The organism is Streptomyces sp. NPDC096040, from assembly GCF_040303265.1.
Lineage (GTDB): Bacteria > Actinomycetota > Actinomycetes > Streptomycetales > Streptomycetaceae > Streptomyces.
The window spans coordinates 1-56,965 of the sequence record NZ_JBEOTA010000011.1 but is presented as its reverse complement, the minus strand read 5'-3'; the positions used below and the strand labels follow the sequence as shown (position 1 = coordinate 56,965).

General features: G+C 71.0%; 49 protein-coding genes and 2 pseudogenes (1 of these 51 cut by a window edge). 23 read left to right on the top strand and 28 right to left on the bottom strand.

Annotated elements, in window-relative coordinates; translation table 11 throughout:
- The 3 genes from ABTY98_RS16705 to ABTY98_RS16695 all read left to right on the top strand — a co-directional run.
- On the top strand, positions 1-240 hold the 3' portion of the coding sequence (locus tag ABTY98_RS16705; protein ID WP_352221844.1) for a hypothetical protein. Its footprint begins 171 nt before the window's first position; only the last 240 of its 411 coding nucleotides appear in the window; the start codon falls outside the window, past its left edge; its stop codon occupies positions 238-240.
- Between the two features lie 69 nt (positions 241-309).
- Entirely contained in the window at positions 310-2,649 is a 2,340-nt protein-coding gene (locus ABTY98_RS16700) for an FHA domain-containing protein (RefSeq protein WP_352221642.1), read from the top strand.
- Between the two features lie 8 nt (positions 2,650-2,657).
- Positions 2,658-3,269 (top strand): SH3 domain-containing protein, encoded by a 612-nt coding sequence (locus ABTY98_RS16695; RefSeq protein ID WP_352221641.1) that lies wholly within the window; start codon positions 2,658-2,660, stop codon positions 3,267-3,269.
- Between the two features lie 3 nt (positions 3,270-3,272).
- On the opposite strand, the gene ABTY98_RS16690 is transcribed toward ABTY98_RS16695, so the two are convergent.
- Positions 3,273-4,571: a streptophobe family protein gene (locus ABTY98_RS16690; RefSeq protein ID WP_352221640.1), complete on the bottom strand. Its 1,299-nt coding sequence runs from the start codon at positions 4,569-4,571 to the stop codon at positions 3,273-3,275.
- 168 nt (positions 4,572-4,739) lie between these two features.
- Here ABTY98_RS16690 and ABTY98_RS16685 point away from each other — a divergent pair, with 168 nt between their 5' ends.
- On the top strand, positions 4,740-6,140 hold the full coding sequence (locus ABTY98_RS16685) for a DUF6777 domain-containing protein (RefSeq protein ID WP_502994242.1): 1,401 nt from the start codon (positions 4,740-4,742) through the stop codon (positions 6,138-6,140).
- Positions 6,141-6,259: 119 nt separating this feature from the next.
- On the top strand, positions 6,260-6,712 hold the full coding sequence (locus ABTY98_RS16680; protein WP_352221638.1) for an ATP-binding protein: 453 nt from the start codon (positions 6,260-6,262) through the stop codon (positions 6,710-6,712).
- 154 nt (positions 6,713-6,866) lie between these two features.
- Here ABTY98_RS16680 and ABTY98_RS16675 read toward each other — a convergent pair whose 3' ends face one another.
- Positions 6,867-7,754, bottom strand: a complete 888-nt coding sequence (locus ABTY98_RS16675; RefSeq protein WP_352221637.1) for an RNA polymerase sigma factor SigF — start codon at positions 7,752-7,754, stop codon at positions 6,867-6,869.
- Positions 7,755-7,957: 203 nt separating this feature from the next.
- A complete protein-coding gene (locus tag ABTY98_RS16670) occupies positions 7,958-8,782 on the bottom strand; it encodes a class I SAM-dependent methyltransferase (protein ID WP_352221636.1) in 825 nt (274 codons plus the stop codon).
- Positions 8,783-8,826: 44 nt separating this feature from the next.
- Between ABTY98_RS16670 and ABTY98_RS16665 the strand changes: the two genes are divergently transcribed.
- Positions 8,827-9,186: a helix-turn-helix domain-containing protein gene (locus ABTY98_RS16665; protein ID WP_352221635.1), complete on the top strand. Its 360-nt coding sequence runs from the start codon at positions 8,827-8,829 to the stop codon at positions 9,184-9,186.
- Between the two features lie 7 nt (positions 9,187-9,193).
- Here ABTY98_RS16665 and ABTY98_RS16660 read toward each other — a convergent pair whose 3' ends face one another.
- Entirely contained in the window at positions 9,194-10,396 is a 1,203-nt protein-coding gene (locus ABTY98_RS16660) for an epoxide hydrolase family protein (protein WP_352221634.1), read from the bottom strand.
- A gap of 99 nt (positions 10,397-10,495) precedes the next feature.
- On the opposite strand from ABTY98_RS16660, the gene ABTY98_RS16655 reads away from it, so the two are divergent.
- Positions 10,496-10,978, top strand: a complete 483-nt coding sequence (locus ABTY98_RS16655) for a VOC family protein (protein WP_352221633.1) — start codon at positions 10,496-10,498, stop codon at positions 10,976-10,978.
- A gap of 60 nt (positions 10,979-11,038) precedes the next feature.
- On the opposite strand, the gene ABTY98_RS16650 is transcribed toward ABTY98_RS16655, so the two are convergent.
- The 4 genes from ABTY98_RS16650 to ABTY98_RS16635 form a co-directional block, all read right to left on the bottom strand.
- The gene (locus tag ABTY98_RS16650; RefSeq protein WP_352221632.1) at positions 11,039-11,923 is read right to left on the bottom strand and encodes a geranyl diphosphate 2-C-methyltransferase; all 885 of its coding nucleotides are present in this window, start codon (positions 11,921-11,923) and stop codon (positions 11,039-11,041) included.
- Between the two features lie 48 nt (positions 11,924-11,971).
- Positions 11,972-13,024: a family 2 encapsulin nanocompartment cargo protein terpene cyclase gene (locus tag ABTY98_RS16645; RefSeq protein ID WP_352221631.1), complete on the bottom strand. Its 1,053-nt coding sequence runs from the start codon at positions 13,022-13,024 to the stop codon at positions 11,972-11,974.
- A 20-nt stretch (positions 13,025-13,044) separates the two neighbouring features.
- On the bottom strand, positions 13,045-14,487 hold the full coding sequence (locus ABTY98_RS16640; RefSeq protein WP_352221630.1) for a family 2B encapsulin nanocompartment shell protein: 1,443 nt from the start codon (positions 14,485-14,487) through the stop codon (positions 13,045-13,047).
- A 228-nt stretch (positions 14,488-14,715) separates the two neighbouring features.
- Positions 14,716-15,723, bottom strand: a complete 1,008-nt coding sequence (locus ABTY98_RS16635) for a zinc-binding alcohol dehydrogenase family protein (RefSeq protein WP_352221843.1) — start codon at positions 15,721-15,723, stop codon at positions 14,716-14,718.
- A gap of 150 nt (positions 15,724-15,873) precedes the next feature.
- Between ABTY98_RS16635 and ABTY98_RS16630 the strand changes: the two genes are divergently transcribed.
- Both ABTY98_RS16630 and ABTY98_RS16625 read left to right on the top strand, forming a co-directional pair.
- Positions 15,874-16,668 carry a VOC family protein gene (locus tag ABTY98_RS16630; protein WP_352221629.1) on the top strand — a complete coding sequence of 265 codons (795 nt, stop codon included), beginning with the start codon at positions 15,874-15,876 and terminating at the stop codon, positions 16,666-16,668.
- A 47-nt stretch (positions 16,669-16,715) separates the two neighbouring features.
- On the top strand, positions 16,716-17,414 hold the full coding sequence (locus ABTY98_RS16625) for a ribonuclease H family protein (RefSeq protein WP_352221628.1): 699 nt from the start codon (positions 16,716-16,718) through the stop codon (positions 17,412-17,414).
- Positions 17,415-17,424: 10 nt separating this feature from the next.
- On the opposite strand, the gene melC2 is transcribed toward ABTY98_RS16625, so the two are convergent.
- Together melC2 and melC1 are read right to left on the bottom strand one after the other, a co-directional pair.
- On the bottom strand, positions 17,425-18,246 hold the full coding sequence (gene melC2, locus ABTY98_RS16620; protein WP_352221627.1) for a tyrosinase MelC2: 822 nt from the start codon (positions 18,244-18,246) through the stop codon (positions 17,425-17,427).
- A 35-nt stretch (positions 18,247-18,281) separates the two neighbouring features.
- Positions 18,282-18,677: an apotyrosinase chaperone MelC1 gene (gene melC1 / locus ABTY98_RS16615; RefSeq protein WP_352221626.1), complete on the bottom strand. Its 396-nt coding sequence runs from the start codon at positions 18,675-18,677 to the stop codon at positions 18,282-18,284.
- A gap of 341 nt (positions 18,678-19,018) precedes the next feature.
- Here melC1 and ABTY98_RS16610 point away from each other — a divergent pair, with 341 nt between their 5' ends.
- The 3 genes from ABTY98_RS16610 to ABTY98_RS16600 all read left to right on the top strand — a co-directional run bounded on the left by ABTY98_RS16610 (position 19,019) and on the right by ABTY98_RS16600 (position 22,392).
- Positions 19,019-20,212, top strand: coding sequence for an FAD-dependent monooxygenase (locus tag ABTY98_RS16610; RefSeq protein ID WP_352221625.1), 1,194 nt, complete (start codon positions 19,019-19,021; stop codon positions 20,210-20,212).
- Positions 20,213-20,308: 96 nt separating this feature from the next.
- Entirely contained in the window at positions 20,309-21,802 is a 1,494-nt protein-coding gene (locus ABTY98_RS16605; protein WP_352221624.1) for an MFS transporter, read from the top strand.
- Positions 21,799-22,392: a TetR/AcrR family transcriptional regulator gene (locus ABTY98_RS16600; protein ID WP_352221623.1), complete on the top strand. Its 594-nt coding sequence runs from the start codon at positions 21,799-21,801 to the stop codon at positions 22,390-22,392. Before ABTY98_RS16605 ends, ABTY98_RS16600 begins: the two co-directional genes overlap by 4 nt.
- Here the strand turns inward: ABTY98_RS16600 and ABTY98_RS16595 are convergent.
- Entirely contained in the window at positions 22,356-23,285 is a 930-nt protein-coding gene (locus ABTY98_RS16595) for a LysR family transcriptional regulator (protein WP_352221622.1), read from the bottom strand. The two genes, ABTY98_RS16600 and ABTY98_RS16595, sit on opposite strands and share 37 nt — an antisense overlap.
- A gap of 152 nt (positions 23,286-23,437) precedes the next feature.
- On the opposite strand from ABTY98_RS16595, the gene ABTY98_RS16590 reads away from it, so the two are divergent.
- Complete coding sequence (locus ABTY98_RS16590; RefSeq protein WP_352221621.1) at positions 23,438-24,328, top strand: SDR family oxidoreductase; 891 nt, start codon at positions 23,438-23,440, stop codon at positions 24,326-24,328.
- Between the two features lie 91 nt (positions 24,329-24,419).
- Here the strand turns inward: ABTY98_RS16590 and ABTY98_RS16585 are convergent, their stop codons facing one another.
- Positions 24,420-26,126, bottom strand: a complete 1,707-nt coding sequence (locus ABTY98_RS16585; RefSeq protein WP_352221620.1) for a cholesterol oxidase substrate-binding domain-containing protein — start codon at positions 26,124-26,126, stop codon at positions 24,420-24,422.
- 137 nt (positions 26,127-26,263) lie between these two features.
- On the opposite strand from ABTY98_RS16585, the gene ABTY98_RS16580 reads away from it, so the two are divergent.
- Both ABTY98_RS16580 and ABTY98_RS16575 read left to right on the top strand, forming a co-directional pair.
- Positions 26,264-27,247, top strand: a complete 984-nt coding sequence (locus tag ABTY98_RS16580; RefSeq protein ID WP_352221619.1) for an aldo/keto reductase — start codon at positions 26,264-26,266, stop codon at positions 27,245-27,247.
- 84 nt (positions 27,248-27,331) lie between these two features.
- Positions 27,332-27,817, top strand: a complete 486-nt coding sequence (locus ABTY98_RS16575) for a DUF6328 family protein (RefSeq protein WP_352221618.1) — start codon at positions 27,332-27,334, stop codon at positions 27,815-27,817.
- On the opposite strand, the gene ABTY98_RS16570 is transcribed toward ABTY98_RS16575, so the two are convergent.
- The 9 genes and pseudogenes from ABTY98_RS16570 to ABTY98_RS16530 form a co-directional block, all read right to left on the bottom strand.
- Positions 27,802-28,470: a DUF2238 domain-containing protein gene (locus ABTY98_RS16570; RefSeq protein ID WP_352221617.1), complete on the bottom strand. Its 669-nt coding sequence runs from the start codon at positions 28,468-28,470 to the stop codon at positions 27,802-27,804. The two genes, ABTY98_RS16575 and ABTY98_RS16570, sit on opposite strands and share 16 nt — an antisense overlap.
- Before the next feature lie 87 nt (positions 28,471-28,557).
- Entirely contained in the window at positions 28,558-28,983 is a 426-nt protein-coding gene (locus ABTY98_RS16565) for an SsgA family sporulation/cell division regulator (protein ID WP_352221616.1), read from the bottom strand.
- A 63-nt stretch (positions 28,984-29,046) separates the two neighbouring features.
- Positions 29,047-30,099: a hypothetical protein gene (locus ABTY98_RS16560; protein ID WP_352221615.1), complete on the bottom strand. Its 1,053-nt coding sequence runs from the start codon at positions 30,097-30,099 to the stop codon at positions 29,047-29,049.
- Positions 30,100-30,190: 91 nt separating this feature from the next.
- The gene (locus tag ABTY98_RS16555; protein ID WP_352221614.1) at positions 30,191-31,162 is read right to left on the bottom strand and encodes an LLM class F420-dependent oxidoreductase; all 972 of its coding nucleotides are present in this window, start codon (positions 31,160-31,162) and stop codon (positions 30,191-30,193) included.
- 37 nt (positions 31,163-31,199) lie between these two features.
- A complete protein-coding gene (locus ABTY98_RS16550) occupies positions 31,200-32,822 on the bottom strand; it encodes a serine/threonine protein kinase (RefSeq protein ID WP_352221613.1) in 1,623 nt (540 codons plus the stop codon).
- 197 nt (positions 32,823-33,019) lie between these two features.
- Positions 33,020-33,979 (bottom strand): threonine/serine dehydratase family protein, encoded by a 960-nt coding sequence (locus ABTY98_RS16545; RefSeq protein ID WP_352221612.1) that lies wholly within the window; start codon positions 33,977-33,979, stop codon positions 33,020-33,022.
- Between the two features lie 151 nt (positions 33,980-34,130).
- A complete protein-coding gene (locus tag ABTY98_RS16540; RefSeq protein ID WP_352221611.1) occupies positions 34,131-34,808 on the bottom strand; it encodes an AIM24 family protein in 678 nt (225 codons plus the stop codon).
- A gap of 54 nt (positions 34,809-34,862) precedes the next feature.
- A pseudogene (locus ABTY98_RS16535) lies at positions 34,863-36,207 on the bottom strand (CAP domain-containing protein).
- A gap of 109 nt (positions 36,208-36,316) precedes the next feature.
- Positions 36,317-37,543 (bottom strand): serine hydrolase domain-containing protein, encoded by a 1,227-nt coding sequence (locus ABTY98_RS16530; RefSeq protein ID WP_352221610.1) that lies wholly within the window; start codon positions 37,541-37,543, stop codon positions 36,317-36,319.
- A 311-nt stretch (positions 37,544-37,854) separates the two neighbouring features.
- Here ABTY98_RS16530 and ABTY98_RS16525 point away from each other — a divergent pair, with 311 nt between their 5' ends.
- From ABTY98_RS16525 to ABTY98_RS16505, 5 genes are all read left to right on the top strand, one after another.
- Positions 37,855-39,636, top strand: coding sequence for a M4 family metallopeptidase (locus ABTY98_RS16525; protein WP_352221609.1), 1,782 nt, complete (start codon positions 37,855-37,857; stop codon positions 39,634-39,636).
- Between the two features lie 193 nt (positions 39,637-39,829).
- Entirely contained in the window at positions 39,830-41,020 is a 1,191-nt protein-coding gene (locus ABTY98_RS16520; protein ID WP_352221608.1) for an ROK family transcriptional regulator, read from the top strand.
- 31 nt (positions 41,021-41,051) lie between these two features.
- Entirely contained in the window at positions 41,052-42,848 is a 1,797-nt protein-coding gene (locus tag ABTY98_RS16515; RefSeq protein ID WP_352221607.1) for an alpha-galactosidase D, read from the top strand.
- Between the two features lie 124 nt (positions 42,849-42,972).
- Complete coding sequence (locus ABTY98_RS16510) at positions 42,973-45,318, top strand: glycosyl hydrolase family 95 catalytic domain-containing protein (RefSeq protein WP_352221606.1); 2,346 nt, start codon at positions 42,973-42,975, stop codon at positions 45,316-45,318.
- Positions 45,315-46,544 (top strand): SGNH/GDSL hydrolase family protein, encoded by a 1,230-nt coding sequence (locus ABTY98_RS16505; protein WP_352221605.1) that lies wholly within the window; start codon positions 45,315-45,317, stop codon positions 46,542-46,544. Before ABTY98_RS16510 ends, ABTY98_RS16505 begins: the two co-directional genes overlap by 4 nt.
- Positions 46,545-46,562: 18 nt before the next feature.
- Here the strand turns inward: ABTY98_RS16505 and ABTY98_RS16500 are convergent.
- The 4 genes and pseudogenes from ABTY98_RS16500 to ABTY98_RS16485 form a co-directional block, all read right to left on the bottom strand.
- Positions 46,563-46,775: pseudogene (locus ABTY98_RS16500) on the bottom strand (helix-turn-helix domain-containing protein); the annotation flags it as partial.
- Positions 46,776-47,152: 377 nt separating this feature from the next.
- Positions 47,153-47,506 (bottom strand): UBP-type zinc finger domain-containing protein, encoded by a 354-nt coding sequence (locus ABTY98_RS16495; RefSeq protein ID WP_352221604.1) that lies wholly within the window; start codon positions 47,504-47,506, stop codon positions 47,153-47,155.
- The gene (locus tag ABTY98_RS16490; RefSeq protein WP_352221603.1) at positions 47,503-48,981 is read right to left on the bottom strand and encodes an ATP-binding protein; all 1,479 of its coding nucleotides are present in this window, start codon (positions 48,979-48,981) and stop codon (positions 47,503-47,505) included. Before ABTY98_RS16490 ends, ABTY98_RS16495 begins: the two co-directional genes overlap by 4 nt.
- Positions 48,978-50,654, bottom strand: coding sequence for an NAD(P)/FAD-dependent oxidoreductase (locus tag ABTY98_RS16485; protein WP_352221602.1), 1,677 nt, complete (start codon positions 50,652-50,654; stop codon positions 48,978-48,980). The genes ABTY98_RS16490 and ABTY98_RS16485 overlap by 4 nt, the downstream gene beginning before the upstream one ends.
- Positions 50,655-50,849: 195 nt before the next feature.
- On the opposite strand from ABTY98_RS16485, the gene ABTY98_RS16480 reads away from it, so the two are divergent.
- Complete coding sequence (locus ABTY98_RS16480) at positions 50,850-51,719, top strand: universal stress protein (protein WP_352221601.1); 870 nt, start codon at positions 50,850-50,852, stop codon at positions 51,717-51,719.
- 10 nt (positions 51,720-51,729) lie between these two features.
- Here ABTY98_RS16480 and ABTY98_RS16475 read toward each other — a convergent pair whose 3' ends face one another.
- The 3 genes from ABTY98_RS16475 to ABTY98_RS16465 form a co-directional block, all read right to left on the bottom strand.
- Complete coding sequence (locus ABTY98_RS16475; RefSeq protein ID WP_352221600.1) at positions 51,730-52,965, bottom strand: DUF4032 domain-containing protein; 1,236 nt, start codon at positions 52,963-52,965, stop codon at positions 51,730-51,732.
- 9 nt (positions 52,966-52,974) lie between these two features.
- The gene (locus ABTY98_RS16470) at positions 52,975-53,724 is read right to left on the bottom strand and encodes an MBL fold metallo-hydrolase (protein ID WP_352221599.1); all 750 of its coding nucleotides are present in this window, start codon (positions 53,722-53,724) and stop codon (positions 52,975-52,977) included.
- An 87-nt stretch (positions 53,725-53,811) separates the two neighbouring features.
- The gene (locus ABTY98_RS16465; protein ID WP_352221598.1) at positions 53,812-54,438 is read right to left on the bottom strand and encodes an alpha-ketoglutarate-dependent dioxygenase AlkB; all 627 of its coding nucleotides are present in this window, start codon (positions 54,436-54,438) and stop codon (positions 53,812-53,814) included.
- Positions 54,439-54,556: 118 nt separating this feature from the next.
- On the opposite strand from ABTY98_RS16465, the gene ABTY98_RS16460 reads away from it, so the two are divergent.
- Positions 54,557-55,183 (top strand): TetR/AcrR family transcriptional regulator, encoded by a 627-nt coding sequence (locus ABTY98_RS16460; protein WP_352221597.1) that lies wholly within the window; start codon positions 54,557-54,559, stop codon positions 55,181-55,183.
- A 17-nt stretch (positions 55,184-55,200) separates the two neighbouring features.
- Positions 55,201-56,874, top strand: coding sequence for an FAD-binding dehydrogenase (locus ABTY98_RS16455; protein ID WP_352221596.1), 1,674 nt, complete (start codon positions 55,201-55,203; stop codon positions 56,872-56,874).
- The last annotated feature ends 91 nt before the right edge of the window (positions 56,875-56,965 follow it).

Sequence of the window (56,965 nt, the reverse complement as noted above, 5' to 3'; positions counted from 1 at the left end):
AGATATCCGCAGGGGGCACTCGTCCCGGTGGGGGCGACCGTCTCGGACGTACCCGGTCTGCTCCGCGCCTGGTGTGCCGACGTGGTCCGGCAGGAACTCGTCGCCGACGAACTGGCCGGCGGGCGGCTGGTGCGGATCGCCGTCCAGGACGACACCACCGAGTACGAACTGCTCGCCGAGTCCGTCGACGCCCTCCGTATGCAGCGCACCATCCCCGCCCTTGTCGTTCCCGTGGCCTGACACGTGACAGCCGCCGACCGGGCAGCCAAGATCAGGCGTATAAGCTGACAAATCTGTAGAATTTTGACCATGGCGGAGCGGCCGGTCACCTCGGCGGCCCCCGAACTCGTCCTGGAGACCGACACGGGATCCACGGTGATGAGCCCGGGCCGCGACTACCACGTCGGGCGCGACCCGTACAGCGACATCGTCATCGACGACTCCCGGGTCTCCTGGCACCACGCGGTGCTGCGGCCCGCGGACGACCACTGGACACTCGAGGACGAGCAGAGCACCAACGGCACCTACGCCGACGGCCGCCGCATCCGGGAATGGGAAGTGGGCCCCGGTACGGTCATCCGCTTCGGCAGCCCCGCCGACGGGCCGACCGCCGTCCTCGTCGGCCGCCCGCCGCCCGCCACGGACCGCCCCTCCTCCGTCTCGATGCCCAGCCAGACCGGCACCTTCCGGCAGCCGTCCTCGGTACGACGACTCCAGGCCCGCACCATCCGCATCGGCCGCGCCACCGACAACGACGTCGTGGTCGACGACCTGGTCGTCTCCCGCCACCACGCCGAACTGCGCGCCCACCCCGACGGCAGCTACGAGATCGTCGACCTCGACAGCCACAACGGCACGTACCTCAACGGCCGCACCGTCATCCGCGCCCCGGTCGGCCCCCGGGACGTCGTCGGCATCGGCCACTCGGCGTTCTGCCTGGTCGACGGCGAGTTGCAGGAGTACGTCGACACCGGCGAGGTCTCCCTCGACGTCCAGGAACTCACCGTCGCCGTCGACCGCGGCCGCAAGATCCTGCTCGACCACGTCTCCTTCCCGGTCGGCGAGAAGTGCCTGCTCGCCGTGGTCGGACCGAGCGGTGCGGGCAAGTCCACCCTGCTGGGCGCCCTCACCGGCCAGCGCCCCGCCGAGCACGGCACGGTGCTCTACGACGGCCGCGACCTCTACCGCGACTACGCCGAGCTGCGCCAGCGCATCGGCCTGGTCCCGCAGGACGACATCCTGCACGTCCAGCTGACCGTGCGCAGCGCCCTCACATACGCCGCCGAACTGCGCTTCCCCGAGGACACCGCGAAGGCCGAGCGGCGTCGGCGGGTCGAGGAGGTCATCCGCGAACTCGGCCTCGAACAGCGCGCCGAGCAGCCCGTGCACAGCCTCTCCGGCGGGCAGCGTAAGCGGGTCAGCGTCGCCCTGGAGCTGCTGACGAAGCCGTCCCTGCTCTTCCTCGACGAGCCGACCTCCGGACTCGACCCGGGCATGGACCGCTCGGTGATGAACATGCTGCGCGGCCTCGCCGACGACGGCCGTACCGTCATCGTCGTCACCCACAGCGTGCTCAGCCTCGATGCCTGCGACCGCCTCCTGGTCCTTGCACCGGGCGGCCGGACCGCCTACTTCGGCCCGCCAGGCGACGCCCTCGGCTTCTTCGGGTTCGACGAGTGGCCCGAGGCCTTCGAGGCCTTCGAGCGGGACACCGGCCGGGACTGGGCGGGGGAGTTCCGCGGCTCGTCGTACCACCGGAAGTACATCGTGAACTCCAGCGCACAGCCCGTCGTGCCGCGCACCGGCCCGGTCGCCCCGGCGCCGCCGCCGCGGCCACGCAGCTGGGGAGCCCAGTTCTCGACCCTGGTGCGCCGCTACACCGCCGCCCTCCTCGCCGACCGCACCTTCCTCGCCATCATGATCGGGCTGCCGTTCGTCATGGGCGCGATGGCCCGGGCCGTCGCCGGCAACAAGCTCACCTTCGACACCGCGACCAACGCGCTGCTCATCCTGTGCGTGGGAGGGGTGCTGACCGGCGCGGCCAACGCGGTGCGCGAGCTGGTCAAGGAACGTGTCATCTACCAGCGGGAGAGAGCCGTCGGTCTGCCCAGATCGGCGTACGTGATGTCGAAGGTCGTCGTCCTCGGCACCATCACCGTGCTCCAGGCGATCGTGCTCACCCAGGTGGGCCTGGCCGGCGTCGACCTCAACGCACCCGGCGGCGACGGGGTGTTGATGCCACCCCTGCTGGAGATCACGGTGGCCGTGGCCGTGCTCTCCTTCACCGCGATGATGCTTGGCCTGCTGATCTCCGCGCTGGTCCGCAAGGAGGAGGTGACGATGCCGCTGCTGGTGCTGCTCGCCGTCGTTCAGGTCGTCTTCTGCGGGATCCTGCTGAAGCTGGACGGCGTGCCCGGGCTCGAACAGCTCGCTTGGCTGGCGCCCTCGCGATGGGCGCTCGGTGCCATGGCCGGCACCGTCGAACTGCACCGGATCGTGCCGGGCCAGCTCACCGCCGACCCGTTCTTCCGGCACTCTGCGGGCGTCTGGCTGCGCAACATGGTCATGCTGGTGGTGCTGTCCGTCGCCTTCGGCTGTCTCCTGTCCCGGCTGCTGCGTCGGCACGAACCCGCCGTGATGCGGAAGTAGGCGACGCGATGACCACCAGCCCAGGGTTCCGGCCCACCCACGTCGTGCCGGGCGACGGCATGCCCGCCTGGGAGGCCCCCGACCCCGCCCGGCCGACCGTGCCCCTCGACCCGTTGCTGCCGGTGCAGCTCATGGAGCGGCGCGGCGACTGGGCCCGCATCAGCTGCGCCAACGGCTGGGCCGCCTGGGTCGACGGCCGCTACCTCGTGGCCGTACCCCGGGACCCGCCCCTGACCGGCGGCCCGTCCGCCGAGGCCACCGACCCACGCCCGCTGCTGACCCGCGCCGCACAGGCCCTCGCCGACTACCGGGACGCCGTCGAGGACCTGGCCGGCGGCCTCGACGGGGAGTCCTTCCGGGGCCGTACGCACGGGCTGCGCATCGGGGTGGTGGTCGACGGGGAGTCCATGTGGCTGTACGACCCGGCCGAGGGACGCTGGCTGTACGGCGACGGGCGGCGGCTGTCGACCTACCTCACCGACCGGGACCCGGCCGACCGGGACCCCACTGACCGTGACCGCACCGACAGGCACCTCACCGACCGCGCGGAGCCGGGCGGCGACGGCCTCGGTCACCACCCGACCCGGGTGGTCACCCGCGACGGTGACCGCGAGCGGTAGGTCTCAGGGTCTCCGGGCCGGCACCTCGCCCCGCCGGCGCACCGGGCCGGCCAGCAGCGCGCCCAGGAACCCGACGACCAGACCCCAGAGCGCGCCCAGGCCCAGCGCTGACCACAGCTGCGGCTTCAGCAGCAACTCGCCGGAGAGATTGCCCCCCAGGTCGCCGATGCCGAGCAGGGAGAGCCCGTAGTGGGCGGAGATCCGGCCGGTCAGGCAGAGCGTCAGCATCGTCAGCGCGAGCGCGATCGCCAGATGCAGGGCGTGCTGCCAGGCGCGGACCCGGGCCGGGGAGCGCACCGCCATCAGGAACGCGGACGCCGGCAGCAGCACCGCGGCCACCCCCACCAGCCACCACCAGCGGCCGTCATGGGCGGTGATCGTTCGGAGATTCAGGGTCGAGATGTCCGGGGTGCGCAGCACCTCGGCGAGGACGTGCGGCACCGGCAGCCCGAACGGGCCGTCGACCCGCCCCTTCCAGGTGACGCCGAGACCGAGCGTGAGCGCCAGCCACGCCAGATTGGGCAGCCCGAGCAGAATCACCCCGAGGGTCTCCTTGGCGTGCCCGCGCGTCACCATCGCGACCAGCGCGACCACCAGGGCCAGACCGACGTACGCCAGCACGAACACGACCATCGCGAACGCCGCCGGTCGCACCGACGTCTGGAAGCGCAGCAGCCGCCCCGGCAGCGGCGCCCCGCGCGACACCAGCAGCGCCAGCAGCAGGATCCCGGCCAGCCACAGCAGCCCGGACACGACCGTGAGCGGCACGTCCGTCGTGAAGCCCACCTTCGGCGCGGCGTCCAGCACTTCGGTGAGGTCACTGAGCGTGCCGCTGCCCACGTTCACGGCGAAGGTGTGCCGGGCACCGAGCGCGAGACCGATCAGCGCGAGCAGCCACAGCACCGCGACCCGGGCCGACCAGCCGGCCAGCTCCCGGGCGCCGGCCACCGCCCGGTGCCGCAGCGGCCGCAGAAAGCCCCCGGCGGCGACCAGTACCCCGACCAGCGTGACCGACAGCGGTACGACGGTCAGCCCGGCGTTCGTCGTGGCCAGGTCGCCCGCGTCGCCCGACAGCTCGACGGTGCCACCGACGGCCGTTACCACGGTCGCGAGGACCACTGGCGGAAAGGCCCCCTTCGGCAGGTCCGCCGCGCCCGCCACCCACAGCCCCACCGCCGCCACCACCGTCATGGCGACCAGCGCGGCCAGCACCACGGCCAGGGCCTGCGGCCAGCCGTGCCGGGCGACGGGCCGACCGGCCGGCGCGGCCACCGGCCGCGCGGAGGCGATTCGGGGGCTCACGCTGTCACGCTAGGCAACGCCCCGGAACCTCGCCCGCCGGGTAGGCCGTCCGCGTCGGCTTGCGGACGGTAGGCGAGCGGCGCACATTGGGCTCGTTGTGCCTCAAATGAGGCTTTTTTCGCAAAAGCTGTTTACTGCGAATGCGTCAATCGCAACGGGGAGATGAGCGTGAGCGTCGAACCGCCGTCATCCGGCCGCCCCACAGGACCTCCCTCCGGCCCGCTGTCCGGCCCCTCCGGACCACCCCCCGGCCCGCCTTCGGAGCCGCCCGGAGGAGGAGGCGGCGGCAGTCAGGGCGGACAGCCGCACCAGCCGTGGTGGAGGTCCGCGCCCCGGATCGCGATGCTCACCACCGCCGTCGTGGTCGCCGCCGTCCTGGCCGTGGTCTTCACCCGTCCGGGTGGTGGCTCCGGGAAGGGCGGCGAGGTCTTCCTCCAGGCAGCCAACAGCTCCGGACAGGACCCGTACACCGAGTCCAGTGCCACGAAGAGCTCCGTCGCACCGGCATCCTCCGTACCTGCCGCGCCGGCCGCGTCGGCGGTGCCGGCGAACGAGGTGCGCGGGGTGGACGGCGGCGCGCCCGGCCTCTACAGCGGCACGAAGAACAGCAGCAGCTGCGACGTCGAGAAACAGATCAGGTACTTCCAGGCCTCGCCCTCACGCAACAAGGCGTTCGCCGCCCAGGTCGGCGTCCGGCCCTCCGGCGTCCCCGCCTACCTGCGCTCCCTCACCCCCGTACAGCTGCGCGCGGACACCCGGGTCACCGCCCACGGCTACCGCGACGGCGGCTCGACCACGTACCAGGCCGTCCTCCAGACGGGCACCGCCGTCCTGGTCGACGGGCACGGGGTGCCTCAGGTGCGATGCGCCTGCGGAAACCCGCTGACCCCGCCGGTCGCGCAGAAGAGCACTCCGAGGACCAGGGGCACCGCCTGGTCCTCGTACCGGCCCTCGAACGTGGTCGTCGTCGCACCGGCCACGCGCATCATCAACGTCTTCGTCATCTTCGACCACCGGCACGACGACTGGTTCGGCCGCCATCGCGGTGACCCCACCGGACACGAGGACCGTCCGGCGAAGCCCCCGGCCGATCCGGACCCCATGAACCCGCCGGGCCACCAGGGCTGCCCGCCCAGCCCCGGCAGGACCGGGAACCCCGGCGCCACGCCGTGCCCGCCGACCTCCACGGGCCCGTCGGGGCCGTCTAGCCCCGGCACAGGCTCGAAGTCGCCGTCGTCCTCTGCGTCCTCGGAGTCACCGTCCTCGAAGCCGCCGTCCTCCGAGTCGCCCTCGTCGGAGTCTCCGAAGACCGGATCTCCGAGCACCGAATCGCCGAAGACCGAGTCGCCCAAGACGGAGAGCCCGAAGTCCGAAGCCCCGGCCCCGGAGTCCCCGGCGCCGGAATCTCCCAAGTCGCAGGCCCCGCCCTCCGGGCGGACGCCCTCTCCGGCGTCGCCCGGCCCCGAGTCCGCGGGGTCCTCGGCCGCCCCGGTGTCCCCGCCCGCGCCGCCCAGCTCAGCTCCCCCCACGCCCCCGGAGTCCGCGGGTCCCGGTTCCCCGGCGGTGTGAGCCGCCTGACGACGTTTGTGCGCGGTCGGCAGACACGCCGGGGACTGTGGGACGACACTCGGGGTACGAGCATGGTTGCAAAGCGACCGGGCCGGAACCGGCCTCCTGGAGAGACACGCATGATCGAACACCTGGGCGGGGCAGTGATAACGACTGGCTTCGACGTACCCGTGGAGCCGCTGCGGCGGGCGGCGCACTACACCGGTGAACCGGGCTGCATCGCCGAGGCGCGGGACTTCGCGGCCCGCTTCCTGGACCAGCTCAGGACCGAGTGGTGTGCCACGATCGACCCCCGGGCCGACGGCGAGCTGCTCCTGGTGGTGAGCGAGCTGATCACCAACGCCGACCGGCACAGCAACGGCCCGTACATCCTCGAACTGGAGGGTACGGACAGCGCGGTCCTGGTCTCCGTGTACGACAGCAGTGCCGCTCTGCCCCGACGCTTCCCCAGGGACCCCGAGCGGGTCGGCCGGCACGGTCTGGAGATCGTCCACGCCCTGGCCGCCGAGGTCACCGCCGAGCGGGTGCCGGTCGGCAAGCGGGTGCGCGCGCTGCTGCCGCTCTCCCACTGATCTCGTCTCGTCGCTTCTCGTAGCTGATACTGATCTCGCACTGAACTTCGCCGGAGGAGAGTCCCATCGGGAATCCCGTCGGATCGCCCGGACCCGGGCTCACCACAGGCGCTGCCCCACGCGCCGGTGCGGGGCAGCGCCCATGAGCCCGCCGTCAGGCGCAGCCGAGTTCGCCCAGCATCCCCTGGCGCAGGCGTGTGATGATCCGCTTGATGAGGCGGGAGACATGCATCTGGGAGCAGCCGAGCCGCTCACCGATCTCCGCCTGGGTGGCCTCCTCGACGAACCGGAGATGGATGATCTCCCGGTCCCGTTCGCTCAGTTCGGCCATGAGCGGGGCCAGCGACTGGAAGTCCTCGACGAGCCGCAGCCCTTCCTCCTCGACGCCGATGAAGTCCGCCAGTACGGCCTCGCCGTCCTCGGGGCCGTCCCCGGTCAGCGCGGCGTCCAGCGAGGAGGAGTTGTAGCCGTTGGAGGCCAGCTGGCCCTCGACCACCTCGTTCTCGGACAGGTTCATGAGAGTGGCGAGTTCGGCGACCGTCGGGTCCCGGTCGAGGCGGCTGGAGAGTTCCTCGCGCGCCTTGGCCAGCTCGACCCGCAGCTCCTGGAGTCGGCGCGGGACGTGCACGGCCCAGGTGGTGTCCCGGAAGAACCGCTTGATCTCGCCCACGATGTACGGCAGCGCGAAGGAGGTGAACTCGACCTCGCGCGACAGCTCGAACCGGTCGATGGCCTTGATCAGGCCGATCATCCCGGTCTGGACGATGTCCTCCATGTCGTCGCCCCGGTTGCGGAACCGTCCGGCCGCGAACCGCACCAGCGACATGTTCATCTCGATGAGCGTGTTGCGGGCGTACTGGAACTCGGGTGTGCCTTCCTCCAGCTCGCCCAGCCGGTGGAAGAACTGGCGGGACAGTTCCCGCGCGTCCCGCGGGGCGACGGTCCTCGGGTCCGCTATTCCGGGCAGCGCCCCCTCCGTCGAGCGCTCCCCGACAGACGGTGCCGTGTTCCCTGCCCCCGACCGGATCCCGGCGGTATTCATTACCTCTCCCACGAAAGTCACGGTTCGGCCCTGCCCCTTCGGCCTGCGTAGTTCCAGCCCTGTCCAGTTGACTGCCCTGGCCCGGATACCCGGCATCGGGCATCCCATGCGTGCTTGACGGTCGGGTACCCCGGGTGACGCATCGCATGCGTACCGTCCACCCGGGTGGCGGAAAACAGCCGGTGACAGCTCGGGGGAGCCAGTCACTCTGCGATGCGCACCGCCGTGATCAGCTCGTGCCAGTACCGCTTGGTGACCACGCCGCCGTACCGCGACTCGACGAGCTCCCGCACACCGGCCAGCAACCCGGTCCGGGCGGGTTCGGGCAGGGCCCGGTGGTTGGAGTAGGTGAGGAGTACGTCCAGGTAGGCGTCGGTCGGGTACGTGATCTCCTGGGCGTGGCCGTGCACGGTGACGTCCGTGAAGTGCGGGGAGACGATGAACTCGGCCGTGTCGGTGGCGATGTCCGACTCGGGGGTCAGCCGCAGCCCCGGCGGGGTGGCCGGGTCCCAACGCTCGTAGCACTTCTGGACGTCGGCGAAGAAGTCCTCCGTGCCGCCCGCCACATGGTGGGTGGTGACGACGGCGAGCAGTCCGCCGGGGCGCAGCGCCCGGGCCGCCTTGGGCACCCGGACCGCCGGGTCGATCCAGTGGAACGCGGTCGCGCACACCACCGCGTCGAACGGCTCCGGCGGCAGCTCCCAGCGCTCGAAGTCCGCGGTCACGACGTCCACCGCGGGAAACGCGGCCAGGTGCCGAAGGGCCACGGCGGCCAGGGAGGGACCCAGCTCCACGGCCGTGATCGCACAGCCGGACCCGGCGAGATCGACGGTGAGCTGGCCCGTGCCCGGAGCGACCTCCAGCACGCGGACACCCGGGGCGGCGCCCGTGACCCGGCTCAGCTCCTCGATCAGAGAGGGGGGATACCGGGGCCGTGCACGCTGGTACCGCTCCGCGTCCTGGTCGAAGGTGTCCCGCAGCTCCGGCCCTGTTCCCATGAACTCCAGCGCATCCATGCCGGGCAGCATGCCGATCGCCTTCCGCCGCGTGCCACTGCTTCTAGGCTGTGGGGGTGAGCAGCCAACCGCCCGACCACGCCCCTGTCATCCCCCTGCGCCCGCAGCAGCCGGCACCCGAGCCCAGGGAACCCCTCTGGCGCGACCTGGTCGGAGACGTCCTGCGGCGGGAGCGGCTGGACCAGGAGCGCACCCTCAAGGACGTCGCCGAGGTGGCCCGGATCTCCATGCCGTATCTCTCGGAGATCGAGCGCGGCCGCAAGGAGGCCTCCTCGGAGGTCCTCGCGGCCGCCGCCCACGCCCTCGGCATGGACCTGGGCGGTCTGCTGTCCCTGGTCCAGTCCGAGTTCGCCCGTAAGACCTCCCTGGGCCGACCCGCGCCCGGGCCCTACAACGGGCTGTGCCTGGTCGCCTGACCGCGGTTCAATGTTCGACCTGCTCCCGCAGTTGCCGGAAGAACGCCCGGACGTCGCCCACCAGCAGGTCCGGCTCCTCCATCGCCGGGAAGTGCCCGCCCCGGTCGAACTCCGTCCAGCGCACGATGTTCTCCGTGCGGTCCGCCTTGTGCCGCAGCGGACGCTGGGGTTCGGCCGGGAACAGGGCGACGGCGGTGGGTGCCGTCGACGGTGCGGAGGGCGCGGTGGCACGGGGGCCGGTGGCGTGCGCCCGCTCGTAGTAGATGCGAGCGGACGAGGCGGCCGTACCGGTCAGCCAGTACAGCATCACGTTGGTCAGCATCCGGTCCCGGTCCACCGCCTCCTCCGGCAGCTCATCGGAGTCCGTCCACTCCCGGAACTTCTCGACGATCCAGGCGAGTTGTCCCACCGGTGAGTCCGTGAGCGCGTAGCCGGGCGTGTGCGGGCGGGTGCTCTGCAGGATCGCGTACCCCGTGCTCTCGCGGGACCAGGCGGCCCAACGGCGCCATGAGTCAAGGGTGTTCGCCTGCTCCTCGGGGTCGAGCGCGGCCAGCTCCTCGGCGGTGGGCTCCGTGGCCTGCTGGGCCCCCGGCAGCAGGTTGAGGTGGACGCCGATCACCCGCCCGGGATGGGCGCGGCCCAGCTCACGGGAGATCGCCGCGCCCCAGTCACCGCCCTGCGCGCCGAACCGCTCGTAGCCCAGCCGGTGCATCAGCTCGGCCCAGGCGTCCGCGACCCGGCCGGCCTCCCAGCCGGGCTGTGTGGTCGGACCGGAGAAACCGAAACCCGGGATGCTAGGCAGCACCACATGGAAGGCGTCGGCCGGGTCCCCGCCGTGCGCCGCCGGATCCGTGAGCGGGCCGACCACGTCCAGGAACTCCACGATCGACCCCGGCCAGCCATGGGTGAGGACCAGCGGGGTGGCGTCCGGCTCGGGGGAGCGGATGTGCGCGAAGTGGACGTGGGCGCCGTCGATCGTGGTCGTGAACTGCGGCCACGCGTTCAGCAACGCCTCGGCCGACCGCCAGTCGTACGTGTGCCGCCAGTAGCGGGCCAGCTCCCGCAGATACGGCGTCGGGACACCGTACGCCCAGTCGGCGCCCGGCATCTCGGCCGGCCAGCGGGTGCGGTCCAGTCGCTCGTGGAGGTCGTCGAGGTCGCTCTGGGGGATCGAGATGCGGAACGGATCAACAGCTGACGAAGAGGTCATGGTCGGGATGCTAGGTGTAACGGTGAGCGATCAGCGATGAGTTTCCCGTCGAGTCGGGGTCGGTACAGATGACCCTGTTCCACGCCCCAGGAGGTGTCCATGACCACCGACGGATTCACCACGTGTCTCTGGTTCGACGGCCAGGCCGAGGAGGCCGCCCACTACTACGTGTCGATCTTCAAGAACTCCAGCGTCGGGCGGGTGGGCCGCTACACCGAGGCCGGACCGAGCCCCGCCGGCTCAGTGGTCGCCGTGGACTTCACGGCCAACGGACACAAGTTCGTCGCCCTCAACGGCGGCCCGCAGTTCAAGTTCACCGAGGCGATCTCCTTCCAGATCTACTGCGACGGGCAGGAGGAGGTCGACTACTACTGGACCAAGCTCACCGAGAACGGCGGCGAGCCCGGCCCGTGCGGCTGGCTCAAGGACAGGTACGGCGTGTCGTGGCAGGTCATCCCGGACGGGCTGATCGAGATGATCGGCGACGCCGACCCGGAGAGGGCGGCCCGCACCACACGGGCGATGTACGCGATGGGCAAGCTCGACATCGCCACGCTGAAGAAGGCGTACGCGGGTGAGTGACCCGCATGGCGACGCGGGGCGGTGTCCGCAGACACCGCCCCGCGCATGCGCCTCGCCGGGTCAGACCCGGTCGGCCACGATCAGCAGATACTGGAAGCTGCCGTTCTTGTAGGCGGTGAGGAAGGCGTCCTCGATCCCCGTCACCAGGTGCTCGGCCTGCTTGCGGAGTTCCCAGTAGGGGATCGTCGCCTGGGTGAGGTCCTCCACATGGACCGGCACGAGCCGGTTCTTCGCCATCGCCCGGAAGTACTCCGACCGCGGGTGGATGTCGCAGATGTAGTGCGCGTTGATCAGGGACACCTCGCGCGAGGCCCGGCCGTAGGTGTCGTTGTAGCAGCCGGTGATCGTGACGTAGCGTCCGCCGCGGCGCAGCAGCCGGGCGTGCTCGGCGAAGAGCAGCTCCAGCTCGACGTACATCGTGGACTCGTTGTTCCAGGAGGCCGCGTACGCGCCCGTCTCGAAGCCGGTGTCCAGCATGTTCCGGTGGTGGTAGCGGACCTTGTCGCCGACCTCCCGCTTACGGGCCATGTCGTTGGCGAAGTCGGCCTGCTTGGCGGAGATCGTGACCCCGTCGGCCTGGCAGCCGTAGCGCAGGTTCGCCACGATGCTGCCGCCGCCCCGGCCGCAGCCGGCGTCGAAGACCCGGTCGGCCGGGGTGAGCGGGCCGAGGTGACCGGCCAGCAGCTCGGCCTGGGCGTGCTCCAGACGGTGCAGCTCGCTGGTGACGCGTTCCTTGCGCAGTTCGGGGTCGGTCTCGTCGAGCACCGACCAGTCGGCCTCGCCGATGCCGTAGTGGTGGTGGTACAGGTCGTCGATCTTTCCGAGTTCGAGGTTGACCGGGTTCTCCTCGGCGTTCCAGTAGTCCGCGACGCGGTTCTGGTACCTGGACTGGGTCGGCACCGGGGCTGACGTGGACGTCTTCCGGGCGACAGGGGCGGTGGTCAACAGTTGCTCCTCGAAGTGTTTCTGACGGCGTTTCGGATTAGCGCGGTGCTACCAGTAGTCGGGCAGGTGGTAGCGGTTGGTGTTGGTGGAGTGCCACTCGTGGTTGCCCGAGACCCAGGCGGCCAGGCCCTCCGCGTAGCGCGCGACCAGCGGCGAGGTGGCGGCCAGGGTTGCCGACTCCTCCTCGAAGGCCTCCATGATCCGGTTGTGGATGTCGACGGACTTCAGGTAGGCCGCCTTCAGTCCGCGCCGGTCGTTGGCCGCCACCACCTGGGGCAGGTTGAGGTGGTCCGGGTCGCTCGCCAGCTCCTTGGTGAAGGAGTACAGGTCGTTGACGATGGTGGTCGCGTTGCAGGCCAGGGCCGTGATCCGCTGGATCTCCGGGCGGGCGTAGAGCTGCTCGGGCAGTTCGTAGCCGTCCACCGCGTCGACGATCGACAGACACGGCCGGAAGTTGTTGAACTGCCGCATCACCAGGTACTCCCAGACCCGCGGCATGTACCGGGTCTCCATCCACGCGGCCTCGCCCAGGTACCCCAGGTGCAGCCGGGCGATGTCGTGCACGAACCGGTCGGTCTGGCTCGGTGTGGCGAACCCGGCGAAGTCCGCCAGGGCGAAGTGGTACGAGCGCAGCGGACCGTCGGCCCGGATGCCCTCGCGCCACTCCTCCTCCAGCTCCGGGATGCCGTGGTAGGGGTCGAGTGCCGACTGGGCGATGATCAGCGGGCCGCCGAGCCCGCGCCGCGATCCGCCGCGTCCCTCGTCCTCCTCGCAGTAGCAGGAGTCCACGATGTTCTCGGCCAGCAGCAGCTTGCCGGCGACGGTGAGCCGGTCCAGGTCGAGACCGCCCGGATGCTGGAGTACGACGGCCCGGCCGAACTGGAAGCCCGAGAAGTCCCCCTTCCAGGCCTCGGGGAACAGGTCGAGCTCCCGGGCCCAGGTCTCCAGGCGGCGGTCGAGTTCGGCGGCCTTGGCGGGGTCGGCGGGCACGGCCGGCCGGTAGTGCAGTCCGGGGACCGCCCCGGTGCGCCGGGCCGGACGCAGACTCCGCGCGATGTCGGGCGGCCCGGGCAGGACGTAGGAGGTGGTGGGTGTGGTCATGATGACTGTGCTCCAGGCCGTCAGTCGGCGGTGCGGCCGAGCTGGACGTTCTCCAGGATCCCGGCCGCGTCGGGGACCAGGATGGCCAGCGAGTAGTAGGCGGTGACCAGGTAGTTGACGATGGCCTGCTCGTTGACGCCCATGAAGCGGACGTTCAGGCCGGGCTGGAACTCCTCCGGGATCCCGGTCTGGTAGAGGCCGATGACCCCCTGGTCGGCCTCGCCGGTGCGCAGCGCGATGATGCTGCTGGTGTGGTCGTCGCTGATCGGGATCTTGCTGCAGGGATAGATCGGGACCCCGCGCCAGGCCGGGATCTCGTGCCCGTCGATGTTCGCGCTCGGCGGCACCAGTCCGCGCCGGTTGCACTGCCGGAAGAACGCCGCGATCGCCCTCGGGTGCGCCAGGATCACCTTGGTCTTGCGGCGCATGGAGATCAGCTCGTCCATGTCGTCCGGGGTCGGGGGGCCGGTGAAGGAACTGATCCGCTGCCCGTAGTCGATGTTGTGCAGCAGCCCGAACTCGCGGTTGTTGACCAGCTCCCACTCCTGGCGCTCGCGGATCTCCTCGACCGTGAGACGCAGCTGCTGCTGGGTCTGGTCCATCGGGTGGTTGTAGAGGTCGGCGACCCTGGTGTGCACCCGCAGCACGGTCTGGGTGATCGACAACTCGTACTCGCGCGGTGCGAGTTCGTAGTCCACGAAGCCGCCCTGCAGGGTCGGCTCACCCCGGTGGCCGGCCTGTACCGGCACCTCAGCCTCGCCCTTGCGGTTCATCGGCAGCCGCTGCCGGTCGACATACGCCTGGAGATGGGCGCCCAGCGACGGCACCCGGTCCATGACCTCCTCGACGACCGCCCAGGGCAGCGCCAGCACCACGCCGGCGGTCTCCGCCCGGACCGAGGTGAGCCACAGCGGGTCGGTCTGGCCGACCGCCTCGTCGCCCATCTGGTCGCCGTCGGTGACGACCCCGACGACCTCCTCCTCGCCGTACTTGCCGGCCGCGTACCGGATGAACCGGCCGTGCACGACCAGGTAGGTCTCGGTGACCGGCTGCCCGGCCTCGAACAGCACCTGTCCGGCGCGTACTTCGCGGGACTGGAACCGCGCGGCGATCTGGGTCAGCGCGTCCAGGTCGTCGTAACCGCGCAGGATGGGCAGTTCGGTGAGGGTCCCCGGGATGACCCTGATGTCGTCGCCGCCGTTCTGCTCGAAACTCACCCGGCCGCGTCCGGTGCGCAGTTGGAGGCGCCGGTTGACCCGGTAGGCGCCGCCCTTGACGTCCACCCACGGCAGTGTCTTCAGCAGCCATCGTGAGGTGATGGCCTGCATCTGCGGTTCGGACTTGGTGGTCGTGGCGAGCTGACGTGCGGCCCGGGTGCTCAGACTGGTGAGCTGCCCGTCGGTGGTCGGATCCGGCTCGGGCTCGTCGACGGCGGAACCGATGACGCTGTCCGGTGTGGACACATTCCCTCCAGCAGAGAGGCGAACATAGGTGACCCGGAGGGTCGGTGGTGTGCGAGGTGGCGCTGCGCAAGGACCAGCCAAACAGCCGTGGTGATCTACGGGTACGGCGCGAAAGGGGCGGTTGTGCGCCTTAGTTGCGCAAACCTGGTGTTCGGGTTGGAAAAGGTTGCGTTTCCCGAGTGTGCGCCGGTGATCCGCTCCGATGCCCGGGTCCGGCCGGGGTTGGGCTCAGGAAAAGTCGTCGACCAGCACCGCGGCACCGTCGAAGCGCCCGGCTTTCAGGTCCCGCAGGGCCTGCGGGGCCTCGGAGAGGGGGTAGGTGTGGGTGGTCGCGCGGACCTGGTGCCGCTCGGCCAGGGCCAGGAACTCCCGCCCGTCGCCACGGGTGTTGGAGGTGACGCTGCGCAGCTCCCGCTCGTAGAACAGCTCCCGCTCGTAGTTCAGTGCCGGCACGTCGCTGAGGTGGATGCCCGCGACCGCCAGCACCCCGCCCCGGTCCAGGGCGCGCAGGGCGACCGGCACCAGATCGCCGACCGGGGCGAACAGGATCGCGCTGTCCAGCGGCTCGGGCGGCGGCTCGGAGGCGTCCCGGGCCGAGGCCGCGCCCAGTTCCACGGCCAGCCGCCGGGCCTCGGCACCCCGGGTCAGCACATGCACGGTCGCGCCCTCCGCGAGCGCCACCTGCGCGCAGAGATGGGCGCTGCCCCCGAAGCCGTACAGGCCGAGCCGGCCGCCCGGGGGGAGCGATGCCCGGCGCAGCGCGCGGTAGCCGATGATCCCGGCGCACAGCAGCGGCGCGAGCGCCACGTCGTCGAGGGCGCCGGGCAGCCGGTAGGCGAAGTCCGCCGGCACCGTCGTGTACTGGGCGTAACCGCCGTCCGCGTCCCAGCCGGTGTACTCCGAGTGCGGGCACAGGTTCTCGGCGCCCCGCCGGCAGTAGGCGCAGGTCCCGTCCGTGCGCCGCAGCCAGGCCACCCCCACACGGTCACCCACCGCGAAGTCCGCCACCTCGACACCCCGGCCCGCGACCATGCCGACCACCTCGTGCCCCGGCGTCACCCCGGGCCGGTGCACCGGCAGATCACCCTCCGTGACATGCAGGTCGGTCCGGCACACCCCGCAGGCGCGCACCCGGACCAGCAGCTCGTCGGCTCCGGGCACCGGCACCGGACGCTCGACGAGCCGGAGCGGATCGCCCTCGACCGGTCCGGGCCGCTCCACCGACCACGCCCGCATCGTGTCCGTCATGTCGTGCCCCATCCACCGAGGACCGCCGGCTCACCTTCCCCAGTGTCCGACGGAGTCCCGCGTTCGGCGCGCGGGCGGACCGCCGGATGGCTAGCGTGAGGAACCCGGAGAATCCGTGCGATCGGAAGGGCCGCGGCGATGGCGGTACAACCTGAAGGAACCCCCTGTTGGGCCGACGCGATGTTCAGTGATCTGGAGGGGGCCAAGAACTTCTACGGCGAGGTCCTCGGCTGGACGTTCGGCGAGTCGACGTCGGAGTACGGCAACTACACCCAGGCCTACACCAACGGCAAGGCCGTCGCCGCCGTCGTACCGCCCATGCCCGGCCAGGAGGGGCAGTCGCAGTGGTGTCTGTACTTCGCCTCGCCGGACGCGGCGGCCGCCGCCGCGCGGATCCGGGAGAACGGCGGTGAGGTGCTGATGGAGCCGATGCAGGTCGGCGAGTTCGGCACGATGTGCCTGGCCCGGGAGCCCAGCGGCGCGGTGTTCGGTGTCTGGCAGGGCGGCGTCCACGAGGGCTTCGAGGCCACGGCCGTGCCCGGCGCCTACTGCTGGGCCGAGGTCTTCACCCGCGAACCCGAGAAGACCGACCCCTTCCTCACCGCCGTCTTCCCCTACACCGCCAGGCAGCTCGAGGACGACAACGTCGACTTCCGGATGTTCGACCTGGACGGGAACACCGTCCTCGGCCGGATGCGGATGACCGACGACTTCCCGCCCGAGGTGCCCTCGTACATCAATGTCTACTTCACCGTCGACAATTGCGACGAGGCCGTCGCCAAGGCGACCAAGCTCGGCGCGGTGCTGCGCTTCGGTCCGATGAGCAGCCCCTTCGGCAGGTTCGCGGCGCTCACCGACCCGCAGGGCGCCAACTTCTCGGTGATCGACATCACCACCACCGAGGGCGAGCCGCCCCAGGCCAAGGACGTCTGACCAGCACGGACGCAGGGCCACGGCCGGGCTCCCCGCCCGGCCGTGGCATGATCGGGCCCATGGGTGAACGACTGGTGGCCGCGTGCGACGGGGCTTCAAAGGGAAACCCGGGACCGGCGGGCTGGGCCTGGGTGGTGTCCGACGACGCGGCGACTCCGGCTCGCTGGGAAGCCGGGCCGCTCGGCAAGGCCACCAACAACGTGGCCGAACTGACCGCACTGGAACGGCTGTTGACGGCCACCGACCCGGACGTGCCGCTCGAGGTGCGGATGGACTCGCAGTACGCGATGAAGGCGGTCACCACCTGGCTGCCCGGCTGGAAGCGCAACGGCTGGAAGACCTCCGCGGGCAAGCCGGTCGCCAACCAGGACCTCGTCGTGCGCATCGACGAACTCCTCGACGGCCGCACGGTCGACTTCCGCTACGTCCCCGCCCACCAGGTCGACGGTGACCCGTTGAACGACTTCGCCGACCGCGCGGCCAGCCAGGCGGCGACGGTCCAGGAGGCCGCGGGCAGCGCCCTCGGATCCCCGGTACCGCCGCCGTCGCCGACGCCCGCCGCCTCCGCGGCCCCGCGCCGCAAGGCGGCACCCCGCAAGACCTCCGGCGGCGGCTCCTCGACGCGCACCATCAAGGCCAAGTTCCCCGGCCGTTGCCTGTGCGGCCGCTCCTACGCCGCCGGCGAGCCGATCGCGAAGAACGGGCAGGGCTGGGGCCACCCCGAGTGCCGTACGGCCGAGGGCTGATCGGACGTCGTCAGACGTCGAACGTGTAGAACCGCGTGTGGTCGAGCAGGTCCGCCGGCCGCACGTCGTTCCACGGCTTCATCGTCTCGTCCAGGTCGACGACGTCCGGCGTCCCGCCGCCCGGCACATAGGCCGCCTGCGGGTGCCGGCGCTGCCACTCGGCCCACAGCTTGTCGATGAAGGCGTGGTGCAGCCAGAACACCGGGTCGTTGGGGGAGACCCCGGTGGCCATCTGCCCGCCGACCCAGACATGGACCCGGTTGTGCAGATTGACCCCGCGCCAGCCCTCCAGATGGTTCCGGAAGCCGTCCGAGGCGCTGTTCCAGGGCGCCATGTCGTACGTCGGGATGGCCAGCACCGAGTCGACCTCGGCCCGGGTCGGCAGCTCGCGCACGCCGGTCCCGAGCGACCTGCGCAGATAAGTACGGTCGTCCACACGGACGTTGAGCGGCCAGTTCCCGCTCGATGCGGCGAACGGGCCGTCCATCACCCGCCCGTCGGAGCTGCGCCCGTTGCCACCCAGGAAGTCCGGGGCCCACAGCGTGGCACGGACCGTGCGGTCGGCGCTCCAGTCCCAGTAGGGGAGTGCCACCGAGGAGTCCACCGACTGCAGCGCCCGCTCGAAGTCGAGCAGGAATCTGCGGTGCCAGGGCAGGAACGACGGCGACCGATGGCCGGTGCGCTCCGAGTCGTCGGTGTCGGACATGATGAAGGCGTTGTGCGTGCGCACGAAGTCGTCGTAACGCCCGCTCCGCTTCAGCTCGATGACGGCGGCGACGAACCGCCGCTTCTCGTCGGCGGACAGGCCGGCCTGGTTCTTGCGTACGGTCATGTGCTTGGAGGCTCCGGAAGTCCTTGCGAGGGCGGTCAGTTGGCGGGGAACGGCAGCAGCGCGGCGCCCTGTAGCTCGTCGACCGCCGCGCGGGCGGCGGCACGCGGGGTGCGCACCGGGTCGTAGTGGCTGACCACGCTGATCCAGCTGCCGTCGGCGTTCCGCATCACATGCAGCTCCGCCCCGTCCACGAACACCGCGTATCCGCCGCCGTGTCCGTGGTGGTGGTCGTCCATGCCGTCCATGCCGTCCATGCCGGACGGGTGGCCCTGTATCCGGCGGCCCTTGTAGACCTCGTCGAAGGGTTCGAGGGATCCCTGCCGCGGGTGAGTGGCGGCCGAGGTGACGGGCGCGACCAGGGTCTGGGTGCCGGCCGCGGCGGCGAGGGCGGCCGCCGCGGTGAGCGCGCGACGGCGGGTGAGTTCGGGCATACGGATGCTCCTGGGGTGGGTGCGGGTGGTGACTCCGTATGCCTATCCGCCGGTTTCCGGGCGGGCGAAATCGCCCGGACCGGGTTGGCTGTGATCAGGACAATTGACTACATGTCATACAAGGTTGAACAAAGATGATCTCGCTGTGGCGGGGTGATCGCGGGTCCCGGAACGGGGAATTCCTTGCCCGGGTGCGGGTGTTTCCGTCGATCTTTCGCGGTGGTCCGCCGTCCGGGTGTCATGGCTCACGCCGTCAATCTGGCGCGATTCGAAAACCCGGCCGGGGCCGGGTCCGCTGCTACCCTGCGGTTCCAATTGACCACTTTCCGTGAAATCCAGGGGTGCGTGTGAAGGTCGTCTGCGTCGGAGGCGGGCCCGCCGGCCTGTATCTAGCGATCCTGCTCAAGCGGCAAAACCCGTCCCATGACATCGCCGTCCACGAACGCAATCCCGAAGGCTCGACCTACGGCTGGGGGGTCACCTACTGGCGCGCTCTGATGGACCGGCTCCACGCGCACGATCCCGAGTCGGCGCGCGCCATCGAGGAGAGCTCGGTGCGCTGGAACCAGGGCGTCGCCCATGTCCGCGACCAGACCACCCGGCAGCCCGGCGACGCGGGCCACGGCATCGGCCGTCACCGCCTCCTGGAGATCCTCGCCGACCGCGCCCGGTCCCTGGGGGTACGGCTGGAGTTCGAGAACGAGATCACGCCCGACAAGCTCCCCGAGGCCGACCTGGTCGTCGCCGCCGACGGCATCCACAGCGCCCTGCGCACCCGGCACGCCGACGACTTCGGCACCGAGGTCACCGAGGGCCGCAACCACTATGTCTGGCTCGGCACCACCAAGGTCTTCGACTCCTTCACCTTCGCCTTCGCCGAGACCGAGCACGGCTGGGTCTGGTGCTACGGCTACCCCTACGACGCCGAGCACAGCACCTGCGTCATCGAGTGCGCCCCCGAGACCCTCACCGGCCTCGGCCTCGACACGCTGAACGAGGCCGACCAACTGGCCCTGCTGGAAAAGCTGTTCACCGGCGTCCTCGACGGACGGCCGCTGACCGGCGGCTCCTCGGTGGCCGCCTGGCCCACCTTCCGTACCCTCACCAACCGCACCTGGCACCACGGCAACCTCGTCCTGCTCGGCGACGCCGCCCACACCACCCACTACTCCATCGGCGCCGGCACCACCCTCGCCCTGGAGGACGCGATGTGCCTCGCCGACGCCTTGCGCGAGCACGGCGCCGATCCGCAGGCCCTCACCGCCTACGAGCGGCAGCGCAAGGCCGAACTGCTCTCCGCCCAGAGCGCCGCCCGCCTCAGTGCCCAGTGGTACGAGAACCTGCCCCGGTACATCCATCTGCCCCCGCACCGCATGTTCGCCCTGCTCGGCCAGCGCCACTCGCCCCTCCTGCCGTACGTACCGCCGCAGCTCTACTACGGCATCGACAAGGCGGCCGGCCGGCTGGAGGTGCTGCGCCGGTTCAAGCGATGGCTCGGGCCACGGGCGGCGCGCGCCCTGCACTCCCGGTCGTAGGCGCCCCCGAAGGCGGCATGAGTTGGTGAAAGGTCATTCACTCGATAGGGTGAATTTGTATTCACCTCCTTATCTCTGCCGTCCGCAGGAGCGCCGATGGACCACCCCGCCCCGACCGCCGGCCCCTCGGGCTTGACCGCCGCACCGCCCCCGTTGCGGGAGCGGCTGACCATCCCGGTACTGGCCTTCGGCGGGATCCTGATGGCCGTCATGCAGACGGTGGTCGTGCCCCTGCTCCCGGACCTGCCCAAGCTCACCCACTCCTCGGCCGGCACCGTCTCCTGGATGGTCACGGCGACCCTGCTATCCGGGGCCGTCCTCACCCCGGTGCTCGGCCGGGCCGGTGACATGTACGGCAAGCGCCGGCTGCTCACCGGGGCGCTCGCCCTGATGACCGTGGGCTCCGTGATGTGCGCCCTGTCGTCCGACATCACCGTGCTCATCGCCGCCCGCGCTCTGCAGGGTGCCGCCGCCTCCGTCGTACCGCTGTCGATCAGCATCCTGCGCGACGAACTGCCGCCCGAGCGGCGGGGATCGGCGGTGGCGCTGATGAGCTCCACCGTCGGCATCGGCGCCGCGCTGGGCCTGCCGCTGGCCGCGCTGGTGGTGCAGTACTACGACTGGCACACCATGTTCTGGCTGACCAGCCTGCTCGGAGCGGTGGGCGTGGCGGGAGTGTGGTGGGCGGTCCGGGAGTCCCCGGTGCGCTCACCCGGGCGGTTCGACGTGCTCGGCGCGCTCGGGCTGGCCGTGGGGCTGACCTGTCTGCTGCTCGGCGTCTCCCAGGGCGGCCAGTGGGGCTGGGGCAGCCCGAGCGTGCTGGGACTGTTCGCCGCCACCGTCGTCGTACTGGCCCTGTGGGGGTGGCAGCAACTGCGGACCGAGCAGCCGCTGGTCGACCTGCACCTGGTGTCCCGCCCCCGGGTCGGCCTGTCCCATGTCGCCGCCCTGCTCACCGGGTTCGCCTTCTACGCCAACTCCCTGGTCACCGCCCAGCTGGTGCAGGCGCCGAAGGCCACCGGGTACGGCCTCGGCCTGTCCATCGTGGCCACCGGTCTCTGCCTGCTCCCAGGTGGCGTGACCATGCTGCTGTTCTCGCCGCTCTCCGCCCGGATCTCGGCCTCCCGCGGCCCGCGCATCACCCTTGCCCTCGGCGCCGCGGTCATCGCCTGCGGATACGTGGTGCGCATCGCTGACAGCCGCGACCTCTGGCTGATCATTCTGGGCGCCACCGTCGTCGCCACCGGCACCACCCTCGCCTACTCCGCGCTGCCCACGCTGATCCTGCGGGCCGTCCCGGCGAGCCAGACCGCCTCCGCCAACGGCGTCAACGTCCTCATGCGCACCATCGGCCAGGCCACCTCCAGCGCCGCCGTGGCCGCCGTCCTCACCCATCACACCAGCCTCGTCGGCGGCGCCCAGGTCCCCACGCTGCACGGCTATCTGCTGGCGTTCGCGATGGCCGGGGTCATCGCGCTCGCGGCCGCTGCGGCCGCCCTGTCCATACCCGGCGACAAGGCCACGGACGACGCCCCGCGCGCCCGGAGCCGCACCCGGAGCGCCCGTGACGACGCGCTGGAGGGAGCATGAGTGCCGTGAGCACCCGGCCCGACACCGACACCACACCCGCGCCCGTCCGCCGGGACGCGGAGGCCACCAAGGCGGCCATCCTCAAGGCCGCCCGCCACCTCCTCGCCCGGCACGCGCACGCCGACATCACCCTCAAGGACGTCGCCGAACGCGCCGGGGTCAGCGCGCCGCTGATCCTCAAGTACTTCGGCAACAAGGACGGCCTGTTCGCCCGTGTGATGTCCTTCGACACCGACGCGACCGCCCTGCTGGACGCACCCCTGGACGAGCTCGGCAGGCACATGGTCCGGCACGTCCTGGAGGGCCAGCGCGACCGGGGCGCCGACCCGCTGCTGCGGATCGTCTTCGCCCCCCTGCACGGCGACCACGGAGACGTGCTGCGCGCCAACTTCCGCGCCCAGGTGGTCGACCGCGTCGCCGCCCGGCTCACCGGCCCCGACGCCGGACTGCGCGCCGAACTCGCCGTCGCCCAGCTCATCGGCCTGGGCGTGATGTACGGCATCGCTCGCGGGCCACGGCTGCGCGACTCCGCGATCGACGACATCGCCGACCGCTACGGCCCCGTCGTCCAGGCCCAGCTGACGCCCTGACCGGGCTCCGGCGCCGTCAGGAGCGCCTCGGCCGACATGCGGAAGGCGGCCAGCAGCCGGGTGTCGTCCTCGGCGCGGGTCACCAGCACCACATGGCTCGGTTCGACACCGTGCAGCGGGACGGTGGTGAGGTCGGGGCGGATGGCCACGCCGGGAACCCGGGGCACGATCGCCACCGCCTGCCCGGCGGCGACGTGTTCGAATTTGTCCTCCACCGCGTCGATCAGCGGACCGCCGGGCGCCGGGCTGCCGTCCGGTCGGGGATCGACACGCCAGAACGCGTTCCAGAGCGGATCCTGCCCTCGGGGCAGCGGCTCATCGGCGATGTCGTCGAGCGTGACCGACTCCTTCCCGGCGAGCCGGTGGTCCAGCGGCACGACCAGGACACGCGGCTCGTCGTAGAGGACCGTCACCCGCAACTCGTCGGCGCGCAGCGGCAACCGGGTCACCACCGCGTCCACCCGCCCCGTCAGCAGGGCCTCGCGCGACTCGTTCCAGTCGAGGTGCAGGGTCTGCACCTCGGCGTCGGGGAAGCGTCGGCGCAGATCGCGTACGGCCGCGGTGACGAAGACTCCGTTGATGTACCCGATGGTGACCCGGTTGGGCTCGGCGGCGGCCCGGGTGGCGGTCGCGGCCTGGGCGGCGGCCCGCAACAACGCCGTGGCACGCGGCAGGAACACCTCACCGGCCCCGGTGAGCCGGGCGCCCTGCGGGGTCCGGTCGAAGAGCCGCGCACCCAGCAGCTGCTCCAGACGCTGGATCTGCCGGCTCAGCGACGGCTGGGTGATGAGCAGGGCCTCGGCGGCCCGCCCGAAGTGCCGCTGCTCGGCGACCACGGTGAAGTACCGGACCACCCGCAGATCGAGATCGGGGGTGGGATCCATGTCGGCCATGCCCCCAGGGTAAGCCGTAGCGCCGCGATGACCTGCCCTGATGCCCAGAAGGCATGGCGCCATGAGAAACAGGCTTTGGACGCACACCGCCTGTCGGCCGAACGATGGAAGCACAACCCCCTTCATCGCCTTCATCGAAGGAGCACCCCACCATGCGGGTATTCGTCACCGGCGGCAGCGGCTTCATCGGCTCCGCGGCAGTCCCCGAACTCCTCGGCGCCGGACACCAGGTCCTCGCCCTCGCCCGCTCGGACAAGTCGGCCGAGGCCCTGAAGGCGGCGGGCGCGGAAGTGCACCGCGGCGGCCTCGACGACCCGGACGACCTGGCGCGCGCGGCGGCCGGGACCGACGGCGTCCTGCATCTGGCCTTCAACCATGACGACTTCCCGGACGTGACACGTGCCGTGGAGACCGACCTGCGCGTGATCGAGGCGATCGGCGCCGCCCTGGAGGGCTCGGACCGGCCCTTCGTCGTCACCTCGGGAACCATGATGCTCGCCGCGGTCGACGGTGTGGCGACGGAGCAGGACATTCCGGCACCGCGCATCCACCGTGGCGCCTGCGACCTCGCCGCCCTCGCACTGGCCGAGCGCGGGGTACGCAGCTCGGTGGTCCGCCTGGCCCCCACGGTGCACGGCCGTGGCGACCAGGGCTTCGTGCCGCAGCTGATCGACGTCGCCCGCCGGACGGGCGTCGCCGCGTACGTCGGCGAGGGCACCAACCGCTGGCCGGCCGTACACCGCCTGGACGCGGCCCACCTGTACCGCCTGGCACTGGAGTCGGCCCCGGCGGGCACGGCCCTGCACGGAGCGGCCGACCATGGGGTCCCCTTCAAGGACATCGCCACGGCGATCAGCAAGGGCCTCGACGTCCCCCTGAAGAGCGTCCCGCCCACAGAGTCGGAAGCGCACTTCGGCTGGCTGGGCGCGGTGGCGGCGATCGACAACGCGACATCGAGCGAGAGGACCCGGAAGCTTCTGGGCTGGGAGCCGGAACAGCCGGGTCTGATCGCTGACTTGGAAGAGGGCCGCCACTACTTCTAGAAGAAGACCGGTACTTTTGGCGCCGGTTCGGTAGCGCGCTCCTCAGGGGTGCGGGGAACTGCGCGACCAGCCCCCGCCGGGCCCGCAGGCGTCAACGGCGCACAAGGACCCGATCCAGGAACCCGTTACTGAAGACACGGTGCGGGTCGAGGCGGTCGAGCGTCCCGACCGCCGAAACCCACACCGCGTTTTCAAAGGACCCCGGAACAGTCGTACCGAGCACCTCCTCGTCGCTCCACACATCGGACTCGGTATACGCCCACCCCTTGGACCACTCGACGCGCGTCCCCTCGTACCGCTCGAACAAGAACCGCTCCAACTCACGCAAGAACGCCTCCGCACAAGGCGTCCCCGGCAGCGTCAGCACATCCAGCCACACGGCCGTGTCCGTCCCACTCCTCGGCCGCACAGCGGAAAGCAACGGAACCTGGGCAGCGGCCAGTTCGACATCCCCAGGCTCGTCAAGCCCCGTCACCCGGATCTCCACCGACCCGTTGACCGGGAACCGCCCCAACGCGGCGTACGCGGCGAGCCGTTCGCGGTAGAACGACGTGAACTCGTGGACAACGCGCTGCACTTCTGCCCGCCGAGTCAGCACCGCGTACCCGTTCGCGTCGACCCGCAGCGTGGTCGGCCTCAGGTACAGCAGTGTGTTCTTCGACGCCCCCCAGATGTCCGAGGACAGCGTCGCCACCAACCCGAGCGCCGCCGCGTCCAGTTGCGCGTTGCCCAGCACCGGCGCCAGATACCAGGCCGCGTCGCCCACCATCCGCCCCACGAGGTCGGCGACCACTGTCGGCACGCTGTCGGAGAAGGGGTAGTTGTACGGTGACGTGACATGCCGCGAGGCGAGCGGCTTGCTCGGGGCGACGCTCCACTCCTTGAGCCACGGGTACTCGGTGAACGCGAACCAGATCGCCTCGATGCGCCCGGACCGCGTCAGGAAACCGTCGAGGGTGCGCCCGCCGGAACCGGGCGCGGCGAACAGTTCGCCGGCCGGGATGTCGGTCCGGCTGACACACCGCAGATTGCTGTCGGCCCCCACCCGCAGCACGACCTCGGTCACGAACGCGCGCCCCAGATGCGTGAGCAGGGCCGCACAGTCCGCCTCGTCGCGCCGAAAGGTCCGCAGGACATACGCTCCCGCGTTCCCGTCCCACACCACCGCCGTCAGCGACAGCACCAGATTGCTCAGCGAACCGTAGGTGTGCCCAGGCAGTCGCTCCTCGCCGTCGGCCGGTACGGCGGTGCCGTGCGCGTCGATCGCCAGCGCGCCGCCGAGCGTCAGATCGCCGGGCGCGGGCGTGGCCGTGAGTCCGAGACCGTGGCCCTCCAGGAAGGTGAGCAGCGCCTCCATGGTGACGCCGGTCCCGGCCCGTACCTCCGCCCCGGAGTCCAGGGAGAGCCCCGTGAGGTGCGTCCTGGTGTCGACGAGCAGCACCTTGTCGTCGGCGGCCGTCCCCTCGGTGATGGTCAGTGGTGACCAGCCGTGCGAGGAGCCACGCGCGCGTACCCGCCAGCCGTTGCGCCAGGCCCAGTCGACGACCGTGAGCACCTCGTCCGCGTCGGCCGGGGCGCAGGCCCACAGCCCGTCCGCGGTGATCTCGCCGACCCAGTTGCGGTACGCCGAGCGGTACAGCTCGACCGCCGCCGGGAAGCCGGGCAGTTCGGCGGCGGCCACGGCCGGATCCGCCGCCAGCAGTACCGGTACGGCGGCCAGCGCGGCGGCGGACCGCAGGAAACCCCGACGGCTCCAGCCGTCCCTGGCAGGGAAGTTGTTCGCTGAACAATCAGTCACGCCGACACGCTAGGGCCAGGTTGACGTCCCCCCGATTTCTGTCGAACACAATCACCCGTGTGAGTGAAGGATTCACAGGTGTCGGAGTCGAAGAGGCCCGTGACACCGTTGTCGGTGGCGGGTGGCAGACTGGCGCCATGGACGAACGCGTAATCGGCAGGTCGCACCAGCGGGCATCGGTCGTCGGCCTCGGCACCTGGCAGCTCGGCGCCGACTGGGGCGATGTGGACGACAAGGAGGCCCTGGCCGTTCTGGAGGCCGCTGCCGAGTCGGGGGTGACCTTCTTCGACACCGCCGACGTGTACGGCGACGGGCGCAGCGAGCAGACCATCGCCGGCTTCCTGCGCGGCAGGCCGGACCTGCACGTGCTGGTGGCCACCAAGATGGGCCGCCGGGTCGACCAGATCCCGGAGAACTACGTCCTGGACAACTTCCGCCTGTGGAACGACCGGTCCCGCCGCAACCTCGGCGTGGACCGTCTGGACCTGGTGCAGCTGCACTGCCCGCCGACCCCGGTCTACTCCTCCGACGAGGTTTTCGACGCCCTCGACACCCTGGTCGAGGAGGAGCGCATCGCGGCCTACGGCGTCAGCGTCGAGACCTGCGCGGAGGCGCTCACCGCGATCGCCCGCCCGGGCGTGGCCAGTGTGCAGATCATCCTCAACCCGTTCCGCATGAAGCCGCTGCGCGAGGTACTCCCGGCCGCCCGCGAGGCCGGCGTCGGCATCATCGCGCGCGTACCGCTCGCCTCCGGTCTGCTGTCCGGCAAGTACACCAAGGACACCGTCTTCGCGGCCGACGACCACCGCACCTTCAACCGGCACGGCGAGGCCTTCGACCAGGGCGAGACCTTCTCCGGTGTCGACTACACCACGGGCGTCGAGGCCGCTGCCCAGTTCGCCGCGCTCGTCCCCGAGGGGTACACCCCGGCTCAGCTCGCCCTGCGCTGGATCGTCGAACAGCCCGGGGTGACCACGGTGATCCCGGGCGCCCGCAACGCCGAGCAGGCCCGCGCCAACGCGGCCGCCGGCAAGCTCCCGGAACTGCCCGCGGAGACGCTCACCGCCATCCGCGAGCTCTACGACCGCCGCATCAAGGACCAGGTGGAGAACCGCTGGTAGCACCCGCCGGGCCAGGGCCGCCACCACGGTGGCGCCCCCGGCCCGGCCCGTTTGAACGACGGGTCCGACGGTTACACGGACCCCATGACGAGCCAGGAGACGCGGAGAGGACGCGACGAGACGGAGGAGGAGCGCGCCGACCGGATGTGGGGCGAACTCATCCAGGAGGTGCGTGTCGCCCAGACCGGTGTGCAGATCCTCTTCGGCTTCCTGCTCACCGTGGTCTTCCAGCAGAAGTACGCCGGGCTGCCCGACGTGGACAAGACGATCTACATCGTGACCGTCTTCCTGGGCGCCTCGGCGACGGGCGCCCTCATCGGCCCGGTGTCCCTGCACCGCCTGGTCGCCGGCCGCAAGGTGAAGCCGGAGGCGGTGCGGCTGGCTTCCAAACTGACCCAGATCGGCCTGTTCCTGCTGCTCGCCACGATGACCTCCTCCTTGGTGCTGATCCTGCGGGTCGCCACCAGTGGCAGCCATGTGACCTGGTTCGTCGGGGTCGTCGTCGCCTGGTACCTGGTGTGCTGGTACGGCCTGCCGCTGTGGGCCCGGCGCCGTCACACCACCCGCTGAGCCGCCTCCAGGGCTCGCAGCTGCCGATCGTGCAGGCGGCTGAGCAGCAGTAGTGACACCGTCGCCCCGATGAGCGCGCAGAACATGTCCCACTGGGTGTCCCAGACATCGCCCTGCGTGGCGAGGAAGGCGTCCGCACCGTGCCCGCCGATCTCGGTAGCCAGCCATTCCAGCAGCTCGAAGAAGGCGCTGAACGCGAGGCAGGCGCACACCGTCAGCGGGGCCAGCCAGCGGCTGCCGCGCAACGGTGAGGTACGGCTGAGCAGTTCCCGGACCAGGATCGCCGGGACGAAGCCCTGCACGAGGTGGCCGAAACGGTCGTACGGATTGCGGTCCAGGCCGAAGGTGTCGCGCACCCAGTCGCCCACTGGCACCCCGGCATAGGTGTAGTGGCCGCCGACGGCGAGTACCAGTGCGTGTGCCGTCAGGAGCCCGGCGAGCAGCCCCGTCAGCGGGAAGCGCCGCCAGGTCAGCACCACCAGCGGCAGTCCGACCAGCACCCACACCGTCTCCAGGAACCAGGTCGTACGGTCCCGGGCACCCCACGCCGACACGGCCATACCGGCCGCCACCACCCCGGCGAGCAGGGTGGGCGGGATCCGGCGCGGCACACGGTGCGGAACAGGGCGCGGCGTGGGGTGCGCTGCGGTCATGGCGGACTCCTCGTCGTGGGAGCCCCATCGTGGCCGCGCGCCCGGAAGCAGACATGAGTACGGCTACTCAGCCTGTCAGGCGGTTACTCAGCCGGTGGCGAGGATCTCCGCCAGTACGTCGTCCACGCGGACCTCCTCCCGCCCGGGCGGCACGGCCATGTAGGTGTCGCTGAGGAACGAGGCCAGCGCGGGCGCCCAGGCGAACACGACCGCGTGATGCCGGCCGCCGCCGGGCAGGGGATCGCCGAGGAAATCCATGCGCACTTCCCTCCAGCGTCCCTGCCGTACGGGACGCAGCCGTACGTCCCCGACCCCGACCGGCTCCCTGAGGGCGTCGTTCAGCATCTCCCGGTCCAGCCGCCACCTGGCGAGCACCCGCCCGTCCAGGGTGAACACCGTGGTGACGGCGAACGGGTCCGAGGCGTCATACGACAGGTGGGCGAGGACGGGACAGCGGGCCGTCCCGTCCGCGCGGAGCTGTACCACCAGGGTCCTGTGCACGATGGGGTTCACGCGAGAGCCCTCCGAGAACGATCGGCTTGGTGCCCTCTAGTACCCCGCTCACATGAAAAACGCTCAATCGTGAGCGGAATCCATGGCGGAATCGCCCTTCGTGCCGCGCAGCGCGGCCAGGCAGGAGCCGATGGCCTGCTGGAGTTCCTCCAGGCGCTGGACCATGTCGTCCTCGTAGAAGTCCTGGGCGTCGTCGAAGGTCAGCTCCTCGAACGCCTTGGTCGCCTTCTGCAGGCTGCTGTAGAACTTGGTGCGCTTCTCCTGGACGCGGAGTTCGGGGTCCGCCTCGACCGTCTCGACGACCAGGTTCTTCATGGTGTCGTAGGCCTCGGTCGCCCACTCGCCGGTGTCCTCGTCCTCGTCCAGCTCGTCGAGGAGCGACAGATGGCGCTCGGCCTCCTGACGCAGTCCGACAGGTGCGTCGACCGTCTGCCCGGCAGGTGTCTTGATCTGGCCGGACTCGGCGATCTGGCGGACGTAACCGATGCGGTCGGCCGAGCGGCTCTCGGTGGCTACGGCCTTCTTCAGGTCGGCTGTGCGGACCACGTCGCGGGCCAGCACCGTCTGCAGGTCGGGGTCCTCCTTGATGCGGTCGAGCAACGCGGAGCGGGCCGCGCGGGCGGTGGAGGGGTCGGCGAGGATGGCGGCCCGCAGCGCGGTGGGGTTCTCGGCCACTTCGAGGGCCTTGGTGGGCCGGATGCCCTCGGCCTCGGCGGCCTCGGTGATGGCGGTGCCGCGCTCGGACGTGGCGCTGTTGCGGGACACGTAGTAGTCCAGCCACACCTCGGAGTCCGGGAGTTCGACCTCCTGGCCCGGGGCGAGGGCCTCGAAGTGCGGGACGACACCGTCGTCGGCCGCCCTGTCCCACGCCTTGTAGTGGCGCATCACCCGCTCCGGGGAACAGCCGGCCAGCTCCGCGAACTCCTTCGCCGACACCTTCGGCGTCTCGTTCGCGCCCTGCCCTCCGGGCCGCACACTGCGGGCCACCATCAGCCCGAACGTCCACCCTCCGGTGCGTACATAGGCGCCGAACTCCCGGGCGTCCCGCGCCACGAGGTCGGACAGGGGAGCGGGGGACGCGCTGGACGTCCCGGACGGGTCGATCGCTAGGGTCACGGAGGACGCTCCTGAAGGCTGCCGAACTGCATACGTACCGACGGGCAGCCTATATCGACCTATTGACCGGGATTTGCCGCACGGTCGAAGATCAGCCGAGCGCGTCGCGCAGCGCCGGCAGCAGCGTCTTGCGGGACCAGTCCAGGAAGTCCGGCTGCGACTCGCCGCCGATCTGCACCAGGGCGATCTCCCCGAACCCGGCCTCGGCGTACGGCCGTACGGCCTCGACGAAGTCGTCCGGGTCGTCCCCGCACGGGATGGAGGCGGCCACGTCGTCCCGGGTGACGAACTGGGTCGCGGACTCGAAGGAGTCCGGGTGCGGCAGCTCGGAGTTCACCTTCCAGCCGCTGCCGAACCAGCGGAACTGGGCGTGTGCGCGCTTCACCGCCGTGTCGCGGTCGGGGTCCCAGCACACCGGCAGCTGGCCGACCCGGGGCTTGCCCGACCCGCCGTGCCGGTCGAAGGCCTCCAGGAGGGACGCCTTGGGCTCGGTGGCGATGGCCAGGTCGGCGAGGTGCCCGGCGAGCTTGCAGGACTGTTCGCCGGAGACCGCGATGCCGATCGGCGGCGGCTCGTCCGGCAGGTCCCACAGGCGGGCCGACTCCACGTCGTAGTGCGGGCCCCGATGGCTGACATGGCCGCCCGCGAACAGCGCCCTGATGATCTCCACCGCCTCCTGGAGCATCTCGTGCCGTACATCCACCGACGGCCAGCCGCCGCCCACCACGTGCTCGTTGAGATTCTCTCCCGAGCCGAGGCCCAGCCTGAAGCGGCCCCCGGAAAGTAGTTGCATGGTCGCCGCCTTCTGGGCCACGACCGCCGGGTGGTAGCGGAACGTCGGGCAGGTCACATAGGTCATCAGCGGGATCCGCGTGGTGGCCTGGGCGGCGGCGCCGAGCACGCTCCACGCGTACGGGGAGTGACCCTGCGAGCGCAGCCACGGAAAGTAGTGGTCCGAGGTCACCGAGAAGTCGAAACCCGCCTCCTCCGCCCGCACCACATGGTCCACGAGATCGCGCGGACCGGCCTGTTCGGTCATCATCGTGTATCCGATTTGCACCATAGGGTCCGAGTCCCCCGACGGGGACGGGGGAAACGGCTCAGCTCGCCGGCCCCCGGAACGTGGCCAGGAACGTCTTCAGCGCCAGCGTGTTCGCGGCGTCGTCCCAGGCGGCGGCGGGTGCCGTGACGCGCAGCGAGAAGCTGCGGCCGCCGCCGAGCAGGAAGCCGCGGCCGAAGGTGCGCACCTGGTCGGCGCCCGTGCCGGACAGCCATTCCAGGTCCGCCGCCTTGTACCCCTGGTAGGTGGTCGCCTTGATCTCGCCGATCCGTCGGTAACCGTCCAGCCGCTCCAGCTGCGGCTCCACGTCGTCCCGCCAGACCGCGACCGGATCCGGGCCGGCCTGGGTGCTGTAGGTGACGGCCAGGGTGCGCAGGTCCTCGCCGCCCGGGCCGAAGGTGACGCGGTAGGCGAGGTCGTCGACCCGGGAGGTGTCGATGCGCTTCCAGCCCTGCGGGAGTGCCACGGAGAAGCCCTCCGGGGCGGTGTAGCGGTGGTACCCGGCCGGGAGGGCACCGGCCGTGGCCGACGGGGAGGGCGACTGCGCGGGCGACGGCGATGTCTTCGGGGAGGAGGGGGACGGAGACGGGGAGGAGGTGGGCGCGTTGCCGTCCGTGCGGTTGCCCGGCTCGGTGGCCGTCGCGGAGGCGCTCGGCACCGAGCCGGCCGAGGAGTCGCCGCCCGGGAGCCCCTGGGTGGCGGCGAGCACCGCGACCGACACGGTCACCACGGCCAGCGCGGTCCCCCCGATCATGGTGGTCCTGCTCCAGCCCGAGGCCCGCGCCGCCACATAGGCACCGCGCAGCCGGGGCACGGGGGCGGACTGCCCGATGGCGTCGGGGTCCTCGGCCAGGACACGTGTCAGTGCCTGACGGACCACCGGCCTGCTCAGGCGTTCACGGGAGTTCTTGCGCAGCAGCCCCTGCACGGTCTGGGTCAGCGGCCCGGCCCGCAGCGGGGTGCGCAGCGGCAGCCGGTCCACGCCCTTCAGGGTGGCTTCGGCCCGGCCACGGTCCCGGAACGGCGGCCGTCCCTCGACCATCGTGTAGAGAATCGCGCCCAGCGCCCACAGATCGGCGGCCGGGCCGAGGCGCTCGTCCCTGGCCTGCTCCGGTGAGGCGTACGACGGGGCGGTGACCCGGGGGGCCAGGGTCGCGCCCGCCAGCCCGAAGCCGGTGATCACGACCGGGCCCTTGTCACGGACGAAGATCTGGCCGGGGCTGAGCTCGCCGTGCGTATAACCCTCGCCGTGCGCGGCGTCCAGCACGTCGAGCACCTCGAGGCCGATCCGGGCGGCCCGCGCGAGGTCGAACGTGGCCTGCTGGAGGAGGAGTTCACTGAGCGGCGTGCCGTCGATCAGCTCCGTGACCGTCCACAGCACGCCCGCCTCCTCGAAGGCGTCGATCACCATGGCGACCCGGCCGGGCCGCAGCGCGCCCATGACCTCGGACGTACGCAGGATGCGGGAGGTGGTCCGGCCTACGACGTGCTCGGTGAGGGCGTCGGGGAGCACGATCTGGGTCACCAGGCGCGGTCGCTCGGCCCGCACGTCCTCCGCGTACCAGCTGATGCGGTTCGGCTCGCGGTCGGCGACCTCGAGGAGCCGGTACCTTCCGGCGGCGACCAACTGCTGTGCGGAGACATGCGCCTTGACCATCGTCATCCCTCGCTGGAACCCCTGCCTCGTCTTGACCAGAGGTACGCGGGGGACGCCCGGTTTGTTCAAAGAATCTGCAACTCCGGGCCCGTTCTTGCCTTTTATTCAAATGGCCGCACCCACCTGGACTTGCGGATAACGGCCTATGACCGGGCCGCCACCTGCGGGTAACCGACGGTAGAAGCCCGGCTGCGGTCCGCTGGTCAGCCCAGCCCGAAACGCTCGGTCCACTCGGCGATTTCCCGGTGTGTCACATTGCCCCCGCACACCACGAGCCCGATCCGCGCTCCGTCACCGACCCGCTCCAGCACCTGGCGGGCCGCGGGCAGCAGACATCCGGCGGCCGGCTCCGTCCACACCTTCGCGTGCTCGGCGAACTCCAGACTGCCCCGCACGGCCTCCCGGTCCGGCACCACCAGAACCTCCTCCACCAGCGCCGACACATGGTCGTACGTCAGCCGGGACACGGACGGCGCGCTCAGCGTCGTCACGATCGAGGACACCGTGACCGGCAGCGGGCCGTCCTCCTTGAGCGCCTCGGACATGGCCTGCGCGCCCTCCGTCTCCACGCCCCACACCCGCACGCCCGGGCGCCGGGCACGCAGAGCCACCGCGACACCGGCGATCAGGCCCCCGCCGCCGATACTGACGATCACATCGGTGACGTCGTCCGCGTCCTCGGCCAACTCCAGGCCCACCGTGCCCTGTCCGGCGATCACGACCGGGTCGTCGAACGGGTGGACCAGGGTGAGCCCCTCGTCCCGCAGCCGCGTCACCAGCTCGAACGCCGTGCCCATGCCGTCGGTCAGCCGCACCGAGGCCCCGGCGGCCTCGACCAGCTCGATCGAGCGGGCGGGCGCCGTACGGGGCATCACCACCGTGGCCTTCACATGGAGGGCCGCCGCCATCACCGCGAGGGCGATGCCGTGATTGCCGCCGCTGACGGCCACCACGCCCGCCGCCCGCTCGGCCTCGCTCAGCGACAGCAGCTTGGCCGTGGCGCCACGCGCCTTGAACGAACCGGTGTGTTGGAGGAGTTCGAGCTTCGTGATGACCGGGGCGCCGAGCAGTTCCGACAGACCGGGGCTGGCCACGGTGGGGGTCCGTACGACGCGTCCGGCGATGAGCTGTGCTGCGGCTTCGATGTCCGAGATGCGGATCAAGGCGGTGCACCCTTCAGGCGCGGCGATGTGGTGTGTACTGTGCACCGAAATTCTGCCCTGGCCACAGGGGCCAGGGGCCTCGCTGCCGTACATCAGGACGGCGGCACGGCCGCCGGGGTCGGCCGCGTGGTGTGGATCACCGCGCGGGACGTCAGTGCTGCTGTGCCTTCTGCGGGGTCGCCTCGCTCGGCCGCACCACGACGTAGCCCTCGCCCTGGAGCATCAGCTGGACCGCTTCCCCCGAACCACCGCGCAGCATCGACCCGATGGACTGCGAGCGGTGCAGCGAGGTCTGCAGCTGTGCGGTCCAGCCCACCACCGCGTCCGTGTCGACGTACACCGGCGCCTGCGGCGAGACCGGGATGACCAGCGGGTTGCCGTCGCAGATCAGCCCCAGTCTGCCCTGTCCGGTGAACAAGCTGTTGAACAGACCGCCGCCGGCGATGCCGGACCCCTTCACGGTCTTGATCTCGTACGACAGCGAGGCGTCGAAACACAGGACGTTGCGGCCGTTGACCGTGAACTGGTCGCCGGGCTCGACCTCGATGATGAAACAGTTCTGTGCCTCGTGCGCGAACCAGGCCTCGCCCTGGCCCTGTACGGACATCAGGGGCAGGCCCTCGCCGGTGACCGCGCGCTTGAGCATCCCGCCCACGCCCTGGCCCTTGCGCTCGAACTTCAGATTGCCGCGGTGCACGATCATCGCGCCCTGGCGGGCGTACATCTCACCGTTCACGGTGTACTTGATGCACTTCGCGTTCTCGATCGTCATGCCCGGCTCGACGGCCGGCCCCACCATGTGCTGACTGGAAAAGAGATCACCCTTCATGGCAGGCATGGTGTCCCGGACGGACGCGTTCCGCCAAGATCACCGACCGTCGGTTCAGGCACCGAACAACTGCGTCCAGTACGTGCCCGCCCGGCCGCCGCCCCGCGAAGCCGATGCCGATGTGGGTGAAGTCCGGTTTGAGGATGTTGGCCCGGTGTCCGGGGCTGTTCATCCAGCCGTCCACCACCTCGGCGGCCGAGCGCTGGCCGCAGGCGATGTTCTCGCCGATGGTGCGCCGCCGGGAGCCCGCGGCGGCCGCCCGGTCCCAGGGCTGGGTCCCCTCGGGGGAGGTGTGTGAGTAGAAGTCCCGGGTCGCCATGTCCGTGCTGTACGCCTGCGCGGCCGTCGCCAGCTGTGGATCCACCGCGAGCGGTCGCAGCCCGGCCCGGGCGCGCTCCCGGTTGGTGAGGTCGACGACCTCGGCGTGGGTGCGGGTCAGTTCGGACGGGGTGAGGGGTCTGGCCCACAGCGCGGTCCAGTAGGTGTCCCCGTCCCCGGGGCCATGGACGTGGGCCAGGCCGGCGTGGGTGAAGGCCGGGTCGAGCAGGGTGCGCCGGGCGCCCTCGGTGCGCAGGCAGTAGTCGACGAACTCGGCCGGGGTGCGCGGGCCGGAGACGAGATGCTCGCCGACCGTGACATACGCGAATCCGGTGCGGCTGATCCGCTGGTGGAGGGAGATGCCGTCCTGGCTCTCGGTGGCGAGGCGGCCGGCGCCGGCCATCGCGGTGGCGTGGGCGAGGGCGGCGGAGGTGAGCCGGGTGTCCGGGGCCACCGGTGGCCGACCGGCCTGGGCGCGGGCGGAGTTGACCAGACCCAGCAGGCCGTCCGGGTCCGGGAGCGCGGCCGCCGAGGGCCGGGGCGGCGCGGTCGCCGTGCGCTGGGTGGGGATCGTGGCGCGCAGCCCGGGCGCCGGCTGCCGGTCCTCGACGACATCGACCCCGAAGTCCCGGGCCAGCCCCGCCAGTCCGTCCGCGTACCCCTGCCCGACCGCGCGCAGCTTCCAGCCGGTGCCCCGGCGGTATATCTCGGCGAGCAGCAGGAGGGTCTCCGTCTGCGGACGCGGCGGGGCGAACCGCGCCAGCGTCCGGCCCAGGCGGTCGGTGACATGCAGCGTCGACGCAGGCAGCCGGCCGAGCGGGGTGCCCGGCTCGGCGGCGGTGACCGTGAGGGTGACGCGCTGGGCGCCGGTCCGCAGCCGGGCGGGTTCTACGGTCAGCGTGTCGCCGCGCAGCCGGACGCCGGGTGCGTCCGGCTGGTTGTAGAAGACGAAGTCGGTGTCGCCGCCGACCTTGCCGCTCTCGTCGGTGATCAGCGCGGAGACGTCGAAGGGACCGGGCACCCGCAGCGTCAGCGCGCCGCCCGGAAGGGGCAGATTGCCCCCGGGGACCAGCTCGCTCATCGCGCCGCCTCTGTGAGGTCAGGGGCCGAACATCGCGCCCGGTGGGGGAGTCGCCGGTAGAACGTCCGGCCCGGGCGCGAGGTTCCCTCGGCGAGGTGAGGTGCCGCGGCTACTGTTCCCGCGGCGCGGCCGGTGCGATGTCCTCCCGCTCGACCGGCGTCCCGGCACCGCGCGTTGCCGCGCGCTTGCCGCAGAACGCCGGCTCCAGCGTCTCCGCGAGTGTGTTGAGCACGGCCGAGTTGTTGGAGGCGTTGGCCAGCGCGGTCAGGCTGCGCGTGCCGTCTTTGGTGGTGAAGGCGTACGCGTAGTAGCCCTGGACGGCGCCCGTGTGGCCGTACACCGAGATCCCGCAGGACAGGTCCCGGCGGCGCAGCCCCAGGCCGTAGGAGGTGTTGGAGTTGACCCGGGTGAAGCGCTCCATCTCCGCAAGGCGTGCGGTCGACGTCAGCTTCCCGCGGACCAGCGCCGAGTAGAAGGTGTCGAGGTCCTGGGCTGTGGAGATGATGGCGCCCGCACTCTGCGCCCAGGACACCGTCTGGTCCGTCGCGTCGACCGGCTTGGCACCCGACTTGTCCGCGGTGAGATAGCCGTTGGCGTGCTGCCCGGGGATCTTCGTGTCGGGGTGGACATAGAAGGTGTCGCGCAGCTTCAGCGGCTTGAAGATGCGGTTCTCGTACGCGGTCCGCACGCTGTGCCCGGTGATCTTCTCGATCAGCATCCCGGCGACCACGAAGTTGGTGTTGGAGTACGAGTAGGCGGCGCCCGGCGCGTTGGTGCGCGGCTTCTTCAGGGAGAGGTTCACCAGCTGGCGGTAGGTGAAGACCTTGTTCCGCACCGCCTCGAAGCCCGACACACTGCTGGCGAACATGTCGTTGGTGTAGTCGTACAGGCCGCTGCGGTGGCTGAGCACGTGCCGCACGGTGATGCGGTCGTCCGGCAGCAGCCCCGGCAGATAGCGGTTGACCGGCGCGTCCAGGGCGAGCTTGTGCTCGTCCACCAGTTGCAGCAGGACGACCGCCGAGAACGTCTTGGTGACACTGCCGACGCGGAAGCGGTCGCCGGTGGTGATGGCGCGCCTGGTCGTCCGGTCGGCTACGCCCCGCGTCGTCTTGTAGACCTTCGTGCCGTCGTCGATCCGGGCCATCGCGCCCGGTGCCCCCTTCGCCACGACCGAGCTCAGCACCGCGGCCATGCCCGCGGTGTCGGGCGCCGGCAGGGCGGCGGCCGGCCGGGGCTCCGCTCCCGCCTTCATGGGCGCCGCCTGGGCCGGGACCGCGAGCAGCGACAGCGCCACCGCTCCGAGCACCGCGCTTCTGCTCACCTTTGCCGAGACCATCCGAACCCTGCTCCTCTCTGTCTGTTTCCGATGCGAGATGGGTCACATTCGCTTCAGGGAACCCTCTCGCATCCAGTCACATCTCCACAGTCGACGCACAGTTGGTCACTCTGCGATCACCATGCCGCGCGAATTCGCAAAGTATTGCCATGAAACGCAAGAAAAGCGACTAATTGCGCTTTACATGGACATGACTCGTCCGGAAGGGTTGCGGCCCGGGGCCCGACCAGCCCCTTGGCGCCCAACGGCGCCGTGCCGCAGGGCGGTCGGTGACGATTCCGGCCGCCTTCGAACGTAAGGAACCCTGATCAGTGCGTAGCGCGCACATACGCAGCGTGGCGGTCGCCGTCGCCGTGACGACGGCCGCCACGGGCCTGACCGGTACGGCCTTCGCCGGTCCCACCACGAGGGTGGAGCAGCAGGCCGCGACCGCCGCCACCACGGCCGCGCAGGTGGTGAGGGCGGCACGGGCCGCGGCCTTCGCCCACGCCTCGGCGACCGGTGTCGGCGCGGGCGACGAGCTCCGGGCACAGGACGTGATGATCGACCCCGAGGGGGCACGTCATGTCCGCTTCCTCCGCACCCACCGGGGCATGGCGGTGCTCGGCGGCGACCTCGTCGTCCATCTTTCCCGCCGGTTGGCCTACGCCGGTGTCACTCGGGCGGCCGACCACGCCGTCCGGCCCGCCACCACCGAGGCGAAGCTGACGGCCCGCCAGGCCGAGCAGAAGGCCGCCTCCGTCGCCGACGGCGACGCCGGCACCGCCGCGCTCGTGGTGGACGCCCGCGGCGGTGCATCGGCCCTCGCCTACCAGGTGGCGGTCGACGGCCCGGACGGCTCCCGTACGGTCGTCGTCGACGCCGTCAGCGGCAAGGTGCGCAGCAACACGCCGGACAACGACGAGTTCCTCTCGCCCAAGGTGCTGGACACCCTCCGCGAGCACGGTGAGACCCTCGACCCGGCCACCGGCACCGGCGCTCAGGCCGACGCCTTCGCCGGCGCGTCCGTCTCCGTGGCCGCCCGCTACCCAGCGACCGCGCACGGCTTTGGCAGGTCCCTCTTCGTCGGCAAGGTCCCGCTCACCACCACGCAGACCGCCCGCAAGAGCTTCCTGCTCAAGGACCCGACCCGCTACGGCACCGAGACCCGGGACGCCAAGGGCAAGGAGACCGAGAGCTTCGCCCAGGGCACCAAGTTCACCAACACCACCGACAGTTGGGGCAACGGCGCCACCAGCAGCCGGGGCAGCGCCGCGGCCGACGCCCAGTACGGCATCACCAAGACCCTGGACTTCTACAGGAAGACCTTCGGCCGCAAGGGCATAGCGAACAACTCCAAGCCCGCCCGCGCCATGGTCCACTGGGGCAAGAAGGTCGGCAACGCCTTCTGGGACTCGGACTGCGGCTGCATGCTGTACGGCGACGGCGACGGACAGGAGATCAAGAAGCCGCTGGTCGTCCTCGACGTCACCGGGCACGAGCTGACCCACGGCGTGGTGGACGCGACCGCCAAGCTGGAACCGACGCGCGTCGACAACGAGGGCAACCAGTACGGCGAGCCGGGCGCCCTGAACGAGTCACTGGCCGATGTCTTCGGCTCGAACGTCGAGTTCTCCGCCAACAACCCGAAGAACCCGCCGAACTACCTGCTCGGCGAGCAGCTCGGCCTGAAACAGAAGTTCCTGCGCCGCCTCGACCACCCCTCGCTCGACCGCATCGAGCAGACGGTCGACTACTGGTCGCCCGAGGTGGCGGACGCCGAGGTGCACGCCGGCTCCGGCGTCTCCTCGCACGCGTACTACCTGCTCGCCGAGGGAAGCGGCCGCAAGAAGATCGGCGCCACCAGCTACGACTCGCCGACCTACGACGGGTCCACGGTCACCGGCATCGGCCGTGCCAAGGCCACGGCGATCTTCTACCGCGCCCTGACCCGTTACATGGTCTCCTCGACCGACTTCCACGACGCGAGGGTCGCGACGCTGAAGGCGGCCCAGGACCTCTACGGCGCGAGCGGCGTCGAGTACCGCACGGTCGACCAGGCGTGGGCCGCGGTCAACGTCACCGAGGCCAACACGCCGGCCGCCCGCCACTGACGGGCACGCCACACCGCTGATCCGGGTGCCCTGTCGGGGGGCCGGGCACCCGGATCACCCTCACCGGTGGAACACGAGCCAAGGCCCCCATGCCACCCGCCATTTGAAGGCCAAGGCAGCCTCACAGTCAACCTTCAGGTGATTCCTGTTTCTTTTATTGACAGCGGAAAATAAGCCACCTAAGTTCGCGGCCATGCGCTCCACCTCCCGTGCCGAGACGTTCCCGGCCCACACGCCGGCCGCCTCGCAGATCTTCACCACGGTCCTGTCCCACGGCCCCCTCACCCGGCTGGAGGCGGCCCGCCGGGCCGGCTTGTCGGCGGCGGCCGTGACCAAGGCCGTCCGGCCCCTGCTGGCGGCCGGGTACCTGGCGGAGGACGCCGACGGCGAGGCCCGGGCCGCCCTCGGCCGCCCCGCCAACCTGGTGCGGGTCGACGGCGGGCGCGCGCTGTTCATCGGGGTCAAGGTGACCGGCGACGAGGTCATCGCCGTCCTCACCGACCTCTGCTGCCGGATCCGCCTGTCCCGCCGGCTGCCGGTCGCGGATCGCGCCGCCAAGGCCGTCCTGACCTCCATCGCCGAACTGACCCACGAACTGCGCACCGAGGCCGAGGACTTCGGCGCCCCCGTCCTCGGCCTCGGCATCGCCGTCTCCGGCGACGTGGACCGCGCCGAAGGGGTCGTACGCTATTCGCCCTTCCTCGACTGGCGGGACGTGGCCCTCGCCGAACTCGCCGCCATGACCACGGGGCTGCCGGTCGTCGTCGACAACGACGTACGTGCCCTGACCGTCGCCGAGCAGTGGTTCGGCGCCGGGGTCGGGCTCTCCGACTTCGCCGTGGTCACCGTCGGCGCCGGCATCGGCTGCGGACTGGTGATCCACGGCCGGTTGGTGGCGGGCGCGCACGGGGTGGCGGGGGAGATCGGGCATGTGGCCATCGACCCGGCCGGGCCCCTGTGCCACTGCGGCAACCGCGGCTGTGTGGAGGCGATCGCCGGCGACGCCGCGATCGTCACCCGGATGCGTGAGGTGACGCACCGTCAAGTGACCGGCTCCGCCGAGGCGGTGGCCCTGGCCCACGAAGGCGTGCCCGGAGCTCGGGAGGTGTACGCCCGCGCCGGCGAGGCCATCGGCCGGGGCATCGCCACCGTGGCCAACCTCTTCGGCCCCGAACGTGTGATCATCTCCGGCGAGGGACTCGCCGCCTACGACCTCTTCGCCGAGCAGATCCTCGACTCGTTCACCGCGGCCGCCTTCGGCTCGGCCGCGCAGTGCGACGTACAGACCCGCCCACTCCCCTTCGAGGAGTGGGCGCGCGGGGCCGCGGCCGCCGCAATCCAGTCCTTCATCACCTCGTCTCCCACCCCAACGGGCAAGGGCTGAGCCGCCCAAGACCCCGACCCCAGGAGGGCCCATGCGGTCACCTTCGTACTCCGTCCTGCCCGCACGCGGGCTGAGAACCGTCCTGGTGCTGGCGCTCACCGCGGCCTTCGCGGCCGCCGTGCCGGCCGCCCAGGCCGAAACGCCCGCCCCGATCGCCGCCAAGCCGTACATGGGCTGGTCGAGCTGGAGCATGCAGTCGTCCAAGTACCCGGGCCTGAACGACCAGGGCGACTACAGCTATCTCACCGAGGCGGACGTCCTCAAGCAGACCGACGCCATGGCGAGCAAGCTGAAGAAGTTCGGCTACGACTACATCAACATCGACGCCGGCTGGTGGATGGACTGGAACTGGAAGTCCGGCTACGACCAGTACGGCCGCCAGAAGGCCGACTCCGCCCGTTTCCCCAGCGGGATGAAGGCCGTCGCCGACCGCATCCACGCCAAGGGCCTCAAGGCCGGCATCTACCTCCCGGCCGGCCTGGAGAAGGGCGCCTACGGCGACGGCAAGACGCCCGTCTGGAACGCCGACGGCTGCACCACCGCCGATGTCGTCTACGACGACCTGCGCACCACCAACGGCTGGGACAGCGCATACAAGATCGACTTCGACAAGCCATGCGCGCAGAAGTACATAGACTCCCAGGCCCAGATGATCGCCGGCTGGGGCTATGACTTTCTCAAGCTCGACGGCGTCGGCCCCGGCTCCGGCAAGAGCGGCGACCAGTACGACAACATCGCCGACGTCGCCGCCTGGAACAAGGCGATCACCGCCACCGGCCGCCCGATCCACCTGGAAGCCTCCTGGTCCCTGGACTTCGGGCATGCCGCCGACTGGAAGAAGTACACCAACGGCTGGCGTATCGACACCGATGTCGAGTGCTACTGCAACACCCTGGTCAGCTGGGAGAACTCCGTCGACGACCGCTGGGACGACACCCCGGCCTGGACCGACAAGGCGGGCCCCGGCGGCTGGAACGACCTCGACTCCCTCGACGTCGGCAACGGCGCGATGGACGGCCTCACCAAGGCCGAACGGCAGAGCTACGCCACGCTGTGGGCCGTCGCCAAGTCGCCTCTGTTCACCGGCGACGACATCACCAAGCTCGACGACTACGGCGTCTCCCTGCTGACCAACCGCGAGGTCATCGGCGTCGACCAGAGCGACAACCCGCCGGCCCGGCCCGTCACGCCGTCCGACCCGCAGCAGGTCTGGGCGGCGAAGAACGCCGACGGCACGTACACGGTCGCCCTGTTCAACCTCGCGAACTCGCCTTCGGCGGTGACGGCCGACTGGACGGCCCTCGGCTTCACCGGCAAGGCGTCGGTGCGGGATCTGTGGAACCACGAGAACCTCGGCAGCTACCAGAACAAGATCACCCAGGCGCTGCCCGCGCACGGCTCACGCCTGTTCACCGTGACCCCGAAGGGCAGTGCCCTGGCCTCCACCGGCTATGAGGCCGAGGCGAGCGCCAACACGCTGAGCGGCAACGCATCCGTCGCCGGGTGCGATGCCTGCTCCGGTGCGAAGAAGGTCGGAAACCTCTACCTCGGCGGCAAGTTGACCTTCAACAACGTCGTGGTCGACAAGGCCGGGACGTATCTGGTGAAGGTGGCGTACGTCAGCGGTGACTCGCGGTCGGCCACGATCTCGGCCGACTCCGGGGGCGGGACCAGCCACAAGTTCCCGTCGACGGGTGACTGGGGGACCGTTGCGACGGTGAGCGTGCCGGTGGCTCTGAAGGCCGGGGCGAACACGATCACGTTCGACAGTGGGTCGGGGTACGCGCCGGACGTCGATCGGATCGACGTGCCCAAGTCCCCTCGCTGAGTGCGCTGTTGGGAACTGCCGACGGTGGGGGCTGGTCGCGCCCACGCGGCGGTAGCCGCAGTTCGATGACGTCCCGCGCCCCTGAAGGGGCGCGTCCCTCTCACGGACGTTGGATTGGAACCCCATGGACAACCACCCCAGCAGACGCAGCTTCCTCGCCCTCGCCGCCGCCACCGGAGCCCTCGCCGGGCTCCCCTCCTTCACCGCGAGCGCCGCTCCGCAGCGGTCCTCCGAGCCGCTCGCCTCCTCCCGTCACCAACTCTGGTGGCAGGCCCCCGCCGACGACGGGTCGATGATCGAGCAGGGCCTGCCCGTCGGCAACGGCCGGCTCGGCGCCCTCGCGAGCAACGACTCCGGCCGTGAGCTGCTCCTGATCACCGACGCCACCCTGTGGACCGGCGGTCTCAACGACACCCTCGACTCGGACGGCCAGTTCCCCTACGGCCGCGCCGACTTCGGATCGCTCACCCTGCTCGCCCGGCTCACCGTCGAGATCCCCGACCACGACCTGGGTGCCGTCTCCGGCTACCGCCGTACCCTCGACCTCGACAACGGCGTGGTGAGCGCGTCGTACGTCCGTTCCGGAGTGACCTACCGGCGGCAGGTGTTCGCCAGCCGCCCGGACGACGTGATCGTGCTGCACCTCAGCCAGGACGGCGGCGGCCGGTACACCGGAACCATCACCCTCGAAGGCACCCACGGGGAGACCGGCGGCTCGGCCGAGTCGTTCGCCGGGGCCTTCGCCAACGGGGTGAAGTACGGGGCCGCCGTCAACGCCTACGGCAGTGGCGGCAGCGTCCGCGTGAACGGCTCGCACATCGACTTCGCCGACTGCCGGGAGCTGACCGTCGTACTGAGCGGCGGCACCGACTACGCACCCGACGCCGCCGCCGGCTACCGCGACCCGTCCCTCGACCCGCGGGCGCTCGCACGCACCAAGGTCAAGGCGGCCGCCCGGCACTCGGCGGACGCGCTGCTGCGCACCCACGCGGCCGACCACCGGGCGTTGTTCGGGCAGTTCGACCTGTCGCTCGGCACCTCCACGGCCGGCCAGCGCGAACTCGACACCTGGGCGCGCCTCCAGGCCCGCGCCGACACCGGCGACCCCGACCCCGAACTCGAGGCCTCCTACGCCCAGTTCGGCCGCTATCTGATGATCGCCGGGTCACGAGACAGTCTGCCGATGGGTCTCCAGGGCGTCTGGCTGGACGGCAACGACCCGGACTGGATGGGCGACTACCACACCGACATCAACATCCAGATGAACTACTGGATGTCCGACCGGCTGGGCCTGTCCCAGTGCTTCGACGCCTTCACCGACTACTGCGTCGACCAGCTCCCATCCTGGACGGACCTCACCCAGCGGCTGTTCCAGGACTCCCGCAACCGCTACCGCAACTCCAGCGGGAAGGTCGCCGGCTGGACCGTCGCCTTCTCCACCAACCCCTACGGCGGACTCGGCTGGTGGTGGCACCCGGCGGGCAACGCCTGGCTGTGCAACAGCCTCTGGGAGCACTACGAGTTCACCCTCTCCCGCTCGCACCTGGAGAAGATCTACCCGCTGCTCAAGGGCGCCTGCCAGTTCTGGGAGGCGCGGCTGCTCACCACCACCCTGGACGACGGGAAGAAGGTACTGATCGACGACAGCGACTGGTCGCCCGAGCACGGACCGCAGGACGCCAAGGGCAACACCTACACCCAGGAACAGGTGTGGACCCTGTTCGGCAACTTCCGCACTGCGGCCGCCATGCTGAAGAGGGATGCTGGGTACGCGGACACCATCGGCGGGCTCCGCGAGCGCCTCTACCTGCCGGTGGTGAGCCCGAAGACCGGCTGGCTGGAGGAGTGGATGTCCCCGGACAACCTCGGCGAGACCACCCACCGCCACCTCTCGCCGCTGATCAACCTCTTCCCCGGCGACCGTATCCGACCCGACGGCTCCACCCCCGCCGACATCGTCAAGGGTGCCACGGCCCTGCTGACCGCGCGCGGTATGGACAGCTTCGGCTGGGCCAACGCCTGGCGCTCGCTGTGCTGGGCGCGACTCAAGGACGCCGACAAGGCCTACCAGCTCGTCGTCAGGAACCTCCGCCCGTCCAGCAACGGCAGCAACGGCACCTCACCCAACCTCTTCGACATCTACGAGGTCGAGCAGGGCCGGGGCATCTTCCAGATCGAGGCCAACTTCGGCACCCCGGCCGCGATCACGGAGATGCTGCTGTACTCCCGCCCCGGTCACCTGGAACTCCTGCCCGCCCTCCCCGCCGCCTGGGCCGCCTCCGGCAGGGTCACCGGGGCGGGCGCGCGTGGCGGCTTCGTCGTCGATCTGAGCTGGCGCGACGGCAGGCCGACCGAGGCCCGGATCCGCAGCGTGGGCGGCCGTACGACGACGGTCGCCTACGGCGGTGAGTCACGCACGGTCACGTTGCAGCCCGGCGCGTCCGTCACGCTGAAGGACCTCGCCCGGTGACCGGCCGGTTCGCGCGGATACTCGGCCTCGCCGCGGTGCTGCTGACGACGGTCGCCTGCCAGACCGGGCCCGCCCGGGCGGCACCTGCGGGGGAGCCGCCCGTGCAGGCCGCTTCCACCCGGCACGACGTCGTCACGTGGGCGGCCAGCGCCGACCGGATGGGCGAGGGCACCGCCGACCGCGGCTACCGGCTGGTCGTGCACACCAGCGCCGCCGGAAGCGGTCTGCGGGTGCGTCTGTCCAACGCCTTCGGCGACCGGCCGCTGACCCTGGACAGCGTCTACGCGGGCCTCCGGAGCCAGGGCGCCGCCCTCAAGCCGGGCAGTAACAAACAGCTCACCTTCGAAGGCGCCCGCACGGTCACCGTGCCGGCCGGCGCCACCGCGTGGAGCGACCCGCTGCCCGGCAGCCTGCCCGCCGGCAGCGATCTGGTCGTCAGCCTGCACAGCCCGGACGCGGCCGGCCCGGCCACCGGCCACTGGATGGCCATGCAGACCTCCTACGCCACCCAGGGCGACCACACCGCCGAGGAGAGCGCCGCCAACTGGACGGAGACCACCGGCTCCTGGTGGTACCTGGACTCGGTCTCCGTACGGCCGTCGAACACGGCCACCGGGGCCGTGGTGGCGCTCGGCGACTCCATCACCGACGGCTGGGCGTCCACCACCGACCTCGACCGCCGCTGGCCGGACTATCTCGCCCGCCGGCTCCAGAAGGCGGACACCGAGGTCAAGGGGGTCGCCGACGAGGGGATCTCCGGCAACCAGGTCCTCGCCGACGGCGCCGGGCAGGCCGCCCTCAACCGTCTGGACCGTGACGTCCTCAGCCAGCCCGGTGTCCGTACCGTCTTCCTCTTCGAGGGGGTCAACGACATCAAGGCCCACACCGGGGTCACCGCGGCGGACCTGATCGCCGGGTACCGCGAGATCGTCCGGCGGGCGCACGCGGCCGGCAAGTGCGTGGTCGCCTCGACCGTCGGGCCGTTCGAGGGCTGGCCGGAATGGGACACCGCGGGTGAGACCGTACGCCAGGAGGTCAACCAGTTCGTCCGCACCAGTGGGGAGTTCGACGGGACCGCCGACTTCGACCGGATCCTGCGCAGCCCCTACGACCAGGCGCGGATGCTGCCGTTCCTCGACGGCGGCGACCACATCCACCCCAACGACAAGGGAATGCAGGCCATGGCCGACGCCGTCGACCTCGCCGGCCTCGACTGCCACCGCTGAACCCGCTTACCGGCCTGATCACCCCGGGGCTGTCGGCTCCGGGGTGATCAGGCCCTCGCGACAGGCGATCGCCACCGCCTCCGTACGGCTCGCCGCGCCCAGCTTGGCAAGGATGTTGGAGACATGGACGCTCGCCGTCCTGCCGGTGATGAACAGGTCCTCGCCGATCCGCCGGTTGCTGCGGCCGAGCGCCCGCGGCCGCAGCACCTCCCGCTCCCGGGCGGTGAGCGGGAGCCCCGGACCTCCGCGGCCCTGCCCAGTAGCGCGTCCCCAGCACCCCGAGGCTCGGTGAAGGGCAGATACGGCAGCCCCACATCGCCGAGATCGACACAGTGGCCGGTGACGACGGTGGCTCCGGCGGCGGCCGCCCGGACTGCCACCCCGTCCAGCAGCCGCGTCCTCCCGACGCCGGCATCCCCGGCGAAGGACGGCCTGTCCACCACCGCTCCGGGCACGGTCGAGCACCGCGGCGAGACGAGCCGGTTCGGCATCCCGCCCGATCAGAGGAGTGGTGGTAAACGATCTCTGCGACACGCCCCCATCCTGAGAAGGGCTGACCGGAGAAACCAGGGGCGCGGGGTATCGATCGGCGGCACCCCTTCAGGCACTCAACCCCGCAGCACCTGCGCCCAGTTCTCCGGCACCCGCTCCGCAGGACCCGGTACGGACTGGTCCGCGGGATGGCTCACCGGCGGCGCCAACTCCGGCCCCGCCTCGAACACTTCCTCCGTCTCGTAGTTCCAGAACCATCCCTCACCCGGCTCGTAACTACGGATGATCGGATGCCCCGTGTCACGGAAGTGCTCCGTCGCGTGCTTCGCGGGCGAGTCGTCGCAACACCCGATGTGCCCGCACCGGGCACACCGCCGCAGATGGAACCACCAGCCCCCCGCCTTGTCGCACTCCACACACCCGGCACCGCTCGGCGGAACGTTCGGGTCGATCGCGGTGTCGCCACTCATACGGTCTCCTCGGGTGACTCGGGCGCCGCTGTCTCGGGCGCTTCGGCGGTCAGCGGAAGCAGCACCTGGAAACGGGTGTCCCCGGGTACCGACTCCACCCGCATGGTGCCGTGATGCTTGTTCACGACGATCCGCCACGAGATGTCCAGGCCGAGACCCGTGCCCTGCCCGACGGGCTTCGTCGTGAAGAAGGGGTCGAAGATCCGGCCCTTGATCTCCGGCGCGATCCCGGTGCCGGTGTCCCGGAACTCGACCAGCAGTTGCTCGTGGTCGAGCGCGGTCCGCACGGTCAGCGTGCCGTGTCCGCCGCCGTCGCCGTCCTTCATCGCGGAGACCGCGTTGTCGATGAGGTTGGTCCATACCTGGTTGAGTTCGGCGGGGTAGGCGGGGACGGGCGGGACCGTACGGTCGTACTCCTTGACCACCTGGATGTCCTGCCCGATCTTCGCGGACAGCATCAGCAGGGTGCTGTCGAGGAGTTCGTGCACGTCCACGACCCGGTACGGCGCCCGGTCCAGCTGGCTGTACTGCTTGGCCGCGTCGACGAGGTTCGAGATCCGGGTCGTGGAGTCGTCGATCTCGTTCATCAGCAGCTCGGTCTCGACGGTGTAGTTGAGCCAGCCGACCGCGTTCGGCAGGATCTCCTCGTCCACGGCCGCCGCGACCTGCTCCAGCCAGTCGACGTCGAGCCCGGCCTGCACGAAGGTCGGCGCCAGCTGCCACCCGTAGTCGATGCCGTGGTCGTCCAGCCAGTCGGAGAGCGCGTCCTCGCGGTCGGTGGCCTCCAGCGGACTCAGCGCCGGGGCCTTGGCGACCCGTTCGGCGGTGCGCTCCTGGAGCTCGATCAGACCGGCCAACTGCTCCCGTGAGAACGGCCCTTCGGCGATCACGGCGAGCTTGTGCCGCATCTTCGCCACCCGCTCGCGCAGCGTGGACGTGGCGCGGACGGCCGCCGCGGCCGGGTTGTTGAGCTCGTGGGTGAGCCCGGCGGACAACGAGCCGAGCGCCAGCAGCCGCTCGCGCTGCCCGATCGCCGCCTGGGTGTTCTTCGAACCGAAGAACAGGCCCTCCAGCAGATGCACGGCCATCGGGAACCACTCGCGCATGATGTCCGCGAAGGTGTCCGCCGGCAGCACGAAGAACCGCGTCGGCTCGGTCACCCGCATCGAGTTGTTGTACGCCTGCCGCACCCGGTCCCCGAGGTACGCCTGCATGGCACCCGCGTACACCCCGGGCTGCGAGGTGCGGGTCACCTCGATGTCGTCGCCGGCGACCCGGCGGGAGAGCACCACGGTGCCCTCGATCATCACGTAGAAGCAGGTGGCCGGCTCGCCCTCGGTGTAGACCGGACCGGGCTCGAACAGCTCCACCCGGCCCGCGGCGCACAGCCGCCCCAGCTGCTCCGGCTCCAGTTTCTCGAAGAGGAACAGCGCGCCGATCTCCTTCGGGCTGCAGGGCATCAGCCGCCCGCTCATGACTGCTCCAGATAACGGTGGACGAGCATCACGGCCATGGCTCCTTCTCCGACGGCGGACGCGACACGCTTGGCGGACTCGGCACGCGCGTCGCCCGCCACGAACACTCCGGGCACGCTGGTCTCCAGGTGGTAGGGCGGCCGGTCCAGCTCCCAGGCCGTCGGCGGTCGACCGTCGACCGTCAGATCGGGCCCGGCCAGGATGAACCCGCGCCCGTCGCGCAGCACGGTGTCGCCGAGCCAGTCGGTCAGCGGGGCCGCGCCGATGAACACGAACATCCACTGCGCCTCGACCGACTCGGTCTCGCCGCTCACCGAGTGACGCAGCGTCAGCCGTTCGAGCCGGTCGGACCCGTGCGCGGAGTCGACCACCGTGTGGCTGCGCACCGAGATGTTCGGGGCCTCGTTGATCTGCTGGATCAGGTAGTACGACATCGACGTCGACAGGTCGGCGCCGCGCACCAGCAGCGTCACCGACTTGGCGAACCGGGACAGGTACATGGCCGCCTGGCCCGCCGAGTTGGCGCCGCCGACGATGTACACGTCGTGCCCCTGGCAGGAGCTGGCCTCGGTCAGCGCGGAGCCGTAGAACACCCCGCAGCCGGTCAGGTCGGTGCAGCCCTCGGCCTCCAACTGCCGGTACTGCACACCCGTCGCCAGGATCACACTGTGCGCCGCGATCGCCGAGCCGTCCGCGAACCGCACCACCCGCGCGGCCCCGTTGACCTCGAGTGCCGTGACCTCACGGGCGGTCAGGACCTCCGCGCCGAACTTGGCGGCCTGCCGCCGTGCCCGGTCGGTGAGCTGAGCCCCCGACACCCCGTCCGGGAAGCCGAGGTAGTTCTCGATCCTGGAGCTCTGCCCGGCCTGCCCGCCGGTCGCCGCGCGCTCCACGAGCACGGTCCGCAGCCCTTCCGACGCCCCGTACACCGCCGAACCGAGCCCGGCCGGGCCGCCGCCGATGACCACCAGGTCGTAGAAGTCCGCCGTGGGCGTGGTCGCGAGTCCGACCCGCGCGGCCAGTTCGGGCGCCTCGGGCTCGACCAGGGGCGTGCCGTCCGGCGTGATCACCAGCGGCAGCCGCTGCCCGTCGGCCCCGGCGGCCGCCAGCAGCCGCTGTCCCTCCGGCTCCTCGACCGAGTACCAGCGGTAGGGCACCTGGTTGCGGGCGAGGAACTCCCGCACGTCCGAGGACCGGGCCGACCAGCGGTGCCCGACGACCTTGGTGGCCGGCACTGGCTTGTACTCGCTGCGCCGCCACGCTTCCAGCAGGTCGTCGAGGACCGGGTACAGCTTCTCCTCGGGCGGGTCCCAGGGCTTGAGCAGATAGTGGTCCAGATCGACGACGTTGATCGCGTCGATCGCCGCGTTGGTGTCCGCGTACGCGGTCAGCAGCACGCGCCGGGCGCCCGGATACACGTCCAGGGCATGCTCCAGGAACTCGATGCCGTTCATCTGTGGCATCCGGTAGTCGGCCAGGATCACCGCCACCAGGTCGCCGCGCAGCTTCAGCTCCCGCAGCGCGTCCAGCGCCGACTCCCCGGACTCCGCGCGCACGATCCGGTACGACGCGCCGTAGCGGCGCCGCAGGTCCCGGGCGACGGCACGGGAGACTCCCGGGTCGTCGTCCACGGTCATGATGACGGTCCGCGCTGCGTCGGCAGCCTGTGCCATACGTCTCCCACCCCGAGCCGTTGGTTTCTCGGCACGGCGGGCCCTCCGGAGGGAGCGCGGCCACCGCACCCGCCCATCGTATGTTCGATCCCTCTCCCTCGCTCTTGTACGCCCGTGCACAGCGGGCACCCGTAAGTGCGGAAGACTGATCGCGCATACGCGGAACCGACGCGGAACCGACGAGGAGGCCGGTGCATGACACGCCCGATCACGGCAGGGGTCGACGGTACGGAGGAGAGTGTCGCGGCTCTGGACTGGGCGGCCCGTGAGGCGGTGCGGCGCGGTCTGCCACTGCGGGTGGTGCACGCCTGGCGCTACGAGGAGCACGAGGCGCTCGGCGGCGACCGGGAGACCCAGCGCGGGTGGGTGTCCGACGGGGTGGCCGAGTCGGTGGGTGCCGTCACCGAGCGGTATCCGGAGCTCGCGGTGAGCGTCGACGTCCTGGCGGGCGGTCCGGTCGAGGTGCTGGTCGAGGCGGCGGCCGGGGCCGAGCTGCTGGCGCTCGGCTCGCGCGGGCACGGGGCGGTCGTCGGGTTCCTGCTGGGCTCGGTCGGGCAGCAGGTGATCGCCGAGGCCGCCCGGCCCGTCGTCCTGGTGCGCGCCGGGGACCGGCCCTTGGCGGAGGCCGCCGGGCGGGAGGTCGTCGTGGGTCAGCAGGGCGGCCCGGAGGACAGCGCGGCCGCGCTGGAGTTCGCGTTCGAGACGGCGGCGGTCCGTGGCGCGACGGTCCGGGTGGTCCGGGCCTGGACCCTGCCGCCGGTCTTCGCCTACAGCCCGGGCTCGCTGAAGCTGCTGGACGAGACCGCCGGACTGGAGCCCTTCGAGAAGAAGGCCCTGTCCGAGGCGGTACGGCCGCTGCGGGAGCGGTTCCCGGACGTGCCGGTCGCCGAGCATGTGGAGATGGGCAGCGCCGGCCAGGTGCTGCTCTCGGCGGCCGGCCGGGCTCAGCTGATGGTCGTCGGCCGGCGCGCCCACCGGACGGCGGTCGGCGCACGCATCGGCTCGGTCGCGCACGGGATGCTGCACCACGCCGACTGCCCGGTGGCCGTGGTGCCGCACGACTGAGTCGACCGGGTCATTCGGGAGTGACCGGCTCCAGGGTCTCCCGCGCCTTGGGAAGGACGTTCTCGATGTAGTCCTCGACCGCGTTGTCCAGGCCTATGTCGTGCTGCGCCCGCTCGGACAGGTACCAGCGGTGTTCGAGCAGCTCGTGGTAGATCTCGGCCGGATCCATGGAGCCGCGCAGCTCCAGCGGCACGGCCCGCACGGTGGGGCGGAAGACGTCCCGCACCCACCGGTGGGCCAGCACCTCGGGACGGGCGGCCAGGGGGTCGCCGGGGGCGTAGTCGTCCTGGGTGGCCATCCAGCTCTCCAGGTCGTTCAGCAGCCGCCGCGCCTGGTTCTCCTCGGCGTCCAGGCCGGTCAGCCGCAGCAGCTGGCGCTGGTGGTGCCCGGCGTCGACCACCTTCGGCACGAAGGTGACGGTGTCGCCGTTGGAGGAGTGCTCGATCTGCATCTCGGCCACGTCGAAACCGAGCTCGTTGAGCCGTCGGATCCGGCGCTCGATGTAGTGGTACTTGCCCGCCGGATACACCGAGGTACGGGTCAGCTCCTCCCACAGCTCGCCGTACCGGGTGCAGATCTCGAACCCGAACTCGATCGGGTCCAGCGAGGGGTGCAGCGCCCCCGACGCCTCCAGGTCGAGCAGCTCGCCGCTGATGTTGACCCGGGCCAGATCGAGGTCGTACTCTCGCTGTCCGTCGCTGAGCTGCGGATGCAGGTCGCCGGTCTCGGCGTCCACCAGATACGCCGCGTACGCGCCCGCGTCCCGCCGGAACAGTGTGTTGGACAGCGAGCAGTCGCCCCAGGCGAATCCGGCCAGGTGCAGTCGTACGAGCAGCACCGCGAGGGCGTCCATGAGGCGGTGCATGGTGGCCGGGCGCATCGTCGTCTCGAACATCGAGCGGTACGGCATCGAGCCGCCCAGGTGCCGGGTGACCAGCACCGACTCCAGCGGTTCGCCCGCCGCGTCGGTACGGCCCGTGATCACCGCGAGCGGGTCGACCGCGGGGATGGCGAGCCGGTCCAGGTCGCGCAGCAGCTCGTACTCGCGCAGCGCCGGCCGCTCCGCCAGCTCCTTCACCGCGAGGACCTCGCTGCCGGCCCGGGCGTAGCGCACCACGTGCCGTGAGATACCGCGGGGGAGCGGCACCAGGTATTCCTCGGGCCACTCCTCCAGCGGGACGTCCCAGGGCAGTTCGAGCAGGAGTACGGGGTGCTCCGGGTTGGTGGCGTTGATCTGCAAGGCCATGGCCCGGCCTCAGAGGGCGCGTTCGCGGGCCAGCCGGGCGGCCGCCTTGACGGATCCCCGGTGCACGGGGCCGTGCCCGGGCAGCAGCACATCGGCGTCGAGCGCCTCGATGATGCCGAGCGAGTCCACCGCCTGGGACCGCTCGTGGTGGAACATGTCGGGCAGCAGCTGCGGGCCGCTCAGACGCGCGGTGCGGTGGCCGCTGACCAGGGCGTCTCCCGAGATCACGATCCCGGCGTCGGGCAGGTGGTAGACGGTGTGGCCGTCGGTGTGGCCGGGCGTGTGTACCGGGACGGGCCGGCCCGGCAGGTCGAGCGGGCCGTCCGCTACCGGGAACGCCTCGGGCGCGGTGACCGGATGCTGCTCGGTCCCGCCGACCCGCAGGACGTGCACCAGCCACGGCACCACACCCGGCCGCCAGGCGTTCTTCAGCACCGAGCCCACGGAGACCTGCTGGAGGAACTCCCGCCGTGCGTGCGGTACCTCGGCCTCGTGCAGATAGACCGGGGTGCCGTGGGTGTCACGCAGATACTCGGCGGAGCCGAGGTGGTCGTTGTGCGCGTGGGTGATCAGGACGGCCGCGACGGCTTCCGGTGAACTGCCCACCTCCGTGAGGGAGTCGAGCAGCCCCGGCCGGTCCCCGGGGTAGCCGGTGTCCACCAGCGTGACGGCGTCGCCGTCCTTGATGATCACCCAGTTGGTGTGCTGCCCGTGCACCAGATAGGTGCCCCTGCCGACTTCATGTACTTCTGCGCGCATGATCTCTCCGACGTTCCCGCAGCGTGCCGACCGAACCGGGGGACAGCCAACCAGATGGTGCGGGGCACCTGTTAACGGGGATCCGGGTCACCGCACCCCGTGCGGCCGGAACTGGACGCTGATGCGCGGACCGGCGGCCCGTGCCGTCTTGGGTACGCAGTGTTCCCAGGTCCGCTGGCAGGAGCCGCCCATCACGATCAGGTCGCCGTGGCCCAGCGGGCGCCGGACGGAGGGGCCGCCGCGCAGCGGGCGCAGCAGCAGGTCGCGGGGCGCGCCCACGGAGAGGATCGCGACCATGGTGTCCTCCCGCGAGCCCCGGCCGATGCGATCGCCGTGCCAGGCGACGCTGTCCCGGCCGTCGCGGTAGTAGCAGAGCCCCGCCGTGGTGAACGGCTCGCCCAGCTCGTCGGCGTAGTGCCGGGTGAGCGCGGCCCGGGCCTCGGCGAGGACCGGATGCGGCAGCGGGTCGTCGGCGCCGTAGAAGGCGAGCAGCCGCGGTACGTCCACGACGTTGTCGTACATCGTGCGGCGCTCGGCGTGCCAGGGGACGTCCGCCGCCAGCTGTTCGAACAGTGCGTCGGCGCCGCTCAGCCAGCCGGGCAGCACGTCGATCCAGGCGCCGGAGCCGAGCTCGGTCCGGCCGACCGCGTCGAGAGAGCCGAGCCGCAGCTCGTCGGTCTGGTCGAACAGGGAGCCCTGGAGGTGCGTGGCCATGGAGCCAGCGTACCCCTTAATCGAAAATGTGTTCCCATTCGATCATGACGACCTCGCGCGAGGTCTTTCGATACATTCATGTATCCGATACATTCGTGTATCGAACGGAGGTCGGGACATGGCAGTGGACGGCGCGACGAAGCGGGTCACCCGGCGCCGGGTGCGGACCCGGGCCCGGCTGCTCGACGCCGCGTTCACCGTGTTCGCGGCCAAGGGCTTCGGACGCGTCTCCATCGAGGAGGTCTGCGAGGCCGCCGGATTCAGCCGGGGCGCCTTCTACTCCAACTTCGCCACCCTCGACGAGCTGTTCTTCGCCCTCTACCGGGAGCGCGCCGACGTGATCGCCGAGCAGGTCGCCGACGCGCTCGCCGCCGAGGGACCCGGCCTCGACGTGCCCGCCTCCGTGGACCGGGTCACCGAGGTCCTGCTCCTCGACGTGGACTGGCTGCTGGTGAAGACCGACTTCCTGGTGCACGCCGCCCGGGACCCGGCGGTCGCCGAGGCACTCCTCGACCACCGGGCCCGGCTGCGGCAGGCCATCGCCGACCGGCTCTTCCGGGCCCGCGGCCACGCACCGGTCCCCGCCGTGCTCGGCGGGGCCGAGGGCGCCGCACACGCCGTGGTCGCCGCCTACGACGGAGTCACCACCCAACTGCTGCTGGACAGGGACGTGAACCGGGCTCGCGCCTGGCTCAAGCAACTGCTCACCGCGCTGCTGACCGACGGCAGCACCCGATTCGGATAAGAGAGGCAACGGTCGCCATGGACGCGGACGTCATCGTCGTCGGAGCGGGCCTCGCCGGCCTGGTCGCGGCGCACGAACTCACCAGCAGGGGCCGACGGGTCGCCCTGGTCGACCAGGAGAACGCCGCCAACCTCGGCGGCCAGGCGTTCTGGTCCTTCGGCGGGCTCTTCCTCGTCGACTCGCCCGAGCAGCGCCGCCTCGGTATCAAGGACTCCCTCGACCTGGCCTGGAACGACTGGCAGGGCAGCGCCCAGTTCGACCGGAAGGACGACGAGGACTCCTGGGCGGTGCGCTGGGCACGGGCCTATGTCGAGTTCGCGGCCGGGGAGAAGCGGCCCTGGCTGCAGAGCCACGGCATCGGTCTGCTGCCGACCGTCGGCTGGGCCGAGCGCGGCGACCTGCGCGCTACCGGGCACGGCAACTCCGTACCCCGCTTCCACATCGCCTGGGGCACCGGGACCGGTGTCGTCGAACCCTTCGCCCGGTACGCCAAGCAGGCCGCCCGCGACGGACTGCTCACCTTCCACCACCGCCACCAGGTCGACGAACTCGTCATCGAGGACGGTGCGGTACACGGCGTACGCGGCACGGTCCTCGCCCCCGACGACTCGCCCCGCGGTGCCGCCTCCAACCGCGACCGCATCGGCGACTTCGAACTCACCGCCCAGGCCGTCGTCGTCACCACCGGAGGCATCGGCGCCAACCACGACATCGTCCGCCGCTACTGGCCCGAACGCCTCGGCACACCCCCCGCCGAGATGGTGACCGGCGTCCCCGCCTACGTGGACGGCCGCATGCTCGACATCAGCGCCGAGGCGGGTGTACGCCTGGTCAACCGCGACCGTATGTGGCACTACACCGAGGGCATCCAGAACTGGAACCCCGTCTGGCCCGGCCACGGCATCCGCATCCTGCCCGGCCCGTCCTCGATCTGGCTGGACGCCCTCGGCCGCCGGCTGCCCGACCCCTGCCTGCCGGGGTACGACACCCTCAGCACCCTCAAGTACCTGCGCACCACCGAGGACATCGCCGGACACGACCACTCCTGGTTCGTCCTCACCCGGAAGATCATCGAGAAGGAGTTCGCGCTCTCGGGCTCCGAGCAGAACCCCGACATCACCGCCAAGGACCGCAAGGCCGTGCTGCGTGACCGGCTGCTCGGCAAGGGCGCCCCGGGCCCGGTGCAGGCCTTCGTCGACAAGGGCGCCGACTTCGTGACCGCGTCGTCCCTGGAGCAGCTCGTCGAGAAGATGAACGGGCTCACCGACAAGGCGCTTCTGGACGCGGCCGAGGTACGCCGCCAGATCGTCGCCCGCGATCTGCAGATCCACCACTCCTACAGCAAGGACTCCCAGGTCCAGGGCATCCACAACGCCCGCCGGTACATAGGCGACCGCCTGGGCCGGGTCGCCACCCCGCACCGCATCCTCGACCCGGCCGCCGGGCCGCTGATCGGCGTCAAGCTGCATGTCCTCACCCGCAAGACCCTCGGCGGCATCCAGACCGACCTGGACTCCCGCGCCCTCGGCGCCGACGGGCAGCCGATCGACGGGCTCTACGCGGCCGGCGAGGTGGCCGGCTTCGGCGGCGGCGGTGTGCACGGCTACAACGTGCTGGAGGGCACGTTCCTCGGCGGCTGCCTGTTCTCGGGCCGGGCGGCGGGACACGCGGCGGCGAAGCAGACGGCCTAGAAGGCTGCTGAAAATCTCGGGTTCTGGCCCCGGCTCGGTGGAGTTGGGGCCAGTCTTGTAGGCATGCAGGGGGAATGGGCCGGGGAGATGG

Coding starts and splice junctions, on each gene's coding strand:
- ABTY98_RS16605 (WP_352221624.1), top strand. CDS start 20,309: ATGGACCACCCCGCCCCGACCGCCGGCCCCTCGGGCTTGACCGCCGCA.
- ABTY98_RS16590 (WP_352221621.1), top strand. CDS start 23,438: ATGCGGGTATTCGTCACCGGCGGCAGCGGCTTCATCGGCTCCGCGGCA.
- ABTY98_RS16600 (WP_352221623.1), top strand. CDS start 21,799: ATGAGTGCCGTGAGCACCCGGCCCGACACCGACACCACACCCGCGCCC.
- ABTY98_RS16520 (WP_352221608.1), top strand. CDS start 39,830: ATGCGCTCCACCTCCCGTGCCGAGACGTTCCCGGCCCACACGCCGGCC.
- ABTY98_RS16670 (WP_352221636.1), bottom strand. CDS start 8,782: ATGCTGCCCGGCATGGATGCGCTGGAGTTCATGGGAACAGGGCCGGAG.
- ABTY98_RS16570 (WP_352221617.1), bottom strand. CDS start 28,470: ATGACCGCAGCGCACCCCACGCCGCGCCCTGTTCCGCACCGTGTGCCG.
- ABTY98_RS16540 (WP_352221611.1), bottom strand. CDS start 34,808: ATGAAGGGTGATCTCTTTTCCAGTCAGCACATGGTGGGGCCGGCCGTC.
- ABTY98_RS16625 (WP_352221628.1), top strand. CDS start 16,716: ATGATCGGGCCCATGGGTGAACGACTGGTGGCCGCGTGCGACGGGGCT.
- ABTY98_RS16550 (WP_352221613.1), bottom strand. CDS start 32,822: ATGACGATGGTCAAGGCGCATGTCTCCGCACAGCAGTTGGTCGCCGCC.
- ABTY98_RS16480 (WP_352221601.1), top strand. CDS start 50,850: ATGACACGCCCGATCACGGCAGGGGTCGACGGTACGGAGGAGAGTGTC.
- ABTY98_RS16680 (WP_352221638.1), top strand. CDS start 6,260: ATGATCGAACACCTGGGCGGGGCAGTGATAACGACTGGCTTCGACGTA.
- melC2 (WP_352221627.1), bottom strand. CDS start 18,246: ATGACCGTACGCAAGAACCAGGCCGGCCTGTCCGCCGACGAGAAGCGG.
- ABTY98_RS16675 (WP_352221637.1), bottom strand. CDS start 7,754: ATGAATACCGCCGGGATCCGGTCGGGGGCAGGGAACACGGCACCGTCT.
- ABTY98_RS16595 (WP_352221622.1), bottom strand. CDS start 23,285: ATGGCCGACATGGATCCCACCCCCGATCTCGATCTGCGGGTGGTCCGG.
- ABTY98_RS16580 (WP_352221619.1), top strand. CDS start 26,264: ATGGACGAACGCGTAATCGGCAGGTCGCACCAGCGGGCATCGGTCGTC.
- ABTY98_RS16530 (WP_352221610.1), bottom strand. CDS start 37,543: ATGGTCTCGGCAAAGGTGAGCAGAAGCGCGGTGCTCGGAGCGGTGGCG.
- ABTY98_RS16460 (WP_352221597.1), top strand. CDS start 54,557: ATGGCAGTGGACGGCGCGACGAAGCGGGTCACCCGGCGCCGGGTGCGG.
- ABTY98_RS16660 (WP_352221634.1), bottom strand. CDS start 10,396: ATGACCTCTTCGTCAGCTGTTGATCCGTTCCGCATCTCGATCCCCCAG.
- ABTY98_RS16575 (WP_352221618.1), top strand. CDS start 27,332: ATGACGAGCCAGGAGACGCGGAGAGGACGCGACGAGACGGAGGAGGAG.
- ABTY98_RS16655 (WP_352221633.1), top strand. CDS start 10,496: ATGACCACCGACGGATTCACCACGTGTCTCTGGTTCGACGGCCAGGCC.
- ABTY98_RS16700 (WP_352221642.1), top strand. CDS start 310: ATGGCGGAGCGGCCGGTCACCTCGGCGGCCCCCGAACTCGTCCTGGAG.
- ABTY98_RS16635 (WP_352221843.1), bottom strand. CDS start 15,723: ATGCGGGCGTGGTCGGTGGAGCGGCCCGGACCGGTCGAGGGCGATCCG.
- ABTY98_RS16475 (WP_352221600.1), bottom strand. CDS start 52,965: ATGGCCTTGCAGATCAACGCCACCAACCCGGAGCACCCCGTACTCCTG.
- ABTY98_RS16495 (WP_352221604.1), bottom strand. CDS start 47,506: ATGAGTGGCGACACCGCGATCGACCCGAACGTTCCGCCGAGCGGTGCC.
- ABTY98_RS16465 (WP_352221598.1), bottom strand. CDS start 54,438: ATGGCCACGCACCTCCAGGGCTCCCTGTTCGACCAGACCGACGAGCTG.
- ABTY98_RS16645 (WP_352221631.1), bottom strand. CDS start 13,024: ATGACCACACCCACCACCTCCTACGTCCTGCCCGGGCCGCCCGACATC.
- ABTY98_RS16470 (WP_352221599.1), bottom strand. CDS start 53,724: ATGCGCGCAGAAGTACATGAAGTCGGCAGGGGCACCTATCTGGTGCAC.
- ABTY98_RS16695 (WP_352221641.1), top strand. CDS start 2,658: ATGACCACCAGCCCAGGGTTCCGGCCCACCCACGTCGTGCCGGGCGAC.
- ABTY98_RS16515 (WP_352221607.1), top strand. CDS start 41,052: ATGCGGTCACCTTCGTACTCCGTCCTGCCCGCACGCGGGCTGAGAACC.
- ABTY98_RS16490 (WP_352221603.1), bottom strand. CDS start 48,981: ATGAGCGGGCGGCTGATGCCCTGCAGCCCGAAGGAGATCGGCGCGCTG.
- ABTY98_RS16555 (WP_352221614.1), bottom strand. CDS start 31,162: ATGGTGCAAATCGGATACACGATGATGACCGAACAGGCCGGTCCGCGC.
- ABTY98_RS16630 (WP_352221629.1), top strand. CDS start 15,874: ATGGCGGTACAACCTGAAGGAACCCCCTGTTGGGCCGACGCGATGTTC.
- ABTY98_RS16510 (WP_352221606.1), top strand. CDS start 42,973: ATGGACAACCACCCCAGCAGACGCAGCTTCCTCGCCCTCGCCGCCGCC.
- ABTY98_RS16455 (WP_352221596.1), top strand. CDS start 55,201: ATGGACGCGGACGTCATCGTCGTCGGAGCGGGCCTCGCCGGCCTGGTC.
- ABTY98_RS16485 (WP_352221602.1), bottom strand. CDS start 50,654: ATGGCACAGGCTGCCGACGCAGCGCGGACCGTCATCATGACCGTGGAC.
- melC1 (WP_352221626.1), bottom strand. CDS start 18,677: ATGCCCGAACTCACCCGCCGTCGCGCGCTCACCGCGGCGGCCGCCCTC.